Genomic DNA, 42,654 nt, shown 5'->3' with positions numbered 1-42,654 from the left:
AGTCAAACTCCCAGAGATATAATTTTTATTCCCGCACATCATTAATGATTAAAAATCACCTCTGTAATGCGTTTAAATGGCCCAATAAGCGACCCAAGACCGGCTATTATGAAGACACTTTATCCACAAGTAAAAGACTGATTTTTATAAAATTGTTGATATCACGGTATAAAACACTTAACACAATGATTTAATACAAGTTTAATTTTAAAGCCTGAGCATAGATCATAACAAAATTAGCTCTGGATCGCGAAACAAATCTGCGATCTAATTTAGTTTTCCCCTGCTTTTATTCACTTTTTATACAGGGGCTGTGGAAAACTTCTTATTAATGATGATCCTAATAGATCACTCTTTATGATCTACATTAAATAGCTGGTATACTCTAAGGGTAGTGCGTAATTATGATTGACTTTAATACACTTCATCTATAATATCTCGCGCTCGCAATGGCACCTGTGCCAGGATCGCGACCTGCATAGGATGTTTTAACTTTAACCGATCGGAAGAGATTGTTATGAAAAGAACTTTTCAACCAAGCGTTTTAAAACGCAAACGTGCTCACGGTTTCCGTGCTCGCATGGCAACTGTAAATGGCCGTAAAGTATTAGCTCGTCGCCGCGCTAAAGGCCGTAAAGTTCTTTCTGCTTAATTTATAAGTGGAAGACTTTAACTTTGGCAGGGAGTTACGTCTGTTAACTCCCTCGCATTACTCTCGCATATTTAATGAACCCGCCCGGGCTGCAACTCCTTTCTTTACTCTTTTAGCTAAACCTAATGACCAAGATCAACCTCGGTTAGGACTTACTGTTGCTAAAAAACGAGTTAAAAAGGCATGTCAACGTAACCGTATTAAACGTTTAGCTCGCGAATGCTTTCGTTTAAATAAACACAACATCGACAATATAGATATTGTGCTTATGGTTAAAAGTGGTATTGATGAGCAGTCTAATGAAGAATTAACCAAACAACTGACCAAGTTGTGGCGTAAAATTAATGAGCGCTGCAAACCGGGTGCGCCCAAACCACCACCTTTTAAAAAGCGCCCTAATAAATCAGTTAAATCAAATAAACAGACCTAATAGCAATAGAATTACAGGGTTAATTAAGGTATCTTTAGCTCACCTTTTAATCATGCATTTGAAATCTCATATTGAGTCTTTAAATACATGGTATCTATTTACTAAACTTACGTAGGAGCATATATATCATGAGGTTACTTAAACCACTTGTTGCTTTGCCAACGTATTGTTTAGTTTTATTTATCCGCGGTTATCAAAAGTGGATTAGCCCGCTATTAGGTCCGCATTGTCGTTTTAATCCAACGTGCTCTAGTTACGCTATTCAAGCAATTAATTTGCATGGATCAGTAAAAGGCAGTTGGTTAGCAGTTAAACGCATATTAAAATGCCATCCTTTACATTCAGGTGGGAACGACCCCGTTCCTGAAAAATTAACCCATATTAACCACCAACACGAGAAATAAGAGCTGTTATGGAATCGCAACGCACGTTTTTATTCATTGGCCTGATGCTGGTGTCGTTTTTATTATTTCAAGAATGGAATACTGATTACAACACGCCAAAAGCCGATCCGAGTGCCACCACACAAACATTAAACCCAACATCATCAGAATCAGAAGATTATGTACCAACTTCATCTGACTCTGCGTTACCTGCCTCAGCAACTTTAGCAAAACGCTCTGTAATTGAAATTACAACAGATGTTTTCAAAGTTAAAATTGATACCCGAGGCGGTGATATTGTTGAAACTTACTTACTTCAATATGAAGAAACTAAAGGCAGTGAAACACCTTATATGCTGCTTGGTGAGTTTGATGGTAAACAATACTTTTCACAAAGTGGTTTAATTGGCTTAAATGGTCCTGATGCTTCTGCACAAGGTCGCCCAACTTACCACGTAGAGCAAAAGTCATACACTTTAACGGGTGATGAGCTTAGAGTGCCGCTACAGTTTACTGATAGTAATGGTGTTAACTTTACAAAAACCTATGTATTCAAAAAAGGTCAATATGATGTTGCTTTAGAATACACAATTAACAACACCACTAGCACGCCACTTCAAGTACAGCTTTACACACAAGTTAAGCGCACTGTACAAGACAAAGGCAGCATGGTTGATCAAAACTATTTAGGTGCAGCATACGGTACTGATGATGACCCGTACGAAAAGTACAGTTTTTCAGATATGGCTGACAAAAACCTAAATAAAATTACACTTGGTGGCTATGTTGCGTTTATTCAACATTACTTTGTAAGTGCTTGGGTTCCAATGCAGGATCAGTCAAATACACTTTATAGTTTAATTACTAAGAGTAATGCTGCCATCATTGGTGTTAAAGACGAAGCGGTTAATATTCAAGCTGGTAGTGAGCAAACACTTACTGCGACTTATTATATGGGCCCTAAAGAGTCTGATGTACTTGAAGCTATTCACCCAGATTTAGATTTAACCGTAGATTACGGTTGGTTATGGTTTATCTCACAACCTTTATTTGTATTGTTAAAGTGGTTACACAGTATTTTAGGTAACTGGGGTGTGGCTATTATTGCCATTACTATTATCGTTAAGTCGTTAATGTACCCACTGACTAAAGCGCAATATACTTCAATGGCTAAAATGCGTGCCCTTCAGCCTAAAATGGCAGCGCTTAAAGAAAAATTTGGTGACGACCGTCAAAAATTCGGCCAAGCCACAATGGAAATGTACAAAAAAGAAAAAGTGAACCCTATGGGTGGCTGTTTCCCTATTTTGCTACAAATGCCTATTTTCTTAGCCTTGTTCTACGTGTTCTTAGAATCAACAGAACTTCGCCACGCTGAATTTATTTTTTGGCTAACTGACCTTTCTGCGAAAGACCCATACTACGTGTTACCAATCTTATTTGGCGCCAGTATGTTTATTACGCAAAAATTACAGCCTATGACGGTTACCGATCCAATGCAGCAAAAAATGATGACCTTTATGCCGGTTATCTTCTCTGTGTTCTTCTTATGGTTCCCATCTGGTTTAGTTCTTTACTGGTTAGTGTCTAACCTTATTTCTATTGTCCAGATGCTCATCATCTACCGCGGCATGGAAAAGAAAGGTATTAAAGTAAGAGGCTAATTAAGCTCCTACTTATATAAAGGCGACTTCGGTCGCCTTTTTTATTACCTGTTTTTCACCACAGCTATTCGCTACAAATAAATCCATAGGTTACAATACCGCCATAAAGTTACTCATTGTTGGCAAATTAATAGCATGATCAATCAAGACACAATTGCAGCACAAGCAACAGCCCCCGGACGTGGTGGTGTTGGTATTATTCGCGTTTCAGGCAGCCTTGCTAAAAGTGTTGCCGAAAAAGTAGTAGGTAAAATACCTAAAGTTCGCTACGCCGATTATGTGCCATTTAAAAGCCTTGCTGGCGAGCAACTTGATCAAGGTATTGCCATTTACTTTGCCGGCCCTAACTCATTCACTGGTGAAGATGTACTTGAACTACAAGGCCACGGCGGTCCTGTAGTACTGGATATGTTACTTAAAGAAATTAGTAAAATAGAGGGCGTTCGTTTAGCAAAGCCTGGGGAGTTTTCTGAACGTGCATTTATGAATGACAAGCTTGATTTAACACAAGCAGAAGCCATCGCCGATTTAATTAATGCAACCTCAGAGCAAGCCGCTAAAAGTGCCCTACAGTCTCTTCAAGGTGAATTTTCTAAGCACATAGAAACACTTGTAGAAAAAGTAATTCACTTGCGTATGTACGTAGAAGCCGCAATTGATTTTCCCGATGAAGAAATCGATTTTTTATCTGACGGTAAAGTTTCTGGCGATTTAGATGCCATTATTGCCCAGCTCAATACGGTAACCGATCAAGCTAAGCAAGGCAGCATAATGCGCGAAGGTATGCGGGTTGTTATTGCCGGTCGCCCTAATGCGGGTAAATCAAGCTTATTAAATGCCCTTGCTGGGCGCGAAGCCGCTATTGTAACCGAAATTGCCGGCACTACACGTGACGTACTACGTGAACATATACATATAGATGGCATGCCACTGCATATTATAGACACAGCAGGTCTGCGTGAAAGCCCTGATTTAGTAGAACAAATAGGTATTGAGCGCGCATGGGATGAAATAAACCAAGCCGACCGAGTGCTGTTTATGCTTGATGGAACCGACACTATTGATACTGATCCCCATAAAATTTGGCCAGAATTTATGGCTAAATTACCCGTTGGATTAGGGGTTACAGTGATTAGAAATAAAGCCGATTTATCGGGCGATGTTGTTGGTATGGAGCAAAATCAGCAATACCCGGTCATCAGTTTAAGTGCTAAAAATGCCGACGGTATTGAGCTGGTTCGCGAGCATTTAAAAGCCTGTATTGGTTTTGATGGTGCAACAGAAGGCGGCTTTATGGCACGTCGTCGCCACCTTGATGCGCTTGAGCATGCAGCGTACCACTTAGATACAGGTAAAGCTCAGTTAGAAATGCATATAGCGGGCGAAATACTCGCCGAAGAATTGCGTTTAACCCAGCAATATCTAAACGAAATTACCGGTGAATTCACCTCAGATGACCTACTTGGAAAAATATTTAGCTCGTTTTGTATTGGTAAATAAGTTGCCAAATATATTTTAAAGAGCCCTAGAGGCTCTTTTTTATTGTCAAAATCCCCTGCTTTCACTACCTATTTCCTCCCTAAAAACAGCTTTATTGCGCTAATATTAATGCCTGATAAGAGCTGGCCAGTCTTTATTTGTTAGAGTAATGTCGTTATTAACTAAAAATAATGCCACTTTAATAGCTATAAAACGGCTAATTTATAGCATTAATGCAGTCTGTTTTAACTGCAGTGGATCAATTTTACGGTGGCTATTATGGTAATACTTCCTATTAAAATAGCCTTAATTAAGCTTAAGAGCTGCAATATATGTTTATAATTCATTCAATATAGGAGCCTATTTTAGGCTTTTATTGACTCTAAATTACGCATATTTATAAAATTGAGTAGAGCAACACAACACCAAGTAAGCGTGAATTATATTTTTGGTCGGCCAAGTTAGCTAAAATTAATGATGATCTGCGCTGAAAAAATAAATAATCTCAGATCAGTTATCCACAATTAGCCTTTATTACCTTTTATAGAGACTTAAATTTCCGTATTTAACTAAGTAAATATCCTAGATCCGCCATTAAAACTAACTATTTACTGTTAATTGACTCATTTAATAAAAAGATCAGCTTTATTTGATCTCATTTAAATTTATTTTATGATCTAAATAGCACTTATCAACAGGCATTCTATCCACATTATGATCAGGGTATATATTATTGCTTAATAAGCTCTATTTAAGCATTTTCATATTCTTTAAATCAATAACTTAGCGATCAATCATAAATAAAAAAGTGGCTTTAAACAGAGCTTTCCCCACTGTTATCAACAACTTGATCAGAAGATTACATTTAAAGATTATTTGTTAAACCCTATTTAATCAACAGCTTGAGTCGTTATAAATAACCAAGGCTAAAATTACAGCTAAAATAGTTATACAAAAAAGCACTCTTAACTTTACTGTTATACAAACTCAGTTATTATGAGCGGTAATTAAAAGCTATGTGATCACAAAAATTAATGAGTGCAGTAAATATTATTATTGGCAGCCAAATGGGATCCGCTGAATATGTTGCAGAACAATTAGCTGATCAACTTAATGCTCAAGGTATTAGTACGCAACTACATGAACAGCCTGTATTTAACGATATAGATCAGCAAAATACTATTTGGTTAATATGTACATCCACTTATGGTGCAGGGGATTACCCTGAAAATCTGATTAGCTTTATTGACGATTTAACACAAGCTGATGATTTATCTAATATAAAATACTCAGTCATTGGTTTAGGCGATACCAGTTACGATACTTATAACCTTGCTGGGCGCAATATAGATGAGTTATTAGCACAAAAAGGTGCACTTAGAGTAGCCGAACGCTTAGAGCTTAATATTCTTGATGAAGCGCTACCAGAGGATACTGCACTGGCCTGGCTTGACTCTTGGCTAGCTAAAACAGGCTTAAATTAATAGATCAAGCTAAAAAACCAAATTAAAGTTACCCACAATTTACTAATAATTTAATAGTTTTTGTGGATAAACACTGATTAAACTGCATTTATAGCTATGCTTATCCATTGGATAAGATCCGGTTGATATTGCCCTGTGCATAAAGTGCCTTTTTGATCAGAGCTTATTCGCTGGATGATCCGATCATGTTCACAACTTTAGATCTGATCTAATCGCATGTTTTAAATAAAGATCTAAACCTTATCAACAGAAAAGTGCTTCAGTAGTAGTAATAGTAATAAAAGATCTCTTTAAAAGATCCTTTATATTATTAGAGATCACACACTTAGATCTTGACCGCTGTTAATCATTTATCTTCTGCTAAATTCTAGGTAGAATACGCTCCCTTTTGAAGTTTACTGGTTTGATTTAAGTAGGATCCCATTAATGATTTTTCACGAAAATTTTGACGTTATCGTAGTAGGTGGTGGACATGCTGGCACTGAAGCCGCATTGGCAGCCGCACGTATGGGGATGAATACCCTGCTGCTAACTCACAATATGGATACCCTTGGTCAAATGTCATGTAACCCAGCAATTGGTGGCATTGGCAAAGGTCACTTAGTTAAAGAAATTGACGCTCTAGGTGGTGCAATGGCACAGGCCATTGACAAAGGCGGGATCCAATTTCGCACACTTAATTCTTCAAAAGGCCCAGCCGTTCGTGCAACCCGAGCACAGGCTGATCGTGCTTTGTACAAAGCGGCAATTCAAACAACATTGCAAAACCAAGATAACTTAAAGATTTTTCAACAATCGTGTGATGATCTTATTGTTGAAAACGATCGTGTTACTGGTGTGGTTACCCAAATGGGTTTACGTTTTAGTGCTCCAAGTGTTGTGCTAACCGTAGGTACTTTTTTAGGTGGCCAAATACATATAGGTTTAGAAAACTTTAAAGGTGGTCGTGCAGGCGATCCTCCTTCAATTGCATTGGCTGATCGTTTACGTGAATTACCTTTTAGAGTGGATCGTTTAAAAACCGGTACTCCACCACGTATTGATGCCCGTACTGTTGATTTTAGTAAAATGCAAGAACAAGCAGGTGATACGCCTATACCGGTATTTTCATTTATGGGTAAACCAAGTGATCACCCACAACAAATACCGTGTTACATCACCTTTACTAATGAAAAGACCCATGATGTTATTCGTAAAAACTTACATCGCTCGCCAATGTATGGTGGTGTTATTGAAGGCATAGGCCCGCGCTACTGCCCTTCTATTGAAGATAAAATTGTTCGTTTTGCTGATAAAGACAAACATCAAATTTTTGTTGAGCCAGAAGGTTTAACATCATATGAGTTATACCCAAATGGTATTTCGACCAGTTTACCGTTTGATGTGCAAATTGAAATTGTGCAATCTATTACTGGCTTTGAAAATGCTCATATTTGTCGTCCTGGTTATGCTATTGAATATGACTTTTTTGATCCGCGCGATTTAAAACGTTCATTAGAAACTAAATTTATTGATGGCTTATTTTTTGCGGGCCAAATAAATGGTACTACCGGTTATGAAGAAGCGGGTGCTCAAGGTTTAATTGCAGGTATGAATGCTGCTTTAAAAGTTCAGGGTAAAGAGTCTTGGACTCCACGTCGTGACGAAGCTTATGTGGGTGTACTTATTGACGACTTAACTACTTTGGGAACGAAAGAACCTTATCGTATGTTTACTAGCCGTGCTGAATACCGTTTATTATTACGTGAAGATAATGCCGATATTCGTTTAACTGAAAAAGGCCGCGAATTAGGCTTAGTGAATGACGAACGTTGGCAGGCATATAACGAAAAAATGGAAGTGATCGCTAAAGAGAAACAGCGTATTAAAGATACCTGGATCCACAAAGATCATACTATGATAGATCAAGTTAATGCATTGCTAAAAACGCCATTAACGCGTGAAGCTAGTTTAGAGGAATTATTACGTCGTCCTGAAATTCGTTATAACGATCTAATGGCAATTGACGGCTTAGGATCTGAATTTACTAACCAAGCCGCGCTTGAACAAGTTGAGATCCATACAAAGTACGCAGGTTATATTGTGCGCCAGCAAGATGAGATCAATAAACAGTTACGCCATGAGCAAACAATTTTACCAAAAGAGTTTGATTATAAAACCGTATCGGGTTTATCAAATGAGGTTGTTGCTAAGCTGATTGATGCTCGTCCAGACACTATTGGTCAAGCTTCGCGTATTTCTGGTATCACCCCAGCGGCGATTTCGTTATTATTGGTGTATCTGAAGAAGCAAGGCTTGTTACGCAAATCTGCATAACGGCGAGGGTACCTAGTGTTACAGCAACAATTAACTACATTGTTAGCGCAAACTAATATTGCGCTAACCGAAAAACAACAGCAACAGCTGGTTCGTTACGTTGAGTTATTAACTAAATGGAACAAAGCTTATAATTTAACCTCAGTACGCTTACCTGAAGAAATGATGGTTAAGCACATAATGGACAGCTTAGTTGTTGCACCTCATTTACCCGGTCATCATTATATTGATGTAGGAACTGGCCCTGGCTTACCTGGTATTGTATTAGCGATTGCATTACCTAACACTCATTTTGTGTTACTTGATAGTTTAGGTAAACGTGTACGTTTTTTAATGCATATTAAACATGAGCTAGGACTTGATAACGTCACTCCGGTGCAGTCAAGAGTTGAAGAATATCAGCCAAGTGTTAAATTAGATGGTGTACTCAGTCGCGCATTTGCTTCATTGCAAGATATGGTTGACTGGTGTGGACACTTAATTGATCATTCAGGAAAATTTATTGCCCTTAAAGGTGTGTTCCCTAGCGAAGAGCTAGAGTCATTACCGACTGGCGTTAAGTTTGAGCAAAAAATTGCATTAGAAGTACCTAATTTAGATGCACAACGACATTTAATTATTCTTTCTAAAGACTAGGGATCAGAGACACTGTGGCAAAAGTCATCGCATTAGCAAATCAAAAAGGTGGTGTAGGTAAAACTACAACCGCTGTTAACCTAGCTGCATCTATGGCTGCAACAAAACGAAAAGTGTTGTTAATTGATCTCGATCCGCAAGGTAATGCCACTATGGGTAGTGGCGTAGATAAGTATGGCGACGTGCCAACTATTTACGATTTGCTGATAGAAAACAAGCCAATTGAAGAGGTTATAATTAAAGAAACCTCTGGTGAATATCATATGATTGCTGCAAATGGTGATGTAACCGCTGCAGAAGTAAAATTAATGGAATTATTTGCCCGCGAAGTACGTTTGCGTAATGCGCTGGAAAAAATTCAAGACCAATATGAATTCATTTTTATCGACTGCCCTCCTTCTTTAAATATGTTAACAGTAAATGCCATGGCTGCAGCCGACTCTATTTTAGTCCCTATGCAATGTGAATATTATGCGTTAGAAGGTTTAACCGCATTAATGGACACCATTACGCAACTTGCCAAGTTAGTTAATCCTAAGCTACAAATTGAAGGCATACTTCGTACTATGTACGATCCGCGTAATCGATTAGCTAATGATGTATCAGAACAATTAAAACAACATTTTGGCGATAAAGTTTACCGCACAGTGATCCCGCGTAATGTTCGCTTAGCCGAGGCACCAAGTTTTGGTGCACCAGCGATGTATTATGACCGGGCATCAAGTGGTGCTAAAGCATATTTAGCACTGGCTGGTGAAATGTTACGCAGAAAAGAAAAAACAACGCCAGTTGTCGCCTAACTTTGAGGTAAAAAAATAATATGTCTGCTAAAAAAAGAGGTTTAGGCCGAGGACTCGATGCGCTGTTAAGTTCATCAAAACCTGCACCAACAAGTAGCAATGAGCAAAATTCGTCAAATACAACTGACATTATGCACAATGTAACGCAATCTCAACAAAGCGAATTACAAAAATTACCGATCGAATTTTTACACTCGGGTAAATATCAACCGCGTAAAGATATGTCGGAAGAAGCATTAGAAGAGTTAGCAAGTTCAATTCGTGCGCAAGGCATTATTCAGCCAATTGTAGTGCGCCCTATTGCTCAAAATAGCTATGAAATTATTGCCGGTGAACGTCGTTGGCGTGCAGCACAAATAGCTAAGCTTGATACTGTACCTTGTATTATTAAAGATGTACCCGATGAAGCTGCGGTTGCTATTGCTTTAATAGAAAATATTCAGCGTGAAGATTTAAATGCCATGGAAGAAGCGGTTGCTTTAAACCGTTTACTAAATGAGTTTGAATTAACCCATCAACAAGTAGCCGATGCCGTTGGTAAATCTCGTACTACAGTGACTAATTTATTGCGTTTAAATAATTTAAATAATGACGTAAAAACATTGTTAGAACACGGCGATATTGAAATGGGCCACGCTCGTTGTTTATTAGCGCTTGAGGGAGATACGCAATCTGATGCGGCGCGTTTAGCTGTGGCTAAAGCACTTACAGTGCGAGAAACCGAAAAGCTTGTACGTTCAATTTTAGAGCCTGTAGCCGCTAAAGAAGCAACAGAAAAAGATCCAGATGTTAAACAGTTAGAGCAACAACTCGCTGAAAACATAGGTGCCAAAGTAGAAATAAACTATAACAAAAAAGGCAAAGGTAAGTTGGTTATTTCTTACACAAACCTTGATGAATTAGATGGCATTTTAAACCGTATCAACCAAGACTATTCCCAGCATTAATAAATAACATGTCTAAAATGAGACAATTGTCGTTATTTTACACCACAATACAGCTACTCAAGTTGCAAAACTGGCAGGATTAAGTATAATTTCGCCAGTTTTCATACCCTGACAATTAGAACGCCATTAAGGTTAACTAAACGTGACGAATAAGTTAGCAAGACCGTATAGGCTTGCCGCATTGAAATTAATTCTTCTGCAGGGAGTAGTAGCGTTAGTTACTACAATAATTATTTTTTTAGGTTGGGGAATAAATGCCGGGCTATCAGCATTTGCTGGAGGCACCATAGCAGTACTCCCCCACTTAGTATTTGCCCTCTACGCATTCAGATATATGGGTGCGAGTAAAGCAAATCAAGCGTATGCCTCGTTAAAACGCGGCAACGGACTAAAATTTATGCTAACAATCATATTGTTCGCGCTAATACTAAAGCTTTACCCGGTAGTGTTACTGCCTTTTTTTAGTGCTTATGTGTTGGTGTTGTTTACTGGATTGTTTGCACCCGTTTTTTTTAAACATTAACTTTGGGATATAACATGGCTGCAGAAGAAGTTACTCTATCTAGCCATATTCAGCACCACTTGACCAATGCGAAGATGTGTTCGACCGATGCCGGTTTAGCCTTCAATAAAGCATGTGCGGATAGTGGATTCTGGACATGGCATGTGGATACCCTCGCATGGTCTATCGGATTAGGTCTAATATTTTTATGGATCTTCCGTAGTGCCGCAAAAAAATCAACACTTGGTGTACCAGGAAAATTTCAGTGTTTTATTGAAATTATCGTTGAGTTCGTTGGCGACAACGTACGCGATACCTTCCACGGTAAAAGTAAGCTTATTGCGCCATTAGCCCTAACGATATTCGTTTGGGTGTTCTTAATGAACTTAATGGACTTAATCCCGGTTGACTTTTTACCATCATTTGCAGGTTTCGTTGGTGAAACAGCATTCGGTATGGACTCACACGACGTGTACATGAAAATTGTACCGACTACCGATATTAATATGACCTCTGCACTTGCGCTGGGTGTATTTATTTTAATGGTTGGTTTTGCAATAAAAATCAAAGGCATTGGCGGCTTTATTAAAGAACTAACGCTTCACCCGTTTAGCTCTAATAACGTGTTTGTGCAAATTTTATTGATTCCTTTCAACTTGTTACTTGAGCTTATCGCATTGGTTTCTAAGCCATTTTCGTTAGCACTACGTTTATTTGGTAACTTGTATGCAGGTGAATTGATTTTCATCTTGATTGGCGCAATTGGTTTTATGCAGTTACCACTGCACTTTGTATGGGCAGTATTCCATATCTTAGTTATTACACTGCAAGCATTCTTATTTATGATGCTGACCATTGTTTACCTAAGCATGGCAAGTTCAGATAATCACTAATTTATAATCTTTACCTTTAATATTTAACTTTAATTACAATTGAAACTTTGGAGAAAAAAATGGAACTAGTATTAGGTCTTAAGTACATCGCAGTAGCTTTACTAATTGGCTTCGGTGCAATCGGTACAGCAGTTGGTTTTGGTAACATGGGCGGTAAATTCCTTGAAGCATGTGCGCGTCAACCTGAGCTTGCACCTTCGCTACAAGTTAAAATGTTTATCCTTGCTGGTCTAATCGATGCTGTAGCAATGATTGGTGTTGGTATCGCTATGGTATTGTTGTTCGTACTTTAATTTTATTTTTTGAACAGCTTACTATTTAAGGAGGAGCGGTTGTGAATTTAAACGCCACTCTTATCGGTGAATTGATTGCGTTTACGGTGTTCGTACTTTTTTGTATGAAGTTCGTATGGCCACCACTAAACGGTGCAATTGAAGCTCGCCAGAAAAAAATCGAAGATGGTTTAGCTGCCTCTGATAGAGCCGAAAAAGACTTAGAACTAGCGCAAAAGAAAGCTGCAGAACAGCTTAAAGATGCCAAAGTTCAAGCGGCTGATATCATAGACCAAGCTAAAAAGCGTGCTGTGCTAATTGTTGACGAAGAGACAGTTCGTGGTCAACAAGAGCGTGAAAAAATCATTGCTCAAGGGCACTCTGAAATTGAATCAGAGCGTAACCGTGTGACAGAAGAGCTACGTAAGCAAGTAGCAACTCTGGCAGTGGTTGGCGCACAGAGAATTTTAGAGCGTGAAATTAATCAAGCTGCACATAGTGACATCGTTGAAAAACTTGTCGCTGAGCTGTAACTAGGAGGGTATGAGCATGTCTGAATTGACTACTATCGCTCGCCCATACGCTAAAGCGGCTTTTGAACTTGCCGTTGAAAAAGGCACTATTGAAAGTTGGAACGAGATGTTATTTTTTGCTGGCCACGTTGCTAGCAATGAAAAAGCATCTGCGCTTCTAGCGGGTATGCCTACTGCTACTACACAAGCTGAATTATTTATTCAAATTTGTGCTGAGCAGCTCAACGAACAAGGTCAGAACCTAGTTAAGGTGATGGCTGAAAATGGACGTTTGATCGCACTACCAGCAGTTGCACAGTTATTTGCTAAATTTAAAGCAGAATACGACAAAGAAATCGACGTTGATGTGATTTCGGCAACCCCTCTTGTTGCAGCGCAACAAGAGTCATTGGTAGCGGCACTTGAAAAACGTTTCGCACGCAAAGTTAAGCTGAATTGTAGTGAAGACGCAGCAGTAGTTGGAGGCCTTATTATTAAGGCGGGTGACACTGTAATCGACGGCTCTATTCGCGGTAAATTAAACCGCTTAGCCACAACACTACAATCGTAATTGGGAAAAAGAGCATGCAACTTAATTCCACTGAAATTTCAGATCTGATCAAACAACGTATTGAGCAGTTCGAAGTTGTAAGTGAAGCTCGTAACGAAGGTACTATTGTATCTGTTACAGACGGTATCATCCGCATCCACGGTCTAGCTGACTGTATGCAAGGTGAGATGATTGAGCTTCCAGGCAACCGTTATGCTATCGCACTAAACCTTGAGCGCGACTCAATTGGTGCAGTAGTAATGGGTCCGTACGCGGATCTTACTGAAGGCGTAAAAGTATATACAACTGGTCGTATTTTAGAAGTGCCTGTTGGTCCTGGTCTACTTGGTCGTGTTGTTAACACACTAGGTGCTCCGATCGATGGTAAAGGCGCGCTAGATAATGACGGGTTTGAGCCTGTAGAAAAAATTGCACCAGGTGTAATCGAGCGTAAATCTGTAGATGAGCCAGTACAAACTGGTTATAAATCTATCGATGCGATGATTCCAGTTGGTCGTGGTCAACGTGAACTTATCATTGGTGACCGCCAAACAGGTAAAACTGCACTAGCAATCGATGCAATCATCAATCAAAAAGGCACAGGCGTTAAGTGTGTGTACGTTGCGATTGGTCAAAAAGCATCTACTATTGCTAACGTAGTTCGCAAATTAGAAGAGCACGGTGCATTAGCAAATACTATAGTAGTTGTTGCATCTGCTTCTGAATCAGCGGCACTTCAGTACTTAGCACCGTTCGCGGGCTGTACTATGGGTGAATACTTCCGTGACCGCGGTGAAAACGCTTTAATCGTATATGATGATTTGTCTAAGCAAGCAGTTGCTTATCGTCAAATTTCATTACTACTTAAGCGCCCACCAGGTCGTGAAGCATACCCAGGTGACGTATTCTATCTTCACTCTCGTCTTTTAGAACGTGCTTCGCGTGTAAACGCTGAATACGTTGAAAAGTTCACTAATGGTGAAGTGAAAGGTACAACTGGTTCATTGACGGCATTGCCAATCATTGAAACTCAAGGCGGCGACGTTTCTGCGTTCGTACCGACTAACGTTATCTCTATCACCGATGGTCAAATTTTCTTAGAAACTGACCTATTCAACTCAGGTATCCGTCCGGCAGTAAACGCTGGTATTTCGGTATCGCGTGTTGGTGGTGCTGCACAAACTAAAATCGTTAAGAAACTAGGTGGCGGTATTCGTCTAGCCCTAGCTCAGTACCGTGAATTAGCTGCGTTCTCGCAGTTCGCGTCTGACCTTGATGATGCAACTCGTGCTCAACTTGAGCATGGTGAGCGTGTAACAGAGCTAATGAAGCAGAAACAGTACGCGCCAATGTCTGTTGCTGAAATGTCTTTGTCGTTATTTGCTGCTGAAAAAGGTTTCCTTCAAGATATCGAGATCGCTAAGATCATGGATTTTGAAGCGGCTTTACTTTCGTATGCAAATAGCACATACGCAGAGCTTGTGGCTCAAATCAATGAAACTGGTAACTACAACGCCGAGATCGAAGCGCAACTTAAAGAACTTCTAACGAAGTTCAAGTCTACGCAAACTTGGTAATATAGTTATTAATGGTGCGCTTTAGGAAACTAAAGCACACCTTGATTCGGAGAGAGAGTCATGGCCAGCGGAAAAGAGATTAAAAGCAAGATCGGTAGTATTAAAAATACTCAAAAGATCACTAGCGCAATGGAAATGGTTGCTGCGTCTAAAATGAAAAGGGCGCAAGAACGCGTTGCTACAAGCCGTCCATACGCTGCAAAATTACGCACAGTGATTGGTCGTGTTGCTCAGGCAAATCTTGATTTTACCCACCCTTTTTTAGAAGAGCGTGAAGTAAAACGAGTTGGTTATATTGTTATCTCTACAGACCGTGGTCTGTGTGGCGGTTTAAACTCAAATGAGTTTAAAAAAGTTGCACTAGATATTAAAGCATGGAAAGAAAAAGGTGTAAGCGCAGAGTTTGCAACTTTAGGCAGTAAAGCTGCTGGTTTCTTCCAACGCTTTGGTGGTCAAGTCCTTGCTAAAAAAGCAGGCTTAGGAGATAAACCTTCAATTCAGGATATAATTGGTCCTGTAAAAGTAATGCTTGATGCATTCTCTGAAGGTAAAATTGACCGTTTATTCTTGGTATACAACAAGTTTGTAAATACCATGAAGCAAGAGCCAACAGTAGATCAGTTACTCCCTTTGCCAAAAGCTGAAGAAGAAGTATCTGCCCACACATGGGATTACTTGTATGAGCCAAACCCAGACGCTATTTTAGAAGCGTTGTTAGTACGGTTTGTTGAGTCTCAAGTATACCAAGGTGTAGTTGAAAATGCTGCATCTGAGCAGGCTGCCCGCATGGTTGCAATGAAAGCTGCAACAGACAATGCCGGCGACCTTATGGATGAGTTACAGCTTATTTATAACAAAGCTCGCCAAGCAGCAATCACACAAGAAATTAGTGAGATTTGTTCTGGTTCAGCAGCAGTTTAATGCTTCAGGCAAAGATTAACGAGAGGAATAGACATGAGTTTAGGTAAGGTCGTCCAAATTATCGGTGCCGTTGTGGATATTGAATTTCCACAAAACAACGTGCCAGCCGTATATGACGCGCTAAGAGTAACAGATGGCGATTTAACTGGGTTGACTCTAGAAGTTCAACAACAGTTAGGTGGCGGTGTGGTACGTACTATCGCTATGGGTACTACAGACGGTTTGCGTCGTGGTGCTTCGGTAATGAATACAGGTGAGTCGATTCAAGTTCCAGTTGGTAAAGCAACACTTGGTCGTATCATGAACGTACTTGGTGAGCCAATCGATGAAGCTGGCCCAATCGGCGAAGAAGACCGTATGTCTATTCACCGTGCAGCGCCTACTTACGAAGAGCAATCAAGTTCAGTTGAGCTTTTAGAAACTGGTATCAAGGTTATCGACCTTGTATGTCCATTCGCTAAAGGTGGTAAAGTTGGTTTATTCGGTGGTGCCGGTGTTGGTAAAACCGTAAACATGATGGAACTTATCCGTAACATCGCAATCGAGCACAGCGGCTACTCAGTATTCGCCGGTGTTGGTGAGCGTACACGTGAAGGTAACGATTTCTACCATGAGATGAACGATTCAAACGTACTTGATAAAGTATCGCTTGTATACGGTCAGATGAACGAGCCTCCAGGTAACCGTTTACGCGTAGCGTTAACAGGTCTTACTATGGCTGAAAAGTTCCGTGACGAAGGTCGCGATGTACTTTTCTTCGTAGATAACATCTACCGTTACACACTTGCTGGTACAGAAGTATCTGCACTTCTTGGTCGTATGCCATCAGCGGTAGGCTACCAGCCTACACTTGCTGAAGAAATGGGTGTGTTACAAGAGCGTATTGCTTCTACTAAGACGGGTTCAATCACTTCAATCCAAGCGGTATACGTACCTGCGGATGATTTAACGGATCCATCTCCAGCAACTACCTTTGCTCACTTAGACGCAACTGTAGTACTTTCGCGTGATATCGCGTCACTTGGTATCTACCCAGCGGTAGACCCACTTGATTCATCTTCACGTCAACTTGACCCACAAGTAATTGGTCAAGAGCACTACGATACAGCACGTGGCGTTCAAACAGTTCTTCAGCGTTATAAAGAACTTAAAGACATCATTGCAATCCTAGGTATGGACGAGCTTTCTGACGAAGATAAGCAACTTGTATCTCGTGCACGTAAAATCCAACGTTTCCTATCTCAGCCATTCTTCGTGGCAGAGGTGTTTACAGGCGCGTCTGGTAAATACGTATCACTAAAAGATACAATTTCTGGCTTTAAAGGCATCTTAAACGGTGAATTTGATGACATGCCAGAGCAAGCGTTCTACATGGTTGGCTCTATCGAAGAAGCTCAAGAAAAAGCCAAAAGCATGTAACTTAGGAGGGGAGTATGGCAGCTATGACTGTACATCTTGATGTAGTAAGCGCAGAGCAGAGTTTGTTCTCTGGCCGTGTTGAATCGATTCAAGTTACTGGTAGTGAAGGTGAGTTAGGCGTTAATGCTGGTCACGCTCCACTACTTACTGCCCTTAAACCTGGTATGGTACGTTTAGTTAAGCAATTTGGTGAAGAAGAGTTCATCTACATTGCTGGCGGTACATTAGAAGTACAACCTAATCTAGTGACTGTTCTTGCTGATACAGCTGTTCGTGGTGAAGACCTTGACGAGCAAGCTGCAGAAGCTGCTAAACGTGACGCTGAAGCTCAAATGGCGAAAGGTGCATCTGCTGAACTTGATTATAATCAAGCCGCAGTGCAACTAGCTGAAGCAATTGCTCAGCTACGCATTATTCAGCAATTACGTAAAAAGTAAGCCTATCTGGTTTTTAAAAGCCCACATAACGTGGGCTTTTTTGTGCCTGTAATATAAATCAGCAATGTTATAAAAATTATAAATTTACTTTTTGTGCTCACTATTTATCCCTTGTTACTTATATCCATCACTAATCCCCGTTACAATAACGCCATTGAAGTGTCTGAGTGTTTCAGCCAAGATTCAGTAGTCAGTAATTAAGCTACTGAGTATTTGCACATGATGTGATTTACATAATCTACTGTGCACCAGTACGCGCTTATTTAGCTAAAACAACGAAAAAAGGAAATTGTTTTAATGTCTCTAACAACGGTTATTCTTGCAGCGGGTAAAGGTACTCGCATGCGCTCAGCGCTACCTAAAGTTCTTCATAAAGTGGCTGGCAAACCTATGGTGCAGCACGTTATTGATAACGCAAAAGCACTAGGTGCAACTACTACTAACTTAGTTTACGGTCATGGTGGCGAACTATTACAACAACAACTGGCCAACAACAACGTAAATTGGGTACTCCAAGCTGAGCAGTTAGGTACGGGTCATGCAGTAGCGCAAGCCAACTCTCATGTTAATGACGATGATACAGTGCTGATTTTATACGGTGACGTGCCTTTAACTAAGCAATCAACGCTTGAACGTTTATTAGCTGCGACACCTAAACATGGTTTAGCGGTATTAACCGTAAATTTAGCCAATCCAAATGGTTACGGACGTATGCTACGTGTTGATGGCAAGTTAGTGGGTATTGTTGAGCAAAAAGATGCCAGCCCAGAGCAATTACTTATTAGCGAAGTAAATACCGGTATTATGGCCGTTAATGGTCGATTGCTAAAAAGCTGGTTAGGCAACTTATCTAACAATAATGCACAAGGCGAATATTACCTAACCGACATAGTGGCAATGGCGCATAGCGAAGGTGTCGAAATTACATCAGCTCAGCCAGATCACCCAATGGAAGTAGAAGGCGCTAATAATCGTATACAACTAGCTGGTCTTGAACGTGCGTACCAAGCATGGCAAGCACAAGAATTAATGCTTAATGGGGCAACACTTGCCGATCCTGCCCGTATAGATGTTCGCGGAACAGTCACCACCGGTGAAGATGTACTAATAGATATAAACGTGATTTTTGAAGGCAAAGTGACTATAGGTCATAACGTTGAAATTGGACCAAACTGTGTGCTCAAAAACTGCAGCATTGGCGATAACGTTATAATAAAAGCTAATACACTCATAGAAGATGCAACAGTTGCTGCTAAATGTACGCTTGGTCCCTATGCCCGCCTTCGCCCAGGTGCAATTATGGAAGAAGACTCACATGTTGGTAACTTCGTCGAAATGAAAAAAACCCGTTTAGGTAAAGGCTCTAAAGCTAATCACTTAAGTTACCTAGGTGATGCTGAAATTGGCGAAAAGGTTAATATTGGCGCGGGTACTATTACCTGTAACTATGACGGCGTTAATAAAGCAAAAACCATTATTGGCAACAATGCCTTTATTGGTTCTAACTCATCGCTTGTTGCGCCCGTAAATATTGGTGCAATGGCAACAATTGGTGCAGGCTCTGTTATTACGAATACAGTAGCAGATGAGCAACTAGCTATTGCTCGAGGCAAACAGCGTAATTTAGATGGCTGGAAACGCCCAGTTAAAAAATAACGACTTATATTTAGTTAAAAAGTATAAGTAGATAGAAGCGAGTTATTAACTCGCTTTTTTATTGTCTGAACGATATGAGCCCCCTACTCTACATCAGATATTTAACTGAGTATTTTGCTAAACCTTAAAAGGTGCAAAGTACCGGCTCTTAATTTATTTAGAGCTACTCAGTAAAGTACTATAACTAAGCCGCATTTAATTATTTAAACATAACATTTAAACTAAACAACCTACCTTCTACCTAGCGTAACTATAACTTCCCTATTACTGCCATTTATTTGGTGCTTTTTTAAGCTTAAACTTCATTGCAAGCCTTTGTTTGTATGCCTTTTATACAATATTCATTTAATTGTCATAAAGCGGAAATAAAGTGTTGACCCTCACTCGTTTATCCCTATAATGCGACCCCACTGAGAAGGGAAACGCCGAAGCATAGCAAGGCAGCAACTACTCAGAGAGTTAAATAAAACTTCGCTTTTAAATCTTCCAAAAGAAAGTTTAAAACTAAGTGTTGACTCGAAAAATAAAGGATGTATTATACGCATCCCTTGAGACGCTAAAGCGACTCAAACGTTCTTTAACAATATAAAGCAATCATCTGTGTGGGCACTCGTACAGATTGAGTTCTAACAGCCAAGCTTAGTTCGCTAAGTAAGGCAAACAAATTAGAGTCTCAATTGAAAACTGAGTGACCAACAGAAGTAACTTATTTATAAGTTACTTCGGCACAGTCAATTCAATATCGAAAGATATTAAAAAATTCAGAATTCATTGAGCTGTCGAAAGACATAAAACTTTTTAATTGAAGAGTTTGATCATGGCTCAGATTGAACGCTGGCGGCAGGCCTAACACATGCAAGTCGAGCGGTAACAGAAAGTAGCTTGCTACTTTGCTGACGAGCGGCGGACGGGTGAGTAATGCTTGGGAACATGCCTTGAGGTGGGGGACAACAGTTGGAAACGACTGCTAATACCGCATAATGTCTACGGACCAAAGGGGGCTTCGGCTCTCGCCTTTAGATTGGCCCAAGTGGGATTAGCTAGTTGGTGAGGTAATGGCTCACCAAGGCGACGATCCCTAGCTGGTTTGAGAGGATGATCAGCCACACTGGGACTGAGACACGGCCCAGACTCCTACGGGAGGCAGCAGTGGGGAATATTGCACAATGGGCGCAAGCCTGATGCAGCCATGCCGCGTGTGTGAAGAAGGCCTTCGGGTTGTAAAGCACTTTCAGTCAGGAGGAAAGGTTAGTAGTTAATACCTGCTAGCTGTGACGTTACTGACAGAAGAAGCACCGGCTAACTCCGTGCCAGCAGCCGCGGTAATACGGAGGGTGCGAGCGTTAATCGGAATTACTGGGCGTAAAGCGTACGCAGGCGGTTTGTTAAGCGAGATGTGAAAGCCCCGGGCTCAACCTGGGAACTGCATTTCGAACTGGCAAACTAGAGTGTGATAGAGGGTGGTAGAATTTCAGGTGTAGCGGTGAAATGCGTAGAGATCTGAAGGAATACCGATGGCGAAGGCAGCCACCTGGGTCAACACTGACGCTCATGTACGAAAGCGTGGGGAGCAAACGGGATTAGATACCCCGGTAGTCCACGCCGTAAACGATGTCTACTAGAAGCTCGGAGCCTCGGTTTTGTTTTTCAAAGCTAACGCATTAAGTAGACCGCCTGGGGAGTACGGCCGCAAGGTTAAAACTCAAATGAATTGACGGGGGCCCGCACAAGCGGTGGAGCATGTGGTTTAATTCGATGCAACGCGAAGAACCTTACCTACACTTGACATACAGAGAACTTACCAGAGATGGTTTGGTGCCTTCGGGAACTCTGATACAGGTGCTGCATGGCTGTCGTCAGCTCGTGTTGTGAGATGTTGGGTTAAGTCCCGCAACGAGCGCAACCCCTATCCTTAGTTGCTAGCAGGTAATGCTGAGAACTCTAAGGAGACTGCCGGTGATAAACCGGAGGAAGGTGGGGACGACGTCAAGTCATCATGGCCCTTACGTGTAGGGCTACACACGTGCTACAATGGCGCATACAGAGTGCTGCGAACCTGCGAAGGTAAGCGAATCACTTAAAGTGCGTCGTAGTCCGGATTGGAGTCTGCAACTCGACTCCATGAAGTCGGAATCGCTAGTAATCGCGTATCAGAATGACGCGGTGAATACGTTCCCGGGCCTTGTACACACCGCCCGTCACACCATGGGAGTGGGTTGCTCCAGAAGTAGATAGTCTAACCCTCGGGAGGACGTTTACCACGGAGTGATTCATGACTGGGGTGAAGTCGTAACAAGGTAGCCCTAGGGGAACCTGGGGCTGGATCACCTCCTTATACGATTTAGAACTTATTTGTTCGTAGTGTCCACACAGATGATTGTTAATTAGTGCTTGTCCTTCGGGATAACTAATTAATATGCTCTTTAAAAATTTGGAAAAGCTGATAATAAAATTCTGATGAATAACATTGTTATTTATCAAGAGTTTTCAAAAGTAAAAAAAGAATGGTAGCAGTACCATTCAGTGCCATTTAATTAACTCTTTGAGTTGATTGATTGGTATCTACTTTAGTATTCAATATTGACTTCTGGCGAAGTTAAACTGTCACAAAACAAAGACCCGTTTGGGTTGTATGGTTAAGTGACTAAGCGTACACGGTGGATGCCTTGGCAGTTGGAGGCGATGAAGGACGTATTAACTTGCGATAAGCCTAGTCAAGCTAGTAAAAAGCACTTGAGACTAGGATTTCCGAATGGGGAAACCCACCTGCTTGCAGGTATCGTTAACTGAATACATAGGTTAACGAGGCGAACGCGGAGAACTGAAACATCTAAGTACCCGTAGGAAAAGAAATCAACCGAGATTCCGAAAGTAGCGGCGAGCGAAATCGGAACAGCCCTTAAGCTTATTATGTGTTAATGGAAGGCTGCTGGAAAGCGCCACGATACAGGGTGATAGTCCCGTACATGAAAAGACATTTTAAGTGAAATCGAGTAGGTCGGAGCACGTGAAACTTTGACTGAATATAGGTGGACCATCATCTAAGGCTAAATACTCCCAACTGACCGATAGTGAACCAGTACCGTGAGGGAAAGGCGAAAAGAACCCCTGTGAGGGGAGTGAAATAGAACCTGAAACCGTGTACGTACAAGCAGTAGGAGCCCACTTGTTGGGTGACTGCGTACCTTTTGTATAATGGGTCAGCGACTTATATTTTGTAGCGAGGTTAACCGATTAGGGTAGCCGTAGGGAAACCGAGTCTTAACTGGGCGAATAGTTGCAAGGTATAGACCCGAAACCCGGTGATCTAGCCATGAGCAGGTTGAAGGTTGAGTAACATCAACTGGAGGACCGAACCCACTAACGTTGAAAAGTTAGGGGATGACTTGTGGTTAGGAGTGAAAGGCTAATCAAACCGGGAGATAGCTGGTTCTCCCCGAAATCTATTTAGGTAGAGCCTCGGACGAATACTTACGGGGGTAGAGCACTGTTAAGGCTAGGGGGTCATCCCGACTTACCAACCCTTTGCAAACTCCGAATACCGTAAAGTAATATCCGGGAGACACACGGCGGGTGCTAACGTCCGTCGTGAAGAGGGAAACAACCCAGACCGCCAGCTAAGGTCCCAAAGTCATAGTTAAGTGGGAAACGATGTGGAAAGGCCCAGACAGCCAGGAGGTTGGCTTAGAAGCAGCCATCCTTTAAAGAAAGCGTAATAGCTCACTGGTCGAGTCGGTCTGCGCGGAAGATGTAACGGGGCTAAACTATGCACCGAAGCTGCGGATTCAGAATTTATTCTGAGTGGTAGGGGAGCGTTCTGTAAGCCGTTGAAGGTGACCCGGGAGGGTTGCTGGAGGTATCAGAAGTGCGAATGCTGACATGAGTAACGATAATGGGAGTGAAAAACTCCCACGCCGGAAGACCAAGGGTTCCTATCCCATGTTAATCAGGGTAGGGTAAGTCGACCCCTAAGGCGAGGCCGAAAGGCGTAGTCGATGGGAAACAGATTAATATTTCTGTACTCGATATAATTGCGATGGGGGGACGGAGCAGGCTAAGCAAGCATGGCGTTGGTAGTCCATGTAAAAGTGAGTAGGGCGTTTGTTTAGGTAAATCCGGACGAACATTAAACCTGAGACACGAGACGAGTCACTAAGGTGATGAAGTTGCTGATGCCATACTTCCAGGAAAAGCCTCTAAGCTTCAGATTATATGGAATCGTACCCCAAACCGACACAGGTGGTCAGGTAGAGAATACTAAGGCGCTTGAGAGAACTCGGGTGAAGGAACTAGGCAAAATCGTACCGTAACTTCGGGAGAAGGTACGCTCCTATCTGTGATGAGACTTGCTCTCTAAGCGGACGGGAGCCGCAGTGACCAGGTGGCTGGGACTGTTTATTAAAAACACAGCACTGTGCAAAATCGCAAGATGACGTATACGGTGTGACACCTGCCCGGTGCCGGAAGGTTAATTGATGGGGTTATCCTTAGGGAGAAGCTCTTGATCGAAGCCCCGGTAAACGGCGGCCGTAACTATAACGGTCCTAAGGTAGCGAAATTCCTTGTCGGGTAAGTTCCGACCTGCACGAATGGTGTAACCATGGCCACGCTGTCTCCACCCGAGACTCAGTGAAATTGAAATCGCAGTGAAGATGCTGTGTACCCGCGGCTAGACGGAAAGACCCCGTGAACCTTTACTACAGCTTGGCACTGAACATTGAACCTACATGTGTAGGATAGGTGGGAGACTTTGAAGATGAGACGCTAGTTTTGTTGGAGTCAACCTTGAAATACCACCCTTGTAGTTTTGATGTTCTAACGTTGGCCCCTGAATCGGGGTTACGGACAGTGCCTGGTGGGTAGTTTGACTGGGGCGGTCTCCTCCTAAAGAGTAACGGAGGAGCACGAAGGTTGGCTAAGTACGGTCGGACATCGTACGGTTAGTGTAATGGTAGAAGCCAGCTTAACTGCGAGACAGACGCGTCGAGCAGGTACGAAAGTAGGTCATAGTGATCCGGTGGTTCTGAATGGAAGGGCCATCGCTCAACGGATAAAAGGTACTCCGGGGATAACAGGCTGATACCGCCCAAGAGTTCATATCGACGGCGGTGTTTGGCACCTCGATGTCGGCTCATCACATCCTGGGGCTGAAGTCGGTCCCAAGGGTATGGCTGTTCGCCATTTAAAGTGGTACGCGAGCTGGGTTTAGAACGTCGTGAGACAGTTCGGTCCCTATCTGCCGTGGGCGTTTGAGAATTGAGAGGGGTTGCTCCTAGTACGAGAGGACCGGAGTGAACGAACCGCTGGTGTTCGGGTTGTCATGCCAATGGCATTGCCCGGTAGCTACGTTCGGAACTGATAAGCGCTGAAAGCATCTAAGCGCGAAGCAGGCCTCGAGATGATTTCTCACTAGAGCTATAAGCTCTCTGAAGGGCCGTTGGAGACTACAACGTTGATAGGCAAGATGTGGAAGTGCTGTGAGGCATTAAGCTAACTTGTACTAATTACCCGTGAGGCTTAACCATACAACGCCAAACGCGTTTTATGTGACAGTTCAAGCAAGAAGTTAATATGACTAAAGTAGATATTTACGCAAAGACTTAAAAAATATTATCAGATATTTTCCAAATTCAGTTAATTTGTAGTGATACGAATTAACGCCCTAATTTGCTTGGTAACAATAGCGTTTTGGACCCACCTGACCCCATGCCGAACTCAGTAGTGAAACGAAACAGCGCCGATGATAGTGTAGCATTTGCTATGTGAAAGTAGGACATTGCCAGGCTCCAAATTGTAGAAAGCCCGACTAGAAATAGTCGGGCTTTTTTACGTCTGCAGAAAAGTGAAATGTGGGTGAATAATGTACACAAGTCTCCCGCGTAGGTCGGGCGAGCGTAGCGACACCCGACACTCAAATCATAAAAACATCACCACTAGCCAATGAATGTGGTGCATTTGCACTGTGATTTTCTACCGCTGTGGGCACTACGACATTTTACAGCGTTGTCGCTACGAAGTAGCGCGCCGACTCCAAATCGAGATAGCCCGATTGAAAATAATCGGTTTTTTTTACGTCTGCAGAAAAGTAAAATTCAAGTCATTAATAAGTAAAACTCAAAGATAAAAAAATACTATGCTGATAAACTCAAAGTACATTTATTTTAGACTTGTATGAGCATGACAGCATTTTCTAGCCGAGTTTATTTACTGCGACATGGTGAGCTTACGACTAAAGATGTTTTAGCGGGGCATACCGATTTTATATTGAGTAAAAAAGGGTTTGAGCAGTTAAATATCGCCTGTGGCAGGTTAGCAAATATTGATTTAGTTACCTCATCGTCTTTAAAGCGCTGTAGTGAGTTTGCTCGGCAATTTTGTGATTTTAATAAAATACCACTGAATATAACCGACGATATTAAAGAGTTTAACTTTGGTGATTGGGATGGCCAAAGCTATGATGAACTGTGGCAGCATACTAAAACACCGACAATTGGTGACTTTTGGCAAAGCCCTTGGCTCGTGACGCCACCTAACGGTGAAAGCATGGCTCATTTTTATCAGCGCATAACAACGTGGTGGCAGCAATTATTAGTTAATACTATTTGCCAAGGTACTCGCTCACAACTTGTAATTACGCATGCAGGAGTAATAAAGCAATTACTCGCTATTATTTGTCAGGTGCCAAAACAGTTAAATTATCAAAATATATTTACTGTGGGTTATGGCAAGGTTATTTGTATCGATATATTTTTTGATGAAAATGGCCAAGCTTGGCCTAAAATTATTTTTTAAAAACGCCTGATCCTCTTTTATCACAACGATATCAGTTGTGGGATTTAGCAGTTATCTTTTTACTTTTTTGAAAACGTGAGTTGCTACACAATGTTTAAAATAGCCCCTTTGAATAATCAATTTGACCACCTTATTCACAATAAAATAAATAATAAAACCAAACCCCTAGGGGCACTAGGTCAGCTTGAACTGATTGCATTACAGTTAGTAAAAATACTATCTCAAACGATAAAGAGTGACGTTGAATTTACTGCATTTAAAGCTGAGATTTGTAACCCTACTTTAGTTGTTTTTGCTGGAGATCATGGGATTGCAGCGCAAGGAGTATCAATTGCACCGAGTGAAGTAACTGCACAAATGGTCGCTAACTTTGTCGCTGGCGGCGCTGCTATAAATATATTTTGTCAGCAACTTGGCTGGCAACTTGAGGTTGTTGATTGCGGTATATTAGAAAAAAGCCCTGCTAGCAAGGTACATGATTGCCGACTTGGTAATATAACCGCCCCGCTTAACTTACACATGGCCATGAGCACTGCGCAAGTAGAGCAAGGGTTTAGTAATGCTAAGTCACTGGTTTTACAGCTTAAACAACAAGGCTGTAATACATTGGCTATGGGGGAGATGGGAATTGGCAATACCACGAGTGCCGCAGCTATTATGGCAGCAATATTAAATTTACCTGTGACGCAATGTGTGGGTAGAGGCACTGGCGTGAGTGACGAATTAATTGCGCGTAAAATCAATGTTGTTGAGCAAGCATTACAACTGCATAAAGCCCACTTGGCTGATCCAATAGCGCTGCTTGCTGCAGTGGGTGGCTTTGAAATTGTGCATATTACCGGTGCAATGCTAGCGGCGGCAGAGCAAGGTATGGCCGTTATTGTTGATGGCTTTATTTGTAGTGCTGCGGCTATGGTTGCGATTAAAATTAACCCTATAGTAAAAGAGTATTTAATTTTTGCTCATTGTTCTAATGAACAAGGCCATCAACAAATGTTAAGCAAGCTTGAAGTTAAACCCTTGCTACAATTAGATTTACGCTTAGGTGAAGGCACTGGCGCAGCATTGAGCTTACCTTTGCTACAAGCCGCTCTTGGCTTTTATAACCACATGGCAAGCTTTGCGGATGCCGGTGTTGAGCAGGTTGTATAATATGAGTGACAGTTCACTTTTAGATACCCCAAATAATAAATTACAAACCAAGGTCACGCAGTGGCAGTTAGTATTATTGGCGATTAGCTTTTTAACCCGCATTCCGGTTGCTTTGCGTTTTAATGTTACTAATACTCACCTTAATCAAGCCAGTCGCTATTTTGCATTAGTAGGTTTGTTACTTGGTGGGTTGTTGGCACTTAGTTACTGTATTTTTCAGCTGTTGTTACCGCCGTCTTTAAGTGTGTTATTAATGATGGCTTTTGGCTTGCTATTAACTGGCGCGTTTCATGAAGATGGCTGGGCTGATGTGTGGGATGGCTTTGGCGGCGGTTGGCAGGTAGAGCAAAAATTAACTATCATGAAAGATAGCCGTTTGGGTACTTATGGAGCTGCGGCATTATTTATAATATTGCTGATTAAGTTTCAGAGTCTGGTATTACTTAGTACTTCGCTCACAGCCATTATAACTGCGATATTGCTGGGTCAGTGTTTAAGTCGGGTAATAGCAACCAGTTTAATTATGAGCATGGATTACGTGAGTGAGGATGCCACCTCAAAAGTTAAGCCTATCGCTATGCATTTGTCGTTTAACAGCTTAGCTATTTTAACGCTCACTGCAGTAATTTTATTACTGAGTTTAATTTTCTTAAATATTATTGTATGGCAAACAGCGGTGATTATTATTGCCGTGTTGCTCATTTTACGCAGTGTATTAGTACGCTGGTTTAAGCGCCAGCTAGGTGGTTATACTGGAGATTGTTTAGGCGCGGCGCAGCAGTTATCTGAGGTGGTTATTTACTTAACCTTAGTGGGCTTATTATGAGCAACAACCATGCACTTATTTTAGGTGGTGCCCGCAGTGGTAAAAGTCGTTTTGCAGAACAGTTAGCGATTAAGAGTAATAAATCGGTGATTTATCTTGCCACTGCACAGCCTAATGACGATGAAATGCAAGTACGTATTACGCGCCATCAAAAAGACCGCCCAGCAAACTGGCAATTAGTTGAAGAGCCCATAGCGCTTGCCAAACTACTTAAAGCCCATAGTAAAGCTGATAACTGTATATTGGTAGATTGTTTAACGCTATGGCTTACAAACTGTTTATGCCATAGCGACAAGCATTGCTGGCAAACGCAAAAAGCTGAGTTATTAGCTCAACTTAAAAGCTTACCAGGGCAAGTTATTTTTGTAAGTAACGAAGTGGGGCACGGTATAGTTCCGCTTGGCGAATTAAGCCGTACATTTGTAGACGAATCTGGCTGGTTACACCAAGCATTAGCTGCGCAGGTTTCCCAAGTTGAGTTTATTATGGCGGGTTTAGCGCTTACATTAAAAAATAAACAATAAACCCCTCCCTTAGAAACACACTGCTTAGTTATATATTGTACAACCTGCAGAGTAGGCTTTGTAGGTTGTTTTTAACGAATTACTGCTTCAAATATCTTTAACTTTAACCGCAGGATTTCCAACCACCACGGTGTTGGCTGCCACATTTTTTGTTACTATCGAGCCCGCTCCAATAACGGCATTATCGCCAATAGTTATTCCAGCTAAAATTATTACGCCTGCACCAACCCATACATTATTACCTATACTAATTGGCTGGCTAAAGTTTTCTTTACTTAATCTTTGCTGCGGATCTAGCGCGTGAGATACAGCTAGCAATTGTACATTAGGGCCTATTAAACAGTCGTTACCAATACTAATGGTCGACTCAGGTAGCGGAGAATCTAAAATGGTGCAGTTAATATTTATAAAGGTACGATCACCAATAATAAGTGTACTACCATAATCGCAGTGAAACCCTGCTTCAATAATTACCTCTTCACCGCAATCAAAAAATAAGCTTTTAATACGCTTTAAATTGCCCTTACTGGGGCTTTTATTAAATAAACGGCAGATATCGCCGGCGAGCTTACGCTGAGTTAAATATTCTTTACTGATACTATTAAATAATTGCATATACTTTACTTTATTCGGCTATTACCCCTAGCTTACCGTATTTTAAGTTTTATTATAATTTGATTAAATTGCTTTATTTTTGCTCGTTCACTTGCCATTTAACTAGTTTCGTTTAAAATTGCGCATCTTTCGAAACGAAACTTAATTGCATATCACTTATGACCAAACGAAACACCCAGCAACGACGTCACAATATATTGGCTCAGGTTAATGAGCTTGGTGAAGTGGTCGTGGAAAAATTAGCTGAGCAGTTTCAAACCTCAGAAGTGACCATTCGAAAAGATTTAACTGCGCTTGAAAAAAGTGGCCTGTTACTGCGCCGTTATGGTGGAGCTATTGCATTACCAAAAGAGATAGTAAGCGATGAGATTGATTCTAAGCGTAAAGTGGCTATAGCCAAGGCTGCAGCCGCACTGATCAAAGATCATAACCGCATTATTATTGATAGCGGGCGCACTACAGCAGCAATGATCCCAGAGCTTGCAAGTAAACAAGGCCTAGTTGTAATGACGAATGCTATTAAAGTTGCTAATCGCTTGCTAGCGCTCGAAAACGAGCCAACATTATTGATGACCGGTGGGACATGGGATCCGCATTCAGAATCGTTTCAGGGGCAAGTTGCAGAAAGCGTACTATGCTCTTACGACTTTGATCAGCTATTTATTGGTGCCGATGGCATAGACGTAAAGCGCGGTACTACTACCTTTAACGAACTAGTTGGCTTAAGCCAAGTAATGGCAAAAGCAGCACGTGAAGTTATAGTGATGGTTGAATCAGATAAAATTGGCCGAAAAATCCCAAATTTAGAATTACCGTGGCAAATAGTAACCACCTTAATAACCGACAATGGCTTAGCAGACGATAAACGCAAAGCAATTGAGGCATGTGGTGTAAAACTAATTTGTGCAGAGATTATGGAATAGCCCGTTAACTTGAATTCAGGTTATAAGCGGGCAAATATTTAAAAAATTAATGGAGACACTATGTGTGGAATAGTTGGGGCAGTTGCAGAACGTCCAGTAAATAAAATTTTAGTTGAAGGCCTTAAACGCCTTGAGTACCGTGGTTACGATTCAGCAGGCGTAGCACTGCTTGATGGCAACACCCTTAAAACTGTAAAAGCAGTTGGTAAAGTAGTAAACCTAGAATCGGCACTTGAGCAATCAGGTGTTAGCGGCCATACAGGTATTGCACACACTCGCTGGGCTACTCACGGTAGTGTAACTGAAGCCAATGCACATCCACATGTTTCAAGCGGCCAGCTAGCACTAGTACACAATGGCATCATCGAAAATCACGTAAGCTTGCGCGCCGCATTAAAAGGCGACGGTTACGAATTTTTATCAGACACCGACACCGAAGTTATGGTGCACTTAATTCACCAACTTCGTCAGCAACACAAAACCTTACTCGCATCAGTACAAGCTGCCGTTAAGCAATTTGAAGGTGCATTTGGTACAGTTGTATTTGATAAAGACAACAGCAACGAAATTATTGTAGCGCGCTCAGGCAGCCCACTTGTTATAGGTTTAGGGCTTGGCGAAAACTTTATTGCCTCTGATCAATTGGCACTACTACCGGTTACTCGCAGCTTTATATTTTTAGAAGAAGGCGACGTAGCACGTATTACACGTGACACAGTAGAAATTTTTGATGCCGATGGCAACGCTGTAGAGCGTGAAGTGGTTGAATCAAACATCACTCAAGATGCATCAGGCAAAGGCGATTACCGCCATTACATGCTAAAAGAAATTTACGAGCAGCCACTTGCTGTACGTAATACCCTTGAAGGGCGTTTAAACAACGACCGAGTAGCAATTGACGCTTTTGGCGACAGTGCACAACAAATATTTAAAGATGTAAAACACGTACAAATTATTGCCTGTGGTACGTCTTACCATTCGGGTATGGTTGCACGTTACTGGCTTGAGCAATTTGCAGGCGTAAGCTGTAATGTAGAAATTGCCTCAGAATTTCGCTACCGCCAGTCGTTTGTACACGAAAAAAGCCTACTAGTAACTATTTCACAATCAGGCGAAACAGCCGATACACTTGCTGCACTGCGTTTAGCAAAGCAACAAGGTTACATGGCGTCAATGACCATTTGTAACGTACCTGGCTCATCACTTGTACGCGAATCAGACCTTGCCTTTATGACCAAAGCCGGCGCCGAAATTGGCGTAGCATCTACTAAAGCGTTTACTACGCAATTAGTTGGTTTGTTAATGCTTACTGCGTCTATAGCGCAAGAAAAAGGCCTTGATCAAAGCGCAATTGTTAATGCAATTAAAGTACTACCTGCAAAATTAGAAGAAACTTTACAGCTTGCAGATAGCATTGCCGAGTTAGCAGAAGAGTTTGCCGACAAGCAACATTCACTATTTTTAGGTCGTGGTTCGCAATACCCAATTGCAATGGAAGGCGCGCTTAAGCTTAAAGAAATTTCGTACATTCACGCAGAAGCCTACGCTGCAGGCGAGCTTAAACATGGTCCACTAGCACTAATTGACGCCGACATGCCGATTATTGTTGTAGCACCTAATAACGAACTGCTAGAAAAACTTAAATCAAACGTAGAAGAAGTACGTGCTCGTGGTGGTATTATTTACGTATTCGCAGATAAAGATTCTCACTTTGAATCAGACAACACCATGCGTGTTATCAACGTAAATCACACTGACGATATTATTGCGCCAATTGTTTACACCTTACCATTACAGCTACTGTCGTACTACGTAGCGGTAATTAAAGGCACAGACGTTGACCAACCACGTAACTTAGCTAAATCTGTTACTGTTGAATAACAAGAAGTTAGTGTTATAAGATAAATGTGGGCGAACAATAAAGTTCAGAACTAAACAATAAAGTTTAGAACTAATACATTAAAGTTTAGAACTAACACATTAAAGTTTAGAACTAACACATTAAAGTTGAAAACTTTATAAATCCGGTTAAACTGAATAAAAGTTAACCGGATTTTTTTTATGGCAAGATCAAAGTACGTCCTAACTGAAAAGCAAATCAACAAACGGATTAAGGATGGTCGTGGTGCCGGAAGGCTTTCTAATTACAAGCCATGGCTTTATGTCAATGAAGTACCTTCAGATGGTCGCTCCCAGCGTGTCTACTCTCACCTTACTGGCCGGATTCACCATGTGTTATCGGATCTTGAGTTCGCAGTGTTTCTTCTTTTAGATTATAACGTTGCTGTAACTGATATCCGTGAACAGTTCCCACTGAATAGAGATGACACCCTGAATATATCTAAGGAAGGTCAACTTTGGCATCCTTCGCAAGGAGGGATAAATCTTGTAATGTCTTCAGACTTTTTAGTCAATTTAAGCACCAAAAATCAGCCAAAGTTAGCTATCCAGGTAAAATATTCAGAGGCGCTAAAAGACCCTAGAACAATTGAAAAGCTAGAAATTGAGCGCCGATATTGGCAGCTCAAAAAAGTTCCTTTTTTCCTTGTAACAGAAAAAGAGATAGATAAGGTTGTCGTATCTAATATTGAATGGCTTTATGGAGTTAAAGGATACTTTGATGAAATTATCACTGACGAGTTGTTATTATTATTTGAAAATATGAAAACATATTTTAGTCGCTATCCTAATAGAAAAGTGGTCGACATATGTAAAGAGTATGATAATGCATATCAGCAAGAGTTAGGTAAGTCTTTATATGACATACGTTTAATGTGTGCTGCAAGGCTTATCACATTTGATATTCGTTATCCTTTTCACATTTTGACAGCAAAAGATATTACGTTTAGAAGCATGTCTTTATCTGAGAGGCGTACCTATGTGGCAAGTTAATGAAACTATCGCATTTGATGGTAAGCCCTATCGAGTGCTTTTTACTGAAAATAGCTATTTTTATTGGATTGTTCTTGATGAGAATAAAGGTTTACCAGAAAGAATTTACTTTGATGAATGTAATGTTTGGATTGACGAGGGACGTGTAGAAAAAATACCTGATCCATATGCTTATCTTCAGGCTGAATCTTGGGAACTAGGATCCAGTAATTACCTAGAAAGTCAAAAACATTATGCACTGATAAAACCTATTATTGATGGTGAGGGGGCGTTTAATAAGAGCACCCGAGCAAAAAGGATTAGCCATGCGATTGCTGTATCTGATAAAAGTAAATCGACTATTTATCGTTTAGTTAGACGTTATTGGCAAAGAGGTCAGATAAAAAATGCGCTTTTACCCGACTATAAGAACTCTGGGGCAGCAGGGAAAAGAAGAAATTTCACAAATACTAAAGCAGGTAGACCGCGTATTTATGGTATAGGTAAAGGTGAAGCTGTTAATGAAAATATTAGGAAGCAATTTCGAATTATCTGCGACAAGTATTTGATGAATGATAAAGGCTACTCAATTCGATATGCATACATCAAGTTTGGAAAGGCCTATAAGTTAAAATACCCTGATGTGGCTGAGCACGAAATGCCAACATTGCGACAGTTTCAATATTTTTACAAAACTGAATATACCAAATCTACTCAGATCATAAAGCAGACCCCAAAAGGTGAATACAATAAGGACATTCGACCGCTTCATGGAACAGCTACAGAGCAAGCTTTAGGACCAGGAAGCAGATATGAAATTGATGCTACCATCGCAGATATATATTTGGTAGATGATAACGATCCAAACAAAGTTATCGGAAGACCGACTATATATATGGTTATTGATGTTTTCAGCCGCATAGTTGCGGGATTTTATATTGGCTTTGATAACGCATCCTTCCCGGTGGCAATGAAAGCATTAATATCTAGTTTTAGTAGTAAAGTAGATATTTGCAAAAAATATGGCATAGATATTTCTGATGAACAGTGGCCATGTATAGGGATTCCAGATGTCTTACTTGCTGACCGCGGTGAATTAATGAGCCATCAAGCGAGCTACTTAGTTAATGGTATTAAAGTCCGGTTAGAAAGTGCTCCTCCACGTAGAGGGGATGCGAAAGGTATTGTTGAGAGATCATTTGGATCTTTTCAGGCTAAATTTAAACCTTATATGCCAGGTGTCGTATCGGGTAATAAGGTTAAAAAGCACGGTGAAAAAGACTATAGAGTTGAGGCGGCGGTCGCAAAATCTGATTTTTTTGAAATTATACTCTACTCAATCCTTGCTCATAACTTGAATAAGCCAATGGAGAAATATGATCGTGCTCCTGACATGCCAGAAAGCATTCCTTCTATCCCAATTGAACTTTGGCGATGGGGACTTCAGCACCGTACTGGTAGTTTAAGAACAGTAGATACTGACATCGCTAAAATTTTGTTGTTACCTCGTGAAAAAGTAACTGTATCTGAATTAGGGGTAAAGTTGTGGGGAGTTGTATATACAGCAAAAGAAGTTATCCAAGCTGGGTGGATGCATCGTTCTACGGAAGTTACTAGACCAAAAAACCTTTATGCTGCCTATGATCTAGGCTCTGTTAATCATATATATCTATTTCCAGAAACAGGGAAAAATACTTTTTGGGTGTGTGATATTTCAACTAGAAGTAGAGAGTTCCGTGATATGACTTGGTACCAAGTTTGGGAACGACAAGCGGTGCAAAAACAAGTTTCAGCAGAGGCGAAATACCAGTATTCAGCTGTTGAAAGGGATTTTGATGATCTTCTCGAGAAGAAAATTAAAAAAGCTAAAAATAACCGTAAAGCCAGCACCTTGAGCAATGCGCAAAAAATAAAAGATATTAAAGGGAATAAGCAGCAAATAAGAGAGCAAGAGAGAAAGGAATTGGCCATTAAACCAAATAGACCCAAACAAGAAAAGCCGGCACAGATCGTTCAGCTAAAAGGTATAGAAGAAAATTATGAGCTTCCTAATTTTATACCAGAGCTATTTGATGATGAGGATGATAATTAATGCAAAATAGTCAAAGTCATCGAGTTATTGCCGTTTATCAACCTTCTACTATACCTGCCTATCAAGGAAACCCTTTGATAGAAGCATTACCGCCTTTAAATAGCTTTGTTGATGATTTAAGCGCCTTAAAAGGAAAGTTACGTTGCACACCTGATGATATTCATCAAAATGGAGTTGATAGAGCGCATAGCATTTGTCGTGTTATTGATGATTTTTTTCAACCACTTAGTCAGCATATACAGCTACATGAGCGGATTTCATTGATGATCAGAGGTGGCTACGTAGGGAGAAACCCTGATACAGGTGATTGGGCTAGGCATATTCAAAATGGGTACGAGCGTGTGCTTTCTGGGGATTTAAAGGCGATAAAGTTCACAGAGGTCTATTCAACTGCACAAAGTATGACGCTTATAGGGTGTAGCGGTAATGGAAAAACTACTGCAATGAAACAACTGTTATCGCTATATCCGCAAGTTATCTACCACCCAGATACAAACCTTGAACAAATAATATATCTAAAGATTGATTGCTCTCATGATGGCTCATTGAAAGAATTATGTTTGAATTTTTTTCGGGCGATAGATCGTGCTTTAGGAACATCCAATTACGAAAAACAATACTCAATGAGTAAGCGACCTAGTATTGAAACGCTTTTGGCTGCGATGGCACAAGTTGCAAATGCTCATGCGTTAGGTGTGCTTATTATAGACGAAATTCAACATCTTAGCCGTTCTCGCTCCGGGGGGTCAGAAAAAATGCTGAATTTCTTCGTAACCTTAGTCAATACCATCGGCCTTCCCGTTATTTTAGTGGGTACTCCGCGAGCAAGAGAGATATTTGAAGCCGATATGAGGTCCGCTAGACGTGGCTCAGGCCTGGGAGCAATATTTTGGGACCCGATGGAAGAAGGAAGGGAGTGGAGAGCTTTAACCGATAAATTGTGGTCACTCCAGTGGCTTCAGAAGCGTGATGAAATTTTATCTGATGAAATTCGAACTTTATGGTATGACTTAAGCCAAGGCGTTCTTGATATCGTGGTAAAGTTATTTGTACTGTGTCAGTTGCGAGCAATTACCACCAAAGTTGAAAGAATTACTCCCAAGTTAATGCAGCAGGTGTACAACGATGAATTAATACCGGTCCACCCTATGCTTGCAGCTCTTCGCTCCGATGATCCAGAAGCAATAATCAAGTTCTCAGACCTTAAACTAAGTGACACCGATAAAAGATTACTAAAACTACAGCAGCACGTGGCTGAGTCTGTGCAACAGACTCCGGAAGAGTTTGCATATCAACAGCTAAGAAGTGAAGAAGAGCGACGAGTCTATATAGCTTTAAAAGATGACTTTGACACAAGTCTTTTGGCGCCTGCTATTCGGAAAATATTTGATCAAAATCCAAATTTGACCTGGATTAGCTTATTACCTTTAATACATGCTCACTTAACTAGCCCAGAACAAGCTTTACCTAAAAAAGAAGCTAAACCCAGTAAGGGAAATAAAGCATCATCAATTAAACATACTCAGTGGCATACACTTGATAGTAACGATTTGCGGTTTATTCATTCTCAAGCAGATGTTGACTCGGACATGCATTCGACAATGTTAAAGTTAGGTTTGGTTTTAAATATTCAATCGTTGCTGGAAGAGGTGAGTTAGTATTGCACAATTTTCCTGTTCCATACCCAGATGAGTTAATTTATAGCTTAGTTGCTAGATCTGGCATTCGTAGTGCTATTACAAGTTCTAAGCAGCTGCTTAATCAGGTATTTGATGATCGCAAGGTTATTGCAACGTTAGATTTACCTAGTCATTTATCAGCGATATCTAGTTTGTTGGTGAATACAGGAAAGTTCGATATTCAGCGGCTTATTTATGAACACACAATGTTTCCTATTTACGCACCATTTGTAAGTGAATGCACTAGAGTTCAGGCTATGGCATCTATGGAGAGTGGATCTAACGGTTCTGTTCACCTAATGTTGGGGGCGGTTGCTTCAATTGTTAAAACGCCTGGTAATTTTCGCTCTTGTTCTCTATGCGTAACCGAGCAAAAACAAAAGTATGGAGAAAGCTATTGGTCCAGACTCTGGTATTTACCGGCCTTCCCCTATTGCCCTAAACACGGTATTTTGAACCAATCTAAAATTACTTATCATGATAATAGGCATACATTTCACCTCTGCGATCAAATAATGTGTAACTTACAGCTAAATAACGATAATAAAGATAAGGAAATACAACATTATTTAGCTCAAAAATCACAAGAGTTATTACTTTTACCTTGTCAAAAATCACCTACAAAGTATCAATGGAGCAAATTTTATAATCACCTAGCGCATGATTTCGGTTGCGGAAAAGGAACTAAACAGATCGCACATGAAATGATTGCTGAGCGTGTAACTAGTAAAATCACAATTCCTGAACTAATCGTTGATTTTAGTATGGATACTAATTGGTTACGTACGATATTTCGTCAGCACCGAAAAGCTTTTAGTTATTTACAGCACTTAGCTGTTTGGTCAGCTTTTATTCCTGATATGACAGTAAGTGAAATAATTAAGGAGGTTAAAACCAAAGCTATACTGAGCGTCGCAGTTACTAAAAGCTTCCAACCTGAACCCAAATCTGAATCCCAATTAATTAAAGAAAAACGTATGAAATGGCGCAATTTAATAAGCACAACGCCAATTAAAGACGCGCGTTCGTTATCAGGTGGTGGTGCATTATATGCTTGGCTATATCGAAATGACAGAGAGTGGTTATTAGCATTTAATCGACAACATCACGCAAAATCAGTACCCAGAAAGGAGAAGGTTAATTGGAGCGCAAGAGATCGGTTGTTAACTAAGCAGCTTCTTAAAGTTATTAGGCGTTTAGATACTATTATAGAAGGGCCTAGAAGGTCTAAGTATTACTTACTCAAGCAGTTAAAGCACTCTAATACTATAAGTAAAAAGTTATTTTTATTACCGATATTATCTAGTGCCTTGAATCGATACCATGAAAGTGTTTTTGAGTTTCAAGCGCGACGACTTGTTATGACAATTATAGCAAGGAAGCAAGCAGGATTAGGAGTAAATCGCTGGCAATTAATGCGCTATGCGAGCCTTTCTGAAGAAAGGATACAGCCAATTGTGGTAAAGCTTCTCGATTGGGTTGTTACAGGTTCAAACATCAAATAAGGAAGTAGGATGAGCGCTAGATTTTACAAGTGCGATGATGATGTACGTATAGTTCACATAGGTAAAGTATTAATACGAACAAAAGATACTTCTTATCGGCCTTCAATTGAAGTGTGGTGTTACCCGCCACAGCAAAAAAAGGGTTTTCGTGCGACAGCGTTTGCAAATGTACCTGCACTATATCGAGGTAAAATAATAAACCAAAGAGAGCTTTCAGAAAGCTTTGTAAATAGTGGTCGTTATACCTTCAGAAATAATGATTTCCTTAGAAAAAGCACATTAAGTGAATTTCCTAATTTAAGCTCGGCAGAGTCTGTGAGAAAGCCAGAGTCAGAGCAAAATGCATTTGTTTTAGATAGACCTAATGCCCCTAAGTTGATTATTCCTCAACTTGAACTGGCGCGAGTCTTGTTTTATAGCAGCTCTTATCTATCACGGGCGTCATTGATGTCTTCTCGTTTACTCACTGATTTTAAAGTAGAGGTTAATGCGAAGGCGGACTATGCAAATATTGAAGTACTGCAAATATCAAATTATCCCATTTCAGCTTTCAATGATTCTGCAACAAGAGCGATGTTGAGTTGGTTACTTATTGATAAAAATGCAAAACAATCATTTGAATCAATTTTTAAATACTTCAATACCGAGCTCAATTTAGACGTAGTACCAGGCTTTAAGCGTTGGTTATTTCATTTCGATCCACCACAAATGGCAGGGTGGTCTTTTTCTTACAATGGTAGGTTAGATCCAAGTGGTGAATATTTTTTAGTAGAAAAGGTAACTGATATAACAATTAGTGCACAAATGCCTTCGAGGGTTTATTTTCATAGCCCTAAATTTACGCATACCGATGAAGAGCTGAAGCCAACAAATGGTGGAAAAGGTCTAGAGCTTTATGAGCGCCCAGAAGATCATATGGTTGATGATGACAAAGAAGCCTCTGATACTAACCAAGCCTTTTTATTAGGAGAAAATACTTGCGCGATAAGGTTTAAAAGTCGCTTTTCAACTTCGAAAGCAACAAAACCTAAAAGGAGTCATCGACCAGATAACAGCCAAGAAACCCCTAAAGTAGCAAATGATATTGTGAGTACTAATGAGGCAGGTAGTAACGGTGAAATACCTTCTGCTGACATGGCTGGAGGAATGCAAGATAACAATGATTACTCAGAGAAGTACGCTTCTCGTTTTACGGCCTTTAACATGATGGTTCAGGCATTGGAAGAAAAATACGCTTGTACAATTATAGACTCTTACACTCATGAACTGGATCAGGTTGGGCGTAGTAAATGCCATTTGATTGACTCTGGTGCAAAGAGAACGATTCGTTGTGTTGTTGTTGAACGAAATGGACATGTTAATTATTTACTTGAAGTAGATGTGACTGGGTTGAGTAAGTGGATATCTACCAAGTGTGTGCGGGAAATAGATACCAGTAATTGGCAAGAACAGTTTTCTCGAATCAAAAAAGGAGTGGTAACTCAGTCTCTTGGGTGGCCCACACAAGAAATGGATAATATGTTCGGCTTCAAAAAGCATATTGGTATTTCTCACCCTAAATCTATAGAAGGTCATCCGACGGGTATCCCTACAGAATCAATTTTAGACTGGGCTGGGAGAGTTTCAGGAAAGCTATAGCAGCCAAGATCAAAAAGCTGTAGCTTAGTCTTTCTAACAAAATAATTTGTGATAGGATGATACCTAATAAAATTAATTACGTTGAAGCCTATTAAGTGTTTTGTAGCTTCATGTCCAGCTTCAACAAATAAGTATTACTGAGTCCTTGCAGATAAAGAGTTGCGTAGTGATAAGCCGTTCAATATGAATACGCGATGTAGGTCTTTTATTTTAAACATCGGTTGAATTGGATAAACAAGACGCATGACAAATGATGTTCTAAAACAAACGGTGCCAGCGAGTTCACTCGCTAAAGAAAATGCCAAAGGCAAGCCTAATAGGTTTTCGTAGATAGCTCAGTTGTCACAAGCAGTCAGGTATCGAGAGCTTGCACCGGGCAATATTAAGTATGACGCTTAAGTTGTATAAGCGTGGATAAGCGTTTGAGCCCTTGTTCGATTATGACGTTGTTCGAACACGGGCGACCATTAGTCAGGGTACGGAGACGGCTTTACTGGCGAGGTATTCCCCCCATTGGCTTGTGAAGCGCCTTATTACCTAAACAAGCCTAGTTTAACTGTAGTGGCGAAAGTCACCGAGGCTATACATAAAAGAAAAGCCTTGATTATCAACCATGTGCCGCTATCGAGCGGTGAAGCAACACGTGAAATTGTGCCGCATACGCTGGTTACAATGGCTTACGCTGGCACGTTGGTGGTTTTGACCGCAAGCATAGTGAATTCCGAGACTTTGTACTGACCAGAATAAAGAAACGGTTGTGCTTGAAGGTTCAACTTTGCGTAAGACGGAGCTCGAAACAGAGGACAGGCAATGGAGCCGCTTTGAAGAACTGGAGTTAACGCCACATCCACGAATTAAGTACGCCGAAGCGATTGAACTGGACTATGGCATGTTGATTGTTCAAAGAACGCAGTATTAAAAACAAGTGACAGTCAGTTAACACTGAAAAATTTAGGCCCTTTATATGGCGTTGAAATTTAACAATCGCCCTGGCTATGAATAATAAATAAGATATATACATGAAAGATGAATTAGAAAAAATAAACACACAAGATTATAACACTGCAATTAAAGATATTGCAGGTTTGAAAGACTATACCCTTATTTTTAATATAATTAGCGCTTATTTCTTTGAACCTAATTTGACTGGTTCAAAGATAACAGATGAAAATGAATTTGACATAAGAACCTCTAAAACACGGACTAAAGTTAGCTGGGCGATCAATAAATCAATTCTTCAGTTTGCTAGCGAAGAACATAGAGAGTTAGTCAGCAAGGTCTTTCATAAAAACATTCCCATGCAAGACAAAAAGTTCGCGTTCCTGTGGCATTTTTGCTTAAACAATAGATTATTTAGAGAGATAACAACCCAAGTATTTACCAAGGTGTATTTTTCTGGCAGAGCACAGATTTCTCAGGATGACATAATTGCTTATTTAAAAGAGCGAATATTGCTTGATGGCTCGGATATGCCTTCATGGTCTGAAGATACTCTTTATAGAGTGGCAACTAAGTATCTAAGTCTAATGACAAAATTTGATTTTGTATCAACTGGCAGAGTGAAATCTTTTAATTATATTCGTCCTTCAGCTGAAGCATTGGTACTATTTCTCTACTTTTCAAATTTATTTGTACCTAGCACAAAAAATATTTTTGATAACGAACTACTCCCAGCAAGTTTTATAGCCAAAGAAGATATTCAAGACAGACTCAAAAAGCTTTCGAAAAAAGGCTTTTTTGATATGAGCTTCAACGGAGTAGCGTTGAATATTGAATTAATACATAGCAATAAGGATATATGCGATGCCCTATATAGCTGATCACAAACAAAAGTTTGCTGACCTGGATTTTAATATCGACAACCAAGATCAGCTGCGCCGCCAAGCGAATGGAGGCAACAGTATATTATTCTCTTATCAGCCTGATGAAGAGCATTTATACCTTGAAAAAGCGAGCGAAATTTATGGCGATAAAGTAGTGTTTATTGATATTAGCCAATTATTAGTAAGATTTATTGACGCCGATGGCTGGGGCGCTTTTGCAGAGTACTACAGAGATTTTAGCAATACGCCACATAAAGTCTTTATGTCAGAAGACCCGGAACCTGACCTTTTTGACCTGATCATTTCAGCAATAAAACAAGCCAGCGAGCAAGATAAAATCCCAGTTCTCATTCGCAGTGGCTGTCTATTTGGAACAGGCATTGATAATGTCAATATTATGGAGCAGCGGGATGTTATGAACCTAAAACATCCACTTGTTATCTTCTACCCATCGAAGATCGAAGAAGACAATATCTTCTTCTTGAACTTTAAACCAGCGTCGAAATACCGCTGTACGTTAGTGAAATAAGGACTAATACAAACATGACAACAATTAACGAAATACTAACGTTAGATTTAAAGGAAGATATAAAAAATGTTATTGACCTTGAAGACCGCTCTGATAATGAAATTCAGCAGGAAATAGAGTCATACATCGTTACCGAAGGCATTGGTCGCCATCTC

Annotated in this window: 35 protein-coding genes, 3 rRNA genes and 1 pseudogene (1 of these 39 cut by a window edge); 38 read left to right on the top strand and 1 reads right to left on the bottom strand. The window is 40.7% G+C overall.

The annotated features are described in order from the left end of the window. Positions 1 to 517 precede the first annotated feature (517 nt). The 27 genes from rpmH to cobU all read left to right on the top strand — a co-directional run bounded on the left by rpmH (position 518) and on the right by cobU (position 28,824). On the top strand, positions 518 to 652 hold the full coding sequence (gene rpmH / locus RB215_RS14890; RefSeq protein ID WP_004335215.1) for a 50S ribosomal protein L34: 135 nt from the start codon (positions 518 to 520) through the stop codon (positions 650 to 652). A 7-nt stretch (positions 653 to 659) separates the two neighbouring features. Beyond that, complete coding sequence (rnpA, locus tag RB215_RS14885) at positions 660 to 1,082, top strand: ribonuclease P protein component (RefSeq protein ID WP_011329643.1); 423 nt, start codon at positions 660 to 662, stop codon at positions 1,080 to 1,082. Positions 1,083 to 1,210: 128 nt separating this feature from the next. Then, positions 1,211 to 1,486: a membrane protein insertion efficiency factor YidD gene (yidD, locus tag RB215_RS14880; RefSeq protein WP_011329641.1), complete on the top strand. Its 276-nt coding sequence runs from the start codon at positions 1,211 to 1,213 to the stop codon at positions 1,484 to 1,486. Positions 1,487 to 1,494: 8 nt separating this feature from the next. Next, entirely contained in the window at positions 1,495 to 3,129 is a 1,635-nt protein-coding gene (gene yidC, locus RB215_RS14875; protein WP_011329640.1) for a membrane protein insertase YidC, read from the top strand. 135 nt (positions 3,130 to 3,264) lie between these two features. Beyond that, positions 3,265 to 4,629, top strand: coding sequence for a tRNA uridine-5-carboxymethylaminomethyl(34) synthesis GTPase MnmE (gene mnmE, locus RB215_RS14870; RefSeq protein ID WP_086996465.1), 1,365 nt, complete (start codon positions 3,265 to 3,267; stop codon positions 4,627 to 4,629). 1,013 nt (positions 4,630 to 5,642) lie between these two features. After that, positions 5,643 to 6,092, top strand: a complete 450-nt coding sequence (gene mioC, locus RB215_RS14865; protein WP_011329638.1) for an FMN-binding protein MioC — start codon at positions 5,643 to 5,645, stop codon at positions 6,090 to 6,092. Between the two features lie 426 nt (positions 6,093 to 6,518). Further along, entirely contained in the window at positions 6,519 to 8,408 is a 1,890-nt protein-coding gene (gene mnmG, locus RB215_RS14860) for a tRNA uridine-5-carboxymethylaminomethyl(34) synthesis enzyme MnmG (protein ID WP_011329637.1), read from the top strand. A 15-nt stretch (positions 8,409 to 8,423) separates the two neighbouring features. Then, positions 8,424 to 9,044 carry a 16S rRNA (guanine(527)-N(7))-methyltransferase RsmG gene (gene rsmG, locus RB215_RS14855; RefSeq protein WP_309216642.1) on the top strand — a complete coding sequence of 207 codons (621 nt, stop codon included), beginning with the start codon at positions 8,424 to 8,426 and terminating at the stop codon, positions 9,042 to 9,044. Positions 9,045 to 9,058: 14 nt separating this feature from the next. Next, positions 9,059 to 9,844, top strand: coding sequence for a ParA family protein (locus tag RB215_RS14850; RefSeq protein WP_011329635.1), 786 nt, complete (start codon positions 9,059 to 9,061; stop codon positions 9,842 to 9,844). A 20-nt stretch (positions 9,845 to 9,864) separates the two neighbouring features. Then, positions 9,865 to 10,791, top strand: a complete 927-nt coding sequence (locus tag RB215_RS14845; protein ID WP_086996472.1) for a ParB/RepB/Spo0J family partition protein — start codon at positions 9,865 to 9,867, stop codon at positions 10,789 to 10,791. A 142-nt stretch (positions 10,792 to 10,933) separates the two neighbouring features. Continuing rightward, positions 10,934 to 11,314, top strand: coding sequence for an ATP synthase subunit I (locus RB215_RS14840; RefSeq protein ID WP_309216640.1), 381 nt, complete (start codon positions 10,934 to 10,936; stop codon positions 11,312 to 11,314). Between the two features lie 14 nt (positions 11,315 to 11,328). Continuing rightward, on the top strand, positions 11,329 to 12,186 hold the full coding sequence (gene atpB, locus RB215_RS14835; protein ID WP_011329632.1) for a F0F1 ATP synthase subunit A: 858 nt from the start codon (positions 11,329 to 11,331) through the stop codon (positions 12,184 to 12,186). 59 nt (positions 12,187 to 12,245) lie between these two features. Next, entirely contained in the window at positions 12,246 to 12,479 is a 234-nt protein-coding gene (atpE, locus tag RB215_RS14830; RefSeq protein WP_011329631.1) for a F0F1 ATP synthase subunit C, read from the top strand. 41 nt (positions 12,480 to 12,520) lie between these two features. After that, entirely contained in the window at positions 12,521 to 12,991 is a 471-nt protein-coding gene (atpF, locus tag RB215_RS14825; protein WP_011329630.1) for a F0F1 ATP synthase subunit B, read from the top strand. 16 nt (positions 12,992 to 13,007) lie between these two features. Further along, complete coding sequence (atpH, locus tag RB215_RS14820) at positions 13,008 to 13,541, top strand: F0F1 ATP synthase subunit delta (RefSeq protein WP_011329629.1); 534 nt, start codon at positions 13,008 to 13,010, stop codon at positions 13,539 to 13,541. 14 nt (positions 13,542 to 13,555) lie between these two features. Continuing rightward, positions 13,556 to 15,097, top strand: coding sequence for a F0F1 ATP synthase subunit alpha (gene atpA, locus RB215_RS14815; RefSeq protein ID WP_011329628.1), 1,542 nt, complete (start codon positions 13,556 to 13,558; stop codon positions 15,095 to 15,097). A gap of 60 nt (positions 15,098 to 15,157) precedes the next feature. Further along, the gene (gene atpG / locus RB215_RS14810; RefSeq protein ID WP_011329627.1) at positions 15,158 to 16,018 is read left to right on the top strand and encodes a F0F1 ATP synthase subunit gamma; all 861 of its coding nucleotides are present in this window, start codon (positions 15,158 to 15,160) and stop codon (positions 16,016 to 16,018) included. A gap of 33 nt (positions 16,019 to 16,051) precedes the next feature. Further along, entirely contained in the window at positions 16,052 to 17,437 is a 1,386-nt protein-coding gene (gene atpD / locus RB215_RS14805) for a F0F1 ATP synthase subunit beta (RefSeq protein WP_011329626.1), read from the top strand. A gap of 14 nt (positions 17,438 to 17,451) precedes the next feature. Further along, positions 17,452 to 17,874 (top strand): F0F1 ATP synthase subunit epsilon, encoded by a 423-nt coding sequence (locus tag RB215_RS14800; RefSeq protein ID WP_011329625.1) that lies wholly within the window; start codon positions 17,452 to 17,454, stop codon positions 17,872 to 17,874. A 297-nt stretch (positions 17,875 to 18,171) separates the two neighbouring features. Continuing rightward, positions 18,172 to 19,530 carry a bifunctional UDP-N-acetylglucosamine diphosphorylase/glucosamine-1-phosphate N-acetyltransferase GlmU gene (gene glmU / locus RB215_RS14795; RefSeq protein ID WP_086996480.1) on the top strand — a complete coding sequence of 453 codons (1,359 nt, stop codon included), beginning with the start codon at positions 18,172 to 18,174 and terminating at the stop codon, positions 19,528 to 19,530. A 799-nt stretch (positions 19,531 to 20,329) separates the two neighbouring features. Beyond that, a 16S ribosomal RNA gene (locus RB215_RS14790) occupies positions 20,330 to 21,865 on the top strand. Between the two features lie 299 nt (positions 21,866 to 22,164). After that, positions 22,165 to 25,055, top strand: a 23S ribosomal RNA gene (locus RB215_RS14785). A 145-nt stretch (positions 25,056 to 25,200) separates the two neighbouring features. Beyond that, positions 25,201 to 25,315: ribosomal RNA gene (gene rrf / locus RB215_RS14780) — 5S ribosomal RNA — on the top strand. Together the 16S, 23S and 5S rRNA genes form the textbook arrangement of a ribosomal RNA operon. Before the next feature lie 386 nt (positions 25,316 to 25,701). After that, entirely contained in the window at positions 25,702 to 26,322 is a 621-nt protein-coding gene (locus tag RB215_RS14775; RefSeq protein WP_225741021.1) for a histidine phosphatase family protein, read from the top strand. A gap of 90 nt (positions 26,323 to 26,412) precedes the next feature. Continuing rightward, the gene (gene cobT / locus RB215_RS14770) at positions 26,413 to 27,474 is read left to right on the top strand and encodes a nicotinate-nucleotide--dimethylbenzimidazole phosphoribosyltransferase (protein ID WP_182678604.1); all 1,062 of its coding nucleotides are present in this window, start codon (positions 26,413 to 26,415) and stop codon (positions 27,472 to 27,474) included. 1 nt (position 27,475) lies between these two features. Further along, positions 27,476 to 28,300 (top strand): adenosylcobinamide-GDP ribazoletransferase, encoded by an 825-nt coding sequence (locus RB215_RS14765; RefSeq protein ID WP_089368913.1) that lies wholly within the window; start codon positions 27,476 to 27,478, stop codon positions 28,298 to 28,300. After that, positions 28,297 to 28,824 carry a bifunctional adenosylcobinamide kinase/adenosylcobinamide-phosphate guanylyltransferase gene (gene cobU, locus RB215_RS14760; RefSeq protein ID WP_182678602.1) on the top strand — a complete coding sequence of 176 codons (528 nt, stop codon included), beginning with the start codon at positions 28,297 to 28,299 and terminating at the stop codon, positions 28,822 to 28,824. The genes RB215_RS14765 and cobU overlap by 4 nt, the downstream gene beginning before the upstream one ends. Positions 28,825 to 28,911: 87 nt before the next feature. Here the strand turns inward: cobU and RB215_RS14755 are convergent, their stop codons facing one another. Then, complete coding sequence (locus tag RB215_RS14755) at positions 28,912 to 29,439, bottom strand: sugar O-acetyltransferase (protein WP_089368911.1); 528 nt, start codon at positions 29,437 to 29,439, stop codon at positions 28,912 to 28,914. Between the two features lie 158 nt (positions 29,440 to 29,597). Here RB215_RS14755 and RB215_RS14750 point away from each other — a divergent pair, with 158 nt between their 5' ends. From RB215_RS14750 to brxC, 11 genes and pseudogenes are all read left to right on the top strand, one after another. Then, the gene (locus RB215_RS14750; protein ID WP_086993160.1) at positions 29,598 to 30,362 is read left to right on the top strand and encodes a DeoR/GlpR family DNA-binding transcription regulator; all 765 of its coding nucleotides are present in this window, start codon (positions 29,598 to 29,600) and stop codon (positions 30,360 to 30,362) included. 60 nt (positions 30,363 to 30,422) lie between these two features. Beyond that, a complete protein-coding gene (gene glmS, locus RB215_RS14745) occupies positions 30,423 to 32,243 on the top strand; it encodes a glutamine--fructose-6-phosphate transaminase (isomerizing) (protein ID WP_011329617.1) in 1,821 nt (606 codons plus the stop codon). 180 nt (positions 32,244 to 32,423) lie between these two features. After that, positions 32,424 to 33,254 carry a heteromeric transposase endonuclease subunit TnsA gene (locus tag RB215_RS14740; RefSeq protein ID WP_004588895.1) on the top strand — a complete coding sequence of 277 codons (831 nt, stop codon included), beginning with the start codon at positions 32,424 to 32,426 and terminating at the stop codon, positions 33,252 to 33,254. Beyond that, positions 33,241 to 35,325, top strand: coding sequence for a transposase (locus RB215_RS14735; protein ID WP_309216638.1), 2,085 nt, complete (start codon positions 33,241 to 33,243; stop codon positions 35,323 to 35,325). Before RB215_RS14740 ends, RB215_RS14735 begins: the two co-directional genes overlap by 14 nt. Next, positions 35,325 to 36,983 carry an AAA family ATPase gene (locus RB215_RS14730; protein ID WP_309216636.1) on the top strand — a complete coding sequence of 553 codons (1,659 nt, stop codon included), beginning with the start codon at positions 35,325 to 35,327 and terminating at the stop codon, positions 36,981 to 36,983. The genes RB215_RS14735 and RB215_RS14730 overlap by 1 nt, the downstream gene beginning before the upstream one ends. Positions 36,984 to 36,985: 2 nt before the next feature. Further along, the gene (locus RB215_RS14725) at positions 36,986 to 38,509 is read left to right on the top strand and encodes a TnsD family Tn7-like transposition protein (RefSeq protein ID WP_309216635.1); all 1,524 of its coding nucleotides are present in this window, start codon (positions 36,986 to 36,988) and stop codon (positions 38,507 to 38,509) included. A gap of 9 nt (positions 38,510 to 38,518) precedes the next feature. After that, positions 38,519 to 40,147: a Tn7-like element transposition protein TnsE gene (locus tag RB215_RS14720; RefSeq protein ID WP_309216634.1), complete on the top strand. Its 1,629-nt coding sequence runs from the start codon at positions 38,519 to 38,521 to the stop codon at positions 40,145 to 40,147. A gap of 243 nt (positions 40,148 to 40,390) precedes the next feature. Further along, positions 40,391 to 41,150, top strand: a pseudogene (locus RB215_RS14715) (WYL domain-containing protein). Between the two features lie 16 nt (positions 41,151 to 41,166). Next, positions 41,167 to 41,967 carry a BrxA family protein gene (locus tag RB215_RS14710; protein WP_309216633.1) on the top strand — a complete coding sequence of 267 codons (801 nt, stop codon included), beginning with the start codon at positions 41,167 to 41,169 and terminating at the stop codon, positions 41,965 to 41,967. After that, positions 41,951 to 42,499: a hypothetical protein gene (locus RB215_RS14705; RefSeq protein WP_309216632.1), complete on the top strand. Its 549-nt coding sequence runs from the start codon at positions 41,951 to 41,953 to the stop codon at positions 42,497 to 42,499. Before RB215_RS14710 ends, RB215_RS14705 begins: the two co-directional genes overlap by 17 nt. A gap of 14 nt (positions 42,500 to 42,513) precedes the next feature. Further along, positions 42,514 to 42,654, top strand: partial view of a BREX system P-loop protein BrxC gene (gene brxC / locus RB215_RS14700; RefSeq protein WP_309216631.1) — the beginning only. It continues 3,549 nt past the right edge of the window; 141 of the gene's 3,690 nt are visible here — the first part of the coding sequence; its start codon is at positions 42,514 to 42,516; its stop codon lies beyond the right edge, outside the window.

The organism is Pseudoalteromonas sp. HL-AS2 (genome assembly GCF_031198805.1).
Lineage (GTDB): Bacteria > Pseudomonadota > Gammaproteobacteria > Enterobacterales > Alteromonadaceae > Pseudoalteromonas > Pseudoalteromonas nigrifaciens.
Note: the sequence above shows the minus strand (reverse complement) of the source record. Positions and strands in the feature narration are given on the sequence as shown.

Excerpts from the sequence above, each read along its gene's own strand:
- rpmH (WP_004335215.1), top strand. The coding sequence starts at position 518 with ATGAAAAGAACTTTTCAACCAAGCGTTTTAAAACGCAAACGTGCTCAC.
- yidD (WP_011329641.1), top strand. The coding sequence starts at position 1,211 with ATGAGGTTACTTAAACCACTTGTTGCTTTGCCAACGTATTGTTTAGTT.
- yidC (WP_011329640.1), top strand. The coding sequence starts at position 1,495 with ATGGAATCGCAACGCACGTTTTTATTCATTGGCCTGATGCTGGTGTCG.
- mnmE (WP_086996465.1), top strand. The coding sequence starts at position 3,265 with ATGATCAATCAAGACACAATTGCAGCACAAGCAACAGCCCCCGGACGT.
- mioC (WP_011329638.1), top strand. The coding sequence starts at position 5,643 with ATGAGTGCAGTAAATATTATTATTGGCAGCCAAATGGGATCCGCTGAA.
- mnmG (WP_011329637.1), top strand. The coding sequence starts at position 6,519 with ATGATTTTTCACGAAAATTTTGACGTTATCGTAGTAGGTGGTGGACAT.
- RB215_RS14845 (WP_086996472.1), top strand. The coding sequence starts at position 9,865 with ATGTCTGCTAAAAAAAGAGGTTTAGGCCGAGGACTCGATGCGCTGTTA.
- atpB (WP_011329632.1), top strand. The coding sequence starts at position 11,329 with ATGGCTGCAGAAGAAGTTACTCTATCTAGCCATATTCAGCACCACTTG.
- atpE (WP_011329631.1), top strand. The coding sequence starts at position 12,246 with ATGGAACTAGTATTAGGTCTTAAGTACATCGCAGTAGCTTTACTAATT.
- atpH (WP_011329629.1), top strand. The coding sequence starts at position 13,008 with ATGTCTGAATTGACTACTATCGCTCGCCCATACGCTAAAGCGGCTTTT.
- atpA (WP_011329628.1), top strand. The coding sequence starts at position 13,556 with ATGCAACTTAATTCCACTGAAATTTCAGATCTGATCAAACAACGTATT.
- atpG (WP_011329627.1), top strand. The coding sequence starts at position 15,158 with ATGGCCAGCGGAAAAGAGATTAAAAGCAAGATCGGTAGTATTAAAAAT.
- atpD (WP_011329626.1), top strand. The coding sequence starts at position 16,052 with ATGAGTTTAGGTAAGGTCGTCCAAATTATCGGTGCCGTTGTGGATATT.
- RB215_RS14800 (WP_011329625.1), top strand. The coding sequence starts at position 17,452 with ATGGCAGCTATGACTGTACATCTTGATGTAGTAAGCGCAGAGCAGAGT.
- glmU (WP_086996480.1), top strand. The coding sequence starts at position 18,172 with ATGTCTCTAACAACGGTTATTCTTGCAGCGGGTAAAGGTACTCGCATG.
- RB215_RS14775 (WP_225741021.1), top strand. The coding sequence starts at position 25,702 with ATGAGCATGACAGCATTTTCTAGCCGAGTTTATTTACTGCGACATGGT.
- cobT (WP_182678604.1), top strand. The coding sequence starts at position 26,413 with ATGTTTAAAATAGCCCCTTTGAATAATCAATTTGACCACCTTATTCAC.
- RB215_RS14765 (WP_089368913.1), top strand. The coding sequence starts at position 27,476 with ATGAGTGACAGTTCACTTTTAGATACCCCAAATAATAAATTACAAACC.
- cobU (WP_182678602.1), top strand. The coding sequence starts at position 28,297 with ATGAGCAACAACCATGCACTTATTTTAGGTGGTGCCCGCAGTGGTAAA.
- RB215_RS14755 (WP_089368911.1), bottom strand. The coding sequence starts at position 29,439 with ATGCAATTATTTAATAGTATCAGTAAAGAATATTTAACTCAGCGTAAG.
- RB215_RS14750 (WP_086993160.1), top strand. The coding sequence starts at position 29,598 with ATGACCAAACGAAACACCCAGCAACGACGTCACAATATATTGGCTCAG.
- glmS (WP_011329617.1), top strand. The coding sequence starts at position 30,423 with ATGTGTGGAATAGTTGGGGCAGTTGCAGAACGTCCAGTAAATAAAATT.
- RB215_RS14740 (WP_004588895.1), top strand. The coding sequence starts at position 32,424 with ATGGCAAGATCAAAGTACGTCCTAACTGAAAAGCAAATCAACAAACGG.
- RB215_RS14735 (WP_309216638.1), top strand. The coding sequence starts at position 33,241 with ATGTGGCAAGTTAATGAAACTATCGCATTTGATGGTAAGCCCTATCGA.
- RB215_RS14730 (WP_309216636.1), top strand. The coding sequence starts at position 35,325 with ATGCAAAATAGTCAAAGTCATCGAGTTATTGCCGTTTATCAACCTTCT.
- RB215_RS14720 (WP_309216634.1), top strand. The coding sequence starts at position 38,519 with ATGAGCGCTAGATTTTACAAGTGCGATGATGATGTACGTATAGTTCAC.
- RB215_RS14710 (WP_309216633.1), top strand. The coding sequence starts at position 41,167 with ATGAAAGATGAATTAGAAAAAATAAACACACAAGATTATAACACTGCA.
- RB215_RS14705 (WP_309216632.1), top strand. The coding sequence starts at position 41,951 with ATGCCCTATATAGCTGATCACAAACAAAAGTTTGCTGACCTGGATTTT.